Source organism: Desulfatiferula olefinivorans (assembly GCF_054657895.1).
In genome coordinates, this window is record NZ_BAAHXV010000003.1 from 115,092 (window position 1) to 172,762 (window position 57,671).

Annotated in this window: 50 protein-coding genes and 2 tRNA genes (2 of these 52 cut by a window edge); 38 read left to right on the forward strand and 14 right to left on the reverse strand. The window is 55.5% G+C overall.

The window, feature by feature from the left end; genetic code table 11:
• Nucleotides 1-104, reverse strand: the beginning of a protein-coding gene (locus ACYQ11_RS03670) for a 16S rRNA (uracil(1498)-N(3))-methyltransferase (protein WP_459922391.1). The gene continues 610 nt to the left of window position 1, outside the view; the window shows 104 of its 714 coding nt (coding positions 1-104); the start codon lies at nucleotides 102-104; its stop codon lies off the left edge, out of view.
• A gap of 81 nt (nucleotides 105-185) precedes the next feature.
• Complete coding sequence (locus ACYQ11_RS03675; RefSeq protein ID WP_459922392.1) at nucleotides 186-1,898, reverse strand: HEAT repeat domain-containing protein; 1,713 nt, start codon at nucleotides 1,896-1,898, stop codon at nucleotides 186-188.
• 267 nt (nucleotides 1,899-2,165) lie between these two features.
• On the opposite strand from ACYQ11_RS03675, the gene ACYQ11_RS03680 reads away from it, so the two are divergent.
• Complete coding sequence (locus ACYQ11_RS03680) at nucleotides 2,166-2,921, forward strand: TerB family tellurite resistance protein (protein WP_459922393.1); 756 nt, start codon at nucleotides 2,166-2,168, stop codon at nucleotides 2,919-2,921.
• A gap of 51 nt (nucleotides 2,922-2,972) precedes the next feature.
• Here ACYQ11_RS03680 and ACYQ11_RS03685 read toward each other — a convergent pair whose 3' ends face one another.
• Complete coding sequence (locus ACYQ11_RS03685; protein ID WP_459922394.1) at nucleotides 2,973-3,461, reverse strand: Crp/Fnr family transcriptional regulator; 489 nt, start codon at nucleotides 3,459-3,461, stop codon at nucleotides 2,973-2,975.
• A gap of 516 nt (nucleotides 3,462-3,977) precedes the next feature.
• Here ACYQ11_RS03685 and ACYQ11_RS03690 point away from each other — a divergent pair.
• Both ACYQ11_RS03690 and ACYQ11_RS03695 read left to right on the forward strand, forming a co-directional pair.
• On the forward strand, nucleotides 3,978-6,722 hold the full coding sequence (locus tag ACYQ11_RS03690) for a hybrid sensor histidine kinase/response regulator (RefSeq protein WP_459922395.1): 2,745 nt from the start codon (nucleotides 3,978-3,980) through the stop codon (nucleotides 6,720-6,722).
• 160 nt (nucleotides 6,723-6,882) lie between these two features.
• The gene (locus ACYQ11_RS03695; protein WP_459922396.1) at nucleotides 6,883-7,449 is read left to right on the forward strand and encodes an SCP2 sterol-binding domain-containing protein; all 567 of its coding nucleotides are present in this window, start codon (nucleotides 6,883-6,885) and stop codon (nucleotides 7,447-7,449) included.
• A 93-nt stretch (nucleotides 7,450-7,542) separates the two neighbouring features.
• Here ACYQ11_RS03695 and ACYQ11_RS03700 read toward each other — a convergent pair whose 3' ends face one another.
• Together ACYQ11_RS03700 and ACYQ11_RS03705 are read right to left on the reverse strand one after the other, a co-directional pair.
• Entirely contained in the window at nucleotides 7,543-8,073 is a 531-nt protein-coding gene (locus ACYQ11_RS03700; protein ID WP_459922509.1) for a nitroreductase family protein, read from the reverse strand.
• A 13-nt stretch (nucleotides 8,074-8,086) separates the two neighbouring features.
• Nucleotides 8,087-9,532 (reverse strand): 30S ribosomal protein S1, encoded by a 1,446-nt coding sequence (locus ACYQ11_RS03705; protein ID WP_459922397.1) that lies wholly within the window; start codon nucleotides 9,530-9,532, stop codon nucleotides 8,087-8,089.
• 351 nt (nucleotides 9,533-9,883) lie between these two features.
• Here ACYQ11_RS03705 and ACYQ11_RS03710 point away from each other — a divergent pair, with 351 nt between their 5' ends.
• Nucleotides 9,884-10,642: a hypothetical protein gene (locus ACYQ11_RS03710; protein WP_459922398.1), complete on the forward strand. Its 759-nt coding sequence runs from the start codon at nucleotides 9,884-9,886 to the stop codon at nucleotides 10,640-10,642.
• A gap of 26 nt (nucleotides 10,643-10,668) precedes the next feature.
• On the opposite strand, the gene ACYQ11_RS03715 is transcribed toward ACYQ11_RS03710, so the two are convergent.
• Nucleotides 10,669-11,100, reverse strand: a complete 432-nt coding sequence (locus ACYQ11_RS03715) for an NUDIX domain-containing protein (RefSeq protein ID WP_459922399.1) — start codon at nucleotides 11,098-11,100, stop codon at nucleotides 10,669-10,671.
• Nucleotides 11,101-11,231: 131 nt separating this feature from the next.
• Between ACYQ11_RS03715 and rsmG the strand changes: the two genes are divergently transcribed.
• The 6 genes from rsmG (at nucleotide 11,232) to pyk (ending at nucleotide 19,110) form a co-directional block, all read left to right on the forward strand.
• Nucleotides 11,232-11,966, forward strand: a complete 735-nt coding sequence (gene rsmG, locus ACYQ11_RS03720) for a 16S rRNA (guanine(527)-N(7))-methyltransferase RsmG (protein ID WP_459922400.1) — start codon at nucleotides 11,232-11,234, stop codon at nucleotides 11,964-11,966.
• A gap of 94 nt (nucleotides 11,967-12,060) precedes the next feature.
• Complete coding sequence (gene ileS, locus ACYQ11_RS03725; RefSeq protein ID WP_459922401.1) at nucleotides 12,061-14,859, forward strand: isoleucine--tRNA ligase; 2,799 nt, start codon at nucleotides 12,061-12,063, stop codon at nucleotides 14,857-14,859.
• Nucleotides 14,856-15,359 (forward strand): signal peptidase II, encoded by a 504-nt coding sequence (gene lspA / locus ACYQ11_RS03730; RefSeq protein ID WP_459922402.1) that lies wholly within the window; start codon nucleotides 14,856-14,858, stop codon nucleotides 15,357-15,359. The genes ileS and lspA overlap by 4 nt, the downstream gene beginning before the upstream one ends.
• Before the next feature lie 45 nt (nucleotides 15,360-15,404).
• Nucleotides 15,405-16,169, forward strand: coding sequence for a prolipoprotein diacylglyceryl transferase (lgt, locus tag ACYQ11_RS03735; RefSeq protein WP_459922403.1), 765 nt, complete (start codon nucleotides 15,405-15,407; stop codon nucleotides 16,167-16,169).
• A 60-nt stretch (nucleotides 16,170-16,229) separates the two neighbouring features.
• Complete coding sequence (gene holA, locus ACYQ11_RS03740; protein WP_459922404.1) at nucleotides 16,230-17,699, forward strand: DNA polymerase III subunit delta; 1,470 nt, start codon at nucleotides 16,230-16,232, stop codon at nucleotides 17,697-17,699.
• The gene (gene pyk, locus ACYQ11_RS03745) at nucleotides 17,686-19,110 is read left to right on the forward strand and encodes a pyruvate kinase (protein WP_459922405.1); all 1,425 of its coding nucleotides are present in this window, start codon (nucleotides 17,686-17,688) and stop codon (nucleotides 19,108-19,110) included. Before holA ends, pyk begins: the two co-directional genes overlap by 14 nt.
• On the opposite strand, the gene ACYQ11_RS03750 is transcribed toward pyk, so the two are convergent.
• The gene (locus ACYQ11_RS03750; protein ID WP_459922406.1) at nucleotides 19,097-19,627 is read right to left on the reverse strand and encodes an O-acetyl-ADP-ribose deacetylase; all 531 of its coding nucleotides are present in this window, start codon (nucleotides 19,625-19,627) and stop codon (nucleotides 19,097-19,099) included. The genes pyk and ACYQ11_RS03750 overlap by 14 nt on opposite strands.
• Nucleotides 19,628-19,831: 204 nt before the next feature.
• On the opposite strand from ACYQ11_RS03750, the gene ACYQ11_RS03755 reads away from it, so the two are divergent.
• The 9 genes from ACYQ11_RS03755 to vapC all read left to right on the forward strand — a co-directional run bounded on the left by ACYQ11_RS03755 (nucleotide 19,832) and on the right by vapC (nucleotide 28,542).
• Nucleotides 19,832-20,665, forward strand: coding sequence for a cytidylate kinase family protein (locus tag ACYQ11_RS03755; protein WP_459922407.1), 834 nt, complete (start codon nucleotides 19,832-19,834; stop codon nucleotides 20,663-20,665).
• 111 nt (nucleotides 20,666-20,776) lie between these two features.
• On the forward strand, nucleotides 20,777-21,880 hold the full coding sequence (gene hisC, locus ACYQ11_RS03760) for a histidinol-phosphate transaminase (RefSeq protein WP_459922408.1): 1,104 nt from the start codon (nucleotides 20,777-20,779) through the stop codon (nucleotides 21,878-21,880).
• Nucleotides 21,877-22,548 carry a (d)CMP kinase gene (gene cmk / locus ACYQ11_RS03765; RefSeq protein WP_459922409.1) on the forward strand — a complete coding sequence of 224 codons (672 nt, stop codon included), beginning with the start codon at nucleotides 21,877-21,879 and terminating at the stop codon, nucleotides 22,546-22,548. The genes hisC and cmk overlap by 4 nt, the downstream gene beginning before the upstream one ends.
• Before the next feature lie 98 nt (nucleotides 22,549-22,646).
• Nucleotides 22,647-24,452, forward strand: a complete 1,806-nt coding sequence (locus ACYQ11_RS03770; protein ID WP_459922410.1) for a 30S ribosomal protein S1 — start codon at nucleotides 22,647-22,649, stop codon at nucleotides 24,450-24,452.
• A gap of 134 nt (nucleotides 24,453-24,586) precedes the next feature.
• Nucleotides 24,587-25,480, forward strand: coding sequence for a signal peptide peptidase SppA (gene sppA, locus ACYQ11_RS03775; protein ID WP_459922411.1), 894 nt, complete (start codon nucleotides 24,587-24,589; stop codon nucleotides 25,478-25,480).
• 659 nt (nucleotides 25,481-26,139) lie between these two features.
• Nucleotides 26,140-27,396: an ATP-binding protein gene (locus ACYQ11_RS03780; RefSeq protein ID WP_459922412.1), complete on the forward strand. Its 1,257-nt coding sequence runs from the start codon at nucleotides 26,140-26,142 to the stop codon at nucleotides 27,394-27,396.
• A gap of 157 nt (nucleotides 27,397-27,553) precedes the next feature.
• Nucleotides 27,554-27,796, forward strand: coding sequence for a hypothetical protein (locus ACYQ11_RS03785; RefSeq protein WP_459922413.1), 243 nt, complete (start codon nucleotides 27,554-27,556; stop codon nucleotides 27,794-27,796).
• 108 nt (nucleotides 27,797-27,904) lie between these two features.
• Complete coding sequence (locus tag ACYQ11_RS03790) at nucleotides 27,905-28,117, forward strand: antitoxin (RefSeq protein WP_459922414.1); 213 nt, start codon at nucleotides 27,905-27,907, stop codon at nucleotides 28,115-28,117.
• Nucleotides 28,118-28,134: 17 nt separating this feature from the next.
• Nucleotides 28,135-28,542 carry a type II toxin-antitoxin system tRNA(fMet)-specific endonuclease VapC gene (gene vapC / locus ACYQ11_RS03795; protein ID WP_459922415.1) on the forward strand — a complete coding sequence of 136 codons (408 nt, stop codon included), beginning with the start codon at nucleotides 28,135-28,137 and terminating at the stop codon, nucleotides 28,540-28,542.
• Nucleotides 28,543-28,627: 85 nt separating this feature from the next.
• Here the strand turns inward: vapC and ACYQ11_RS03800 are convergent.
• Both ACYQ11_RS03800 and ACYQ11_RS03805 read right to left on the reverse strand, forming a co-directional pair.
• Nucleotides 28,628-28,703, reverse strand: a tRNA-Phe gene (locus ACYQ11_RS03800).
• A gap of 54 nt (nucleotides 28,704-28,757) precedes the next feature.
• Nucleotides 28,758-29,495, reverse strand: a complete 738-nt coding sequence (locus ACYQ11_RS03805) for a 16S rRNA (uracil(1498)-N(3))-methyltransferase (protein ID WP_459922416.1) — start codon at nucleotides 29,493-29,495, stop codon at nucleotides 28,758-28,760.
• 365 nt (nucleotides 29,496-29,860) lie between these two features.
• Between ACYQ11_RS03805 and ACYQ11_RS03810 the strand changes: the two genes are divergently transcribed.
• From ACYQ11_RS03810 to ACYQ11_RS03865, 12 genes are all read left to right on the forward strand, one after another.
• Nucleotides 29,861-30,664, forward strand: a complete 804-nt coding sequence (locus tag ACYQ11_RS03810; RefSeq protein WP_459922417.1) for a 2-amino-3,7-dideoxy-D-threo-hept-6-ulosonate synthase — start codon at nucleotides 29,861-29,863, stop codon at nucleotides 30,662-30,664.
• A 105-nt stretch (nucleotides 30,665-30,769) separates the two neighbouring features.
• On the forward strand, nucleotides 30,770-31,762 hold the full coding sequence (locus ACYQ11_RS03815; RefSeq protein ID WP_459922418.1) for a 3-dehydroquinate synthase II: 993 nt from the start codon (nucleotides 30,770-30,772) through the stop codon (nucleotides 31,760-31,762).
• 6 nt (nucleotides 31,763-31,768) lie between these two features.
• Nucleotides 31,769-32,893 (forward strand): prephenate dehydratase, encoded by a 1,125-nt coding sequence (gene pheA / locus ACYQ11_RS03820; RefSeq protein WP_459922419.1) that lies wholly within the window; start codon nucleotides 31,769-31,771, stop codon nucleotides 32,891-32,893.
• The gene (locus ACYQ11_RS03825; protein ID WP_459922420.1) at nucleotides 32,890-33,717 is read left to right on the forward strand and encodes a shikimate dehydrogenase; all 828 of its coding nucleotides are present in this window, start codon (nucleotides 32,890-32,892) and stop codon (nucleotides 33,715-33,717) included. Before pheA ends, ACYQ11_RS03825 begins: the two co-directional genes overlap by 4 nt.
• A gap of 50 nt (nucleotides 33,718-33,767) precedes the next feature.
• The gene (aroA, locus tag ACYQ11_RS03830) at nucleotides 33,768-35,027 is read left to right on the forward strand and encodes a 3-phosphoshikimate 1-carboxyvinyltransferase (protein ID WP_459922421.1); all 1,260 of its coding nucleotides are present in this window, start codon (nucleotides 33,768-33,770) and stop codon (nucleotides 35,025-35,027) included.
• Nucleotides 35,024-35,539 (forward strand): shikimate kinase AroL, encoded by a 516-nt coding sequence (gene aroL, locus ACYQ11_RS03835; RefSeq protein WP_459922422.1) that lies wholly within the window; start codon nucleotides 35,024-35,026, stop codon nucleotides 35,537-35,539. Before aroA ends, aroL begins: the two co-directional genes overlap by 4 nt.
• A gap of 132 nt (nucleotides 35,540-35,671) precedes the next feature.
• Entirely contained in the window at nucleotides 35,672-36,724 is a 1,053-nt protein-coding gene (aroC, locus tag ACYQ11_RS03840) for a chorismate synthase (protein ID WP_459922423.1), read from the forward strand.
• A complete protein-coding gene (locus tag ACYQ11_RS03845; RefSeq protein ID WP_459922424.1) occupies nucleotides 36,721-37,581 on the forward strand; it encodes a prephenate dehydrogenase/arogenate dehydrogenase family protein in 861 nt (286 codons plus the stop codon). The genes aroC and ACYQ11_RS03845 overlap by 4 nt, the downstream gene beginning before the upstream one ends.
• 340 nt (nucleotides 37,582-37,921) lie before the next feature.
• On the forward strand, nucleotides 37,922-39,625 hold the full coding sequence (locus tag ACYQ11_RS03850) for a long-chain-fatty-acid--CoA ligase (protein ID WP_459922425.1): 1,704 nt from the start codon (nucleotides 37,922-37,924) through the stop codon (nucleotides 39,623-39,625).
• Nucleotides 39,626-40,053: 428 nt separating this feature from the next.
• Nucleotides 40,054-43,014 (forward strand): PAS domain S-box protein, encoded by a 2,961-nt coding sequence (locus ACYQ11_RS03855; RefSeq protein ID WP_459922426.1) that lies wholly within the window; start codon nucleotides 40,054-40,056, stop codon nucleotides 43,012-43,014.
• Complete coding sequence (locus tag ACYQ11_RS03860; protein WP_459922427.1) at nucleotides 43,007-43,384, forward strand: response regulator; 378 nt, start codon at nucleotides 43,007-43,009, stop codon at nucleotides 43,382-43,384. The genes ACYQ11_RS03855 and ACYQ11_RS03860 overlap by 8 nt, the downstream gene beginning before the upstream one ends.
• Before the next feature lie 349 nt (nucleotides 43,385-43,733).
• Entirely contained in the window at nucleotides 43,734-45,110 is a 1,377-nt protein-coding gene (locus tag ACYQ11_RS03865) for a PP2C family protein-serine/threonine phosphatase (RefSeq protein WP_459922428.1), read from the forward strand.
• A gap of 7 nt (nucleotides 45,111-45,117) precedes the next feature.
• Here ACYQ11_RS03865 and ACYQ11_RS03870 read toward each other — a convergent pair whose 3' ends face one another.
• Genes ACYQ11_RS03870 through ACYQ11_RS03880 form a run of 3 tightly spaced genes read right to left on the reverse strand, consistent with a single transcriptional unit; the run spans nucleotide 45,118 to nucleotide 49,501 of the window.
• A complete protein-coding gene (locus ACYQ11_RS03870) occupies nucleotides 45,118-46,731 on the reverse strand; it encodes a fumarate hydratase (protein WP_459922429.1) in 1,614 nt (537 codons plus the stop codon).
• Nucleotides 46,732-46,767: 36 nt separating this feature from the next.
• Nucleotides 46,768-47,226, reverse strand: a complete 459-nt coding sequence (locus tag ACYQ11_RS03875) for a tetratricopeptide repeat protein (RefSeq protein WP_459922430.1) — start codon at nucleotides 47,224-47,226, stop codon at nucleotides 46,768-46,770.
• A complete protein-coding gene (locus ACYQ11_RS03880) occupies nucleotides 47,201-49,501 on the reverse strand; it encodes a PBP1A family penicillin-binding protein (RefSeq protein WP_459922431.1) in 2,301 nt (766 codons plus the stop codon). The genes ACYQ11_RS03875 and ACYQ11_RS03880 overlap by 26 nt, the downstream gene beginning before the upstream one ends.
• Nucleotides 49,502-49,861: 360 nt before the next feature.
• Between ACYQ11_RS03880 and ACYQ11_RS03885 the strand changes: the two genes are divergently transcribed.
• From ACYQ11_RS03885 to ychF, 4 genes are all read left to right on the forward strand, one after another.
• A tRNA-Leu gene (locus ACYQ11_RS03885) sits at nucleotides 49,862-49,946 on the forward strand.
• A 199-nt stretch (nucleotides 49,947-50,145) separates the two neighbouring features.
• The gene (locus tag ACYQ11_RS03890; RefSeq protein WP_459922432.1) at nucleotides 50,146-50,334 is read left to right on the forward strand and encodes a hypothetical protein; all 189 of its coding nucleotides are present in this window, start codon (nucleotides 50,146-50,148) and stop codon (nucleotides 50,332-50,334) included.
• A 128-nt stretch (nucleotides 50,335-50,462) separates the two neighbouring features.
• A complete protein-coding gene (locus tag ACYQ11_RS03895) occupies nucleotides 50,463-51,131 on the forward strand; it encodes a pseudouridine synthase (RefSeq protein ID WP_459922433.1) in 669 nt (222 codons plus the stop codon).
• A gap of 64 nt (nucleotides 51,132-51,195) precedes the next feature.
• Nucleotides 51,196-52,266, forward strand: coding sequence for a redox-regulated ATPase YchF (gene ychF, locus ACYQ11_RS03900; protein ID WP_459922434.1), 1,071 nt, complete (start codon nucleotides 51,196-51,198; stop codon nucleotides 52,264-52,266).
• A gap of 350 nt (nucleotides 52,267-52,616) precedes the next feature.
• Here ychF and ACYQ11_RS03905 read toward each other — a convergent pair whose 3' ends face one another.
• Nucleotides 52,617-54,200 carry a B12-binding domain-containing radical SAM protein gene (locus ACYQ11_RS03905; protein ID WP_459922435.1) on the reverse strand — a complete coding sequence of 528 codons (1,584 nt, stop codon included), beginning with the start codon at nucleotides 54,198-54,200 and terminating at the stop codon, nucleotides 52,617-52,619.
• Nucleotides 54,201-54,656: 456 nt separating this feature from the next.
• On the opposite strand from ACYQ11_RS03905, the gene ACYQ11_RS03910 reads away from it, so the two are divergent.
• Nucleotides 54,657-55,664 (forward strand): fumarylacetoacetate hydrolase family protein, encoded by a 1,008-nt coding sequence (locus tag ACYQ11_RS03910; RefSeq protein WP_459922436.1) that lies wholly within the window; start codon nucleotides 54,657-54,659, stop codon nucleotides 55,662-55,664.
• Nucleotides 55,665-55,673: 9 nt separating this feature from the next.
• Here the strand turns inward: ACYQ11_RS03910 and ACYQ11_RS03915 are convergent, their stop codons facing one another.
• On the reverse strand, nucleotides 55,674-56,141 hold the full coding sequence (locus ACYQ11_RS03915) for a CBS domain-containing protein (protein WP_459922437.1): 468 nt from the start codon (nucleotides 56,139-56,141) through the stop codon (nucleotides 55,674-55,676).
• Between the two features lie 521 nt (nucleotides 56,142-56,662).
• Here ACYQ11_RS03915 and hmcE point away from each other — a divergent pair.
• Both hmcE and hmcF read left to right on the forward strand, forming a co-directional pair.
• Nucleotides 56,663-57,340, forward strand: a complete 678-nt coding sequence (gene hmcE, locus ACYQ11_RS03920) for a sulfate respiration complex protein HmcE (RefSeq protein ID WP_459922438.1) — start codon at nucleotides 56,663-56,665, stop codon at nucleotides 57,338-57,340.
• A gap of 33 nt (nucleotides 57,341-57,373) precedes the next feature.
• Nucleotides 57,374-57,671 carry the 5' end (the start) of a sulfate respiration complex iron-sulfur protein HmcF gene (gene hmcF, locus ACYQ11_RS03925; protein ID WP_459922439.1) on the forward strand. The gene runs 1,085 nt beyond the window's last position, so only the first 298 of its 1,383 coding nucleotides appear in the window; the start codon lies at nucleotides 57,374-57,376; its stop codon lies beyond the right edge, outside the window.

The following is a 57,671-nucleotide window of genomic DNA, read 5'->3' on the forward strand; positions in this document are numbered from 1 at the left end:
CGGACACGATGCACGTCACGGACATGTTCGAGCCGTCTGCCCGAAAGTCTGACCCGCGGGGTCGTGTCGATGAAATCACTTGCGAAAAGCAGCACCAGATTCATGGTTCCGACCCTGTGTTGATGGTGGAAAAGGTTTTTAACCTATGGAAAAAGAGGGCCGGAGTCAATCGGAAAATGGGTGTTTCAGCTCAGGCCAGCCAGAATCGGTTTGACGGTTTTGACCGTCAGGGGTTTCTGAACGGCATGGTTGATCAGAGCCAGGGTTCCCGTCCGGTGGGCCGTATCCCGGTAGTCGGCGATAAAATCCTCCTGGGTGGTGATGACGGCGATGGGCAGTTCGTCCGGAGAATACCGCGTCCTGAGATGTTCCGTCACCTGAAGGCCGTTCATCGACAGCATGTTCAGGTCCAGGGTCAAAAGATCGGGGCGCTTTTCGTCAATGGCCGCGAGAACGTCGGCGGGATTGTTGAAAACATGGGGCTCGTGCCCCAGGCTGTGAAAAAAGCGCAGATAGTATTTGAGGCAGATGGACGAATCATCGACACAGAAGACGGTGAGGGGCCGGGCGGTTTTCGGAGTGGCGGGCCCGTCGGTTTCAATGGAACCGGCAAGGGATCGTGACCCCCGATCCAGAAGAATGGTTTTGAAAAATGAAATCGTCGACGGATGGCTCTGGGAGAGGTAGGCCAGCGCATTGAACACAAAGGCGTCGGAGTCCAGCAGGCCGGAGAAAATATTTCCGGCATGGCTGTCAATGACGGCGGCGATGATCACGGCCCGTTTGGACTGGCGACCCGAGGTTTCGATTTTTGCTTTGAGACCGGCGATCATGACGTCGGACAGGTTGTTGTCAATGGCCGTGGCAGCCGCCAGCCGGACCTGCTCGGAGGCATCGGTGATTCCTTCAACCAGCGAAACCGACGAGTGACCCTGGGGCAACATGGAGATGGCTTCGTAGGCGGCGAAACGGACATTGGAGTCCGGGTGACGATGGTTGAGAATCGTCAGAATGGCCGGCAGGGCGGCCTCGTTTCCGATGTTGCCCAGAATGTCCAGGCCGTTGATGATCCGGTCGGGATTTGAAAGATCCATGCTTGAAACCACGGCGGGGATGGCCTGGGGGCCGATCTCGATCAGCGAATCGATGGCCAGATGCCGGTCGTGGGGCGATGCGGATGTCAGCATGAGCAGAAGCTGGGCGATGTCCGAATCTTCGGCCAACGCCTCCAGGGTATCCTTGCGCGAGGCGAACTGGCGGGACGGCGTCAGGGTGTCCGGGGATTCCTGGAGGGTCATCTGCTTCATGAGGCGATCCAGGGTGGCCAGAAGGTATTCGTCGGATTTACTGGTCTGGGCGGCGAAGGCCAGCCGCTTGACGGCTGACGGCCCTCCGATCAGGCCCAGGGCGGTGATGGCCTCGCGTTTCAGTTCGGCATGATCGTAAAAGATGAAGTCGGCCACCACATTGATACAGGACGCATCTCCCGACCGGCCGACGGCCGCGATGACCTTCTGCAGGATGTGGCTGTCCGTTTCACTGAGAAGGATGCCCGCAAGTACCGGGGTCGCCTGTCTGAGCTGGTCGGGCGCGGCATGGTCGATCACGGGCAGGATGAACGGGGTATGGGTCCGTGAGCGATCAAGCAGCAGGTCGATCAGGTCATTTCGGAGCTTGGCCGTCAGCGAGGGATTTTCCAGAAGGTGGGTGAGGGCAAAGAACGCGTTGTCCGCCTCGGTGACACTGATGTCGAACAACACGCGGGCCTGGGTTTTTTTATCCCGCGCGGGGAGGTTATCGAGAAGATCTTTGAGCGTCCCCCTGTCGTTTTGGGTGATGCATTGGCTGATCCGGCTGACGTAGGCCTCGTGGGCCAGGGTATGCACAGGTTGCGTCATAGTCTGTTCAATCGTGGAATTTTGGCCCGGCATCGAGGCAGGCTCTAAAGTTTTAGGAAACGAATCAGAAACGATAAATTCATTGGAGTATAGGGGAAAACCCCGGGACTGTCAAAAAAAACCTGAGCCGGGAGGCCCCAGGGCGGGTGTCTGCAGAACGGCTTTCGGAGGATATTGTTTTGATTTCTCATTCAAAAGATGGCAATAATACCCCTGTCGAGACTGCCGGGACACAGGATAATCCGCTGCGGAGAAAGGAGACGGTTCATGGGCTGGCTGGGAAAAGTGATCGGGGGCGCTCTGGGCTATGCACTGGGAGGACCTTTGGGAGCCATTGCGGGGGCGGTGTTCGGGCACACCCTGGATGATATTCCGGACTTGCCGAAGGCCGAGCCCAAACCGAAACTGTCGTCAAACGAACAGACCCAGATGATCTTTTTTGTCGCGGTGTTTTCCATGCTTGCGAAAATGGCGAACGCCGATGGAAAGATCTGTGAACATGAACACGAGATCGTTGAGCAGTTTATCAAAAAAGATCTGCGCCTGAATTCAGAAAGCCGGACGATTGCCATGACAATATTCCGGAAGGCTGTCGATTCCGATGAAACCTTTGAGCAGTTCGCCGTCCAGTTTTACGAGCAATTTCACAGCCAGCCGGGTTTTCTTGAATTTATCCTGGATGTTCTGGTCAGGGTGTCCACGGCCGACGGGACGTTCAGTGACGAAGAGGAAACCCTGCTGCTCAAGGCCGTACGAATCTTTCATTATCCCACCGAATCCTATTTGAAGATCAAGTCCAGGCACATGGCACCGGGTATCGATTACCATGCGGTGCTGGGGTGTGACCGACGGGATTCCGATGAGTTTGTCAAGAAACAATACCGGAAACTGGTCCAGGAATACCACCCGGACAAAATCGCCGCCAAAGGCCTGCCGGATGAATTTGTTGCGTTTGCCTCGGACAAGTTCAGGGAAATTCAGGAAGCCTATGAAAAGGTCTGTCAGGAGAGGGGGATGTGTTGACGGCTCCCATGGACGTAAAGAACCGGAAACATGACGGCGCGGTAAAGCATGTTACATGTAATCGGCCAGTTTGATCGAGGTCTGCCTCAGGTTGTGGCTGAGCACATAAGCCACCCCTTTGAGCAGTTTGATGCCGATGTGGGGATGCTTGGACAGAATCAGTTCGAAGGCGCTTTTCGATAGAATGTACATTTTGCTGTCATCGATGGCCCGGATGGTGGCGAACCGGGGCATGTCCTCGATGATGGCCATTTCACCCGTGGACTGTCCCCGGGTCAGGGTCGCCAGGACCACTTCTTCGCCGGTTGATTCCTTGGTGATCACGACTTCAAGGCGGCCGGTGACGATGAAGCAGATGTAATTGCCCTTGTCCGATTCATTGAAAAGAACCTCGCCGCGTTTGACGTCCATCATGGCGATATGTTTGGCAATCACCTTGATTTCTTCAGGATTGATCCGCTCGAAGAACGGAACACTCATAAAAAAATCCGTGACTTGCTGGGTCAGGTTCTGGCCTGAAATCACCCGGGACGGTATCATGGCACCCTCGTGTTTATCTATGTTGACGGCTTCTTAAAAACGTTGGATGTCTGCGTTGCGCCTCATCCTTCGCCGTTGCCGCTTGTTGATCATGGCCAAAAAATATAACCATTTCTTATGATTGTCAATCCATTGTGACGGCCAGATACGGTCCCGGCCCCGGAGCCCTGTCAATTCATCCTGCATGTGATAAATGAAAAATCGATGACTGTAAACAATAAAAAGGGATCTTTTTCAGCGCGACCTGACCGCCGATCGTCACAATCCGCAGGCCTCGGAGGGTTTGTCTCATCTTTTTAACTTGATATTCCTTGGACACTGTGAAATAAAATTTTGTAACATTCAAAAATCATTGAAATTGTCACAAATGTACGGATCGGAACGGGCCGGAGAGGACGAAACAGGGGCATGATCATGAAATGGCCGGGAAGAATGTTCTCAGATGAGAAAATACATCTTCATCCGCTGACGCTTTCATTTCAGGGTGATCAGGCACATTTTGAGAAGGCCTATCATGTGGGGGTCCACAAAAACCTCAAATACATGTTCGAAATCCGTGTGGTCGTGTTTCTGGCCGGGCTGTTTTACTCCGTATTCGGTGTGCTCGATGTCCTTCTCGTTCCCGATGATTTCAAACCGTTGCTTCTGATCCGTTTCGGCATCGTCCTTCCGTTTATTATCTTTGTGATTTTGTTTTCCTACACACGCTATTTCGGACGATACATGCAGCTGGTCTTCATGGCCACGGTGTTCGTGTCCGGAGGCGGCATCATCGCCATGATCGTGATCACCCCGCCGCCGGCGACCTATTCGTACTATGCGGGGCTGATTCTGGTCTTCATGTTTCAATACACCTTCGGCCGGGTCCGGTTCATCTGGGCCACCACGTCCGGTTGGACCCTGATTCTTGTGTATGAAATGGCCGCTGTTTTATTTACCTCAACGCCGGTGCCCGTGTTGATCAACAACAATTTTTTCTTTATTTGCGCCAACCTGATCGGCATGACCTCATGCTATGTGCTGGAATTTTTCGACCGGCGGAATTTCTTTATGGCTCTTCAGCTTGAGGAGGAGCAGGAAAAAACCAATAAAATCAATGAAGAGCTTGAAAACCGAGTCCTTGAACGAACGGCGCTTTTAAACGAGATGAACAGAAATCTCAAGGTCGAAATCGGCCAGCGGAAGAAAATCGAAGGGGAGCTTCGTAAAATCAAGGACGAGCTTGAAATCCGCGTCGAAGAACGAACCCGGGAACTGATCAACGCCAATCGCGCCCTGGAACGGGCCCGCGACGTTGCCGACGCATCGGCCCGGTCCAAGAGCGAGTTTCTGGCCAACATGAGTCATGAAATAAGGACGCCCATGAACGCCATCATCGGCATGTCCGACCTGGCCATGAATTCGGGGCTCAGCCGGATACAGCGCAACGAGTATCTGGACATCATCCGGACCTCGGCCCGGTCCCTGCTGGGCATTATCAATGATATTCTCGATCTGTCAAAAATCGAATCGGGCCGGCTGGAACTGGACCTCCACCCTTTCAATATCCGTGAGCATGTGGAAGGGGTGGCGGATATGTTTATCCAGGCGGTTCATACCAAAGGTGTTGGGCTGATCGTGGATATCGCCCCGGACGTCCCTGACCTGGTTCGTGGGGATTCTCTCCGTCTGCAGCAGGTTCTGCTCAACCTGATCAGCAACGCCATGAAATTTACCGAGACCGGAGAAATCTGCGTGAAGCTGACCCCGGGGCGTCAGGAGAACGACACGGTGGAGCTGTGCTTCGAGGTGTCGGATACCGGCATCGGCATCGATCTTGAGAAGACCCCGAATCTGTTCGATGCCTTCGCCCAGGCAGACGGGACAATCACCCGAAAATACGGCGGCACCGGCCTTGGCCTGACCATCTGCAATCGCATTGTGACCCTGATGGGCGGGGCCATCTCCGTGGACAGTCGTCCCGGTGAAGGCAGCCGGTTTCAGTTCAATGTGATTCTCGGACGTGAACGGGATGTCCAGGCGGTTTATGTGCCGCGACATCAGTCCCTTCATGGAACGAGGGTCATCACCGTCATCGCCAATCCGAATCTGTCCCATGTGGTGGATCAGATGCTGGAGGGATTCGGTCTCCGGCACCGGTCGGTTTCCTCCGTTGCCGCGCTCGAATCGTTGATCGCCTCATCGGAGAATGGGGCGGTGTGCGACGTGCTGATGCTTGATGAAGAAGTCCTCTCTCCGGAGGATTATGAGAGAATCGGGGAAATCAAAACGGGGTTCCGTCCATCCGGATCGGCGGCCGTCGTGCTGATCGCTTCACTGAAAACCAGGCAGGACAGGGATGCGTTGACGACCCGGGGGATCGATGCGGTGGTGATGAATCCCGTCAAGTCCTCAAGCATGCTTGACGCACTGATGACCCTGGTGAACGGGCAATCGGTCAAACGTCCCCGGCTTGAACGAATCTATCGTAAAACCCATGCCTTCGACGGCATGCATGTGCTTCTGGTTGAAGACAATCTGATCAACCAGATGGTGGCTGTGGAAATTCTTTCCCTGGAAGGCATCCATGTGGAACGCGCGTCAAACGGTTTGGAAGCCATCGAAAAACTGAAAGATCAAACCTTTGATGTGGTGTTGATGGATGTGCAGATGCCCGAGATGGACGGGATCGAAGCCACCCGGATCATTCGGGGAGATATGGCCCTGACCTCCGATACCCTGCCCGTGATCGCCATGACCGCCCATGTGATGCATGACGATCGCCGTCGCTGTCTGGATGCGGGCATGAATGATTTTGTCTCCAAACCCATTGAACGCGAAACCCTGTTCGCCGTTCTTGGAAGGTTTTATCATTCGGGACAGGATCGGACCCCGCCCGCATCGCTTTCGGCCCCATCCGCCGATCAGAGCCGTCCCGCCCTTCCCGGACTCGATGTCCCCGGCGGCTTGAAACGTCTGGGGTGTGATTTTGAGACCTACAGAAGCATTGTGGCCCAGTTTGCAATTTATTTGAAAAGCAATGTGGAACAGCTGAAATACCACGCATCACGAAACGATGGTGAGGGCGTGCTGGCCGAAGCCCATTCGATCAAGGGCTCGGCAGCCAATATTTCCGCTTTTCGGCTTGAACAGGCGGCCCGGCGTATCGAAGGCCTGTCCGGGCAGGGTGAACAAGACCGCCTTTTTGAGGCCATCGTCGAGGTGGACGCCGCGTTCCGGGAATTCGACGCCTCCCAGTCCCGATTGTTTTCAGAGGGCTGATAGGCTTCCCGCCCTTTATTTTTAGACGGCCGCAGAAATAATTGCTTTCAGCCAAGAAAAAACGTTGACAAAGGCACGTTCATGATGTTTATTAAAACTGACATGTCAGTCTAGTCCTGAAAAATTGAAATTTCTTGAACACATTAAAGGAGATGTAAACATGCAGAGCATACCAACAGACATCAGCATCAACGACCTTTTGACCGATCTCAGCCCCCGACTTGCCAAGGAAGGCATCGCCAAAGGCGGCAAGCTTGATGAACTGGCGGGTACGGAATTTACACTGGTGGTCGATGTAGACGGGCAGGGCACCTACAGCTATATCGTCAAAGACGGCAAGGATTTCACGGTCAAGACCGAAGCCATTGACAACCCCATGGTCAAAATCGCCCTCTCCAAAGCCGATCTTGAAAAGATGATCGCCACGAACAACCTGGACATGCTGCTCGGTATCCAGCAGGACCTGAGCAAAGTGAAATACAATGCGCTCAAATCCCTCAAAGGCAGCTTCAACGCCGAACTGAAAAATGCCGACGGCAGTTCCTTCACGATCAAAACCGTTTGCAACGGCGCTGACAGCCCCAACTGCACCTTCAAGATGAAAACCGAGGATTCGGCGAAAATCGCAACCAAACAGGCCCATCCCGTGAATCTGTTCATGAGCGGCGCCATGCAGATCGAAGGCGACATGGCTTTCGCCATGGCCACCCAGCCGATTTTTACCTGATTCAGTCTGTTTCCAAAGAAAGACCGTGTCAACAAAAAAGCCGGAGCGTTCGATCATCGATCGTTCCGGCTTATATTTGGAAGACCTGGTCAGTTATTTGAAGGGGTTACCGTATGTTTCATCATGAACTTTGCTCAAGGAAAGGCTTTCGTATGGATGGCCCTCAAGGTGTTCGTCGGGGTAACCGACGGCGATGAGGGCTTCGACCTCCAGATTGGCCGGAATGCCCAGCAGCTCGGCCACGCGGGCCCGGGCGGTTCTTTCCGGGTCAAATCCCCGTTTCCTGATCTGAATCCAGCAGCTTTTCAGTCCCAACGATTCTGCGGCCAGCTGAATGTAGGTGGCCGCGATGGATGCGTCTTCCACCCAGACATCGCAACGGTCCGGGTCGGCCAGCACCGCGATCCCCAGGGGGGCCTTTTTGAGGAAGGCGGCTCCGTGGGGCTTGCATGAGGACAGATGGGAGAGCATGCGTTTGTCTCTGATCACGATAAATTCCCAGGGGTTGAGGCTCCGGGACGAGGGGCTGCGCAAGGCCGCTTCGATGATCAGGGCCGTTTTTTCCTCTTCCACGGGTTTGTCCCGGAAGGATCGGACGCTTCGTCGATTGCGAATCAGAGACATGAACACGGCGGCGTTACTCCTTTTTTTTCATCGCGTTTTTGAGAAGCTCGCCCATGGTCCCGAGTTTTTCCGATTCGGAGGGCATGAAGCTTTTCCAGTCTTCCTGGGACTCCGTGGAAACGAGGGTCAGGCTGATCCGTCGTTTATCCTCGTCGATGCTTTCCACGCAGACCCGGATCGAATCACCGGTTTTGAGCTTGTCGATGTCCGACGCTTCGCCGGACTGGCTGATTTTTGACTTGGGAAGCAGACCGGTGACGCCCGGTTCAAGCACCACAAACAGTCCGAAGGCTTCTTTTTTGTCCACCGTTCCCGTCAGGGGCTTGCCCAGGGGGTATTTGAGGGTCACCCCCGCCCAGGGATCGCCCTGGGCGTCCTTGATGGACAGAGAGATTCGTTTTTTCTCCGTATCGACATCCTTGATGACCACCTGGACCATATCGCCCAGCGACAGGGCGTCTTCGGGGCGGAGGATGCGCTTGGTGTAACTCATTTCACTGAGGTGGACCAGACCTTCCGTGCCCGGGGCAATTTCGACGAAGGCGCCGAAGGGGGCGAAACGCATCACCTTGCCCGTGACCTGATCACCGGTATGGAACCGTGTTCCGGCCAGTTCCCAGGGGTCCCCCGAGGTCTGTTTGACGGACAGGGCGATTTTGGGATGTTTGCCGCCCTCGGCCTCCTTGACGGACAGTATCCTGACCTTGACCTGATCACCCGGATTGACTGCCTCTTCGGGTTTTTCCACCCGGGACCAGGCCAGCTCGGAAATGTGAATCATGCCTTCGACCCCCGGAATCAGTTCGGCGAATGCGCCGTAGGGCATGAGTTTGGTGATGCGGGCATCGACCACGTCTCCGGCTTTGACGTGTTTGAAGAACTCTTTTTTCTTTTTATCGATTTCGATCTGCAGAAGTTCCCGACGGGACACAACGATATTTCGTCCCTTTTCCTCGTATCGGGTGATAAAGAAGGCCAGTGATTCACCGACATAGGTTTCCGGGTTTTCGACGAAACTCACATCGATCTGACTGATGGGGCAGAACGCCCTCTTGCCGGAAATGTCGATATGGAAACCGCCCTTGATCACCTCTTTGACCTTGCCTTCCACCGGGGTGCGGCTCTTCCAGGCGTCGCGGAGTACCAGATCGTCTCCGGAACCGGACAGGGCCCGGGAGAGAATCACTTCGCTTTCGGTCACCGACACCACATAGAGTTCGATTTTATCGCCGACCGTGTAAGGACACTCTCCGTTTTCATCACACAGTTCGATCTTGTCCACCACGCCGTCGCTTTTTGTCCCGGTATCCACATAAACGGTGCTTGAACCGATGGAGATGATTTTCCCTTCGATACGGTCGCCCTGATTGATTTCCTGATTCATTCCGGCGCTGTACTGTTCGAAAAGGTCGGCAAAGCTTTCTTCGGGCTGTTCCATTTTTTCATCGTTTTCAGACATGATTTGACTCCGGGCCTGTTGCATCGGGCCGTTTTAATGGGTTTGATCGGGGTGGCTGTGACATGTTTTCGAGGTCCTCGGGTGAAACGGGGCGCAACCAGCGCCCGCGCATTTCACGTATCCCATTACCAGCAGCCGTCATCGATTGCAAGGAAAGTTTTCCGGGGCCACAACCAATTGTTTGACAGATGCGACCGAACTCGTGTAATAAACGTTTTTTCTTTGAAATAACGATTGTATCTTGTTCGATGAACATACTATAATGCCCGAATCGTTGAATGACACGGTGAAAATGCGGCTCTGATCGTTTTAAGCCTTTGATATGAAAGGCTTTATGAATAAGGAAAGACCATGAAGGAAAACAGAGAAAAAGGTCGGATCGGCATCGCTTCGATGCTCGAAAAAACCGAGATCAAAGATTATTTCGATACCCTGTTCATTCTGGTCCTGGGTATCGAATTTGTCATTTTCGTGGCCCATTTCATCGGGTCCATCGGTCCGGACAAGGGCGTCTTCCCCTGGAAACAGTATTTTTTCGTCTCGTTTATCACCCCCATTGTTCTGGTGTTTCTGATCGGTCTGGTGATCATCGGGTTCAATTATTACATCTTCGGCAACGATTACACCGGTGAGACATCCGATGCCGATGCCTCCGACGACGGCGATAAGTCCCTGCGCCTCACCACCCGTAACGTGCTCCGCTTTCTCAACCGGATGCCTGTTCTGGCCGGTCTGTTTTCCATCGGTCTGGGGTCGGTGGTTCTGTACAAGCTCGATGCCATTTTGAAGGTCGTCGGTCATGTGGGTGAACGAACGGCCTTTTACATTTTCATCATGCTCGCCGTCATCGTGGCCGGGGCTCTGATTTTTCTACTATTGTGGCTGTTTTGGAAATTCCGGCTTCACAAGCTTGAAATCGAACGACGCTGGGAGTTCAGGAACCGTGTCATGGAACGATCAGGCCTGATCATTCTTGAAAACAACATGGTCCTCGACGAACAGGGCAAGGTGCTGACCCAGGCCGAAACCCAGGGCCGGATAGAGGCCCCGCAGGTGGAGGAGGAACATAAGAAACTCCCCTTTATCCCTCGAAATTTCATGATGAAATAAGACGGACGGCCCCTAAAAAAGTCAATTCACGGAAAGATGATGTGCTTCGGAAACCCTTCCCGGTATTTGAAATAATCGTTTATTATGCGTGCATGATCAAAGACCAACGGGGAGGGCAGGGAGTTTCGGGTGAACAGCCCCGCGGCTTTTGCGTCGTCGGCGGCCGTGAGGACGCCTTTTCCCCGTGCGAGGAACACCGTTGAGACTGTGTGATGCCTGGGGTCCCGCCCGGGGTCGGAGTAGGTATGGAATTGTTCGGTCAGGTCGACGTCCAGGGAAGTTTCTTCTCTAGCCTCCCGAACGGCGGCTGATTCCAGGGACTCACCGTAGTCCACGAACCCTCCGGGGATGGCCCAGCCGTGGGGCGGGTTTTTGCGTTCGATGAGGACGATGCCCTGATCGGTTTCGATGATGATGTCCACGGTGACAAGCGGGTTGCGATGGGTTTTTTCAGCCATGATTTTCGTCCTTGTGTGACATGTCTGTTTTGTGATGATGCTGGGCGACGACAGTATTCGCGCGTCATTGTGTGACGAGAATGGCGTGCATGTCAATAGATTTATTAGGGAAACATTCGGGAAGACGGCTGATGACACATGATGCGCCCGTTCAAAAAAAACAGAAACCCATGGCGGTTCGATCCGCTGCCTGGATGGAAACCCTCCAAAAGGGCCTGGCGTTTTTTTCGGTCCGGCCAACCCCCGTCATGCTCGAGCAACTGGCCTTTCATGCCGCAGAGATGCTGTTTTGGAATAAAAAAACCAACCTGACGGCCATCACCGACCCCTATGAGGTGGCGGTCAAGCACATGATCGATTCGGCGGCGGCCCTTTCCATCATCCCCCCGTCCTCGTCCGTGCTCGACCTGGGCTCCGGCGGCGGCTTTCCGGGCCTGCCCCTTAAAATTCTCTGCCCCTCCCTGAGCGTGACCCTGGTCGACGCCTCCCGGAAAAAGGTCAGCTTTCTCAAGCACGTGATCCGGACCCGGTCGTTGAAAGGAATCGAAGCCCATCACGGCCGCGGAGAAGACCTGGCCTGCGATCCGACCTTTCGGGGCGCCTTCGATGTGGTGATCAGCCGGGCCTTCTCCGGCCTTGACGTCTTTGTGCCCATGGCGCTGCCCTTTCTCAGGCCGGACGGCCGGATCATCGCGATGAAGGGGAAGGATATCGATCAGGAGGAACGCCTGTTCGACGCTGTCGCCGGAACCCTTGCCGACGGATCAGCCGTTACCGCCCGCGATCTCGATCTGACGCGGACTCTGTACACGCTGCCCTTCATCGCGTCCCGGCGGGCTTTTCTGGTTATCGGTCTGAAAAAATAATCATATAATATCGTTGACATGGATCATTCATCTGGCTAAATTTGTGAGTTTCAATGGCCGAGAACAACACTAATCCGTATTATCTGGAGGCTCCATGGATTACAAACAGACGCTCAACCTTCCTGCAACCGACTTTGCAATGAAGGCCAATCTTCCCACCCGTGAACCCCAACAGCTCAAAGCCTGGGAAGAGAGCAGACTTTATGAAAAAATCAGGGCCGCGTCCAAGGGGCGCACCCCCTTCATTCTGCATGACGGCCCGCCCTATGCCAACGGCAACCTCCATATCGGTCACGCCCTGAACAAGATTCTCAAGGATATCATTATCCGTTCGCGCCAGATGGCGGGATTTGACGTGCCTTATGTGCCCGGCTGGGACTGTCACGGCCTGCCCATCGAGCATAATGTGGACAAGGCCCTGGGCTCGAAAAAGAAGGACCTGACCCAGGCCCAGATCCGGCAGAAGTGCCGGGAGTACGCCGCCTCTTTTGTCGATATCCAGCGGGAGGAGTTCAAACGCTTCGGCGTTATCGGCGAGTGGGACAATCCCTATCTGACTATGGATTACGCCTTCGAGGCCCGCATTGCCAAGGAGTGCGGAGAGTTCGCCGTTAATGGGGACATGTATATCGGCAAGAAACCCATTCACTGGTGCTGCAGCTGCCAGACGGCCCTGGCCGAGGCGGAAATCGAATACAAGGACCACACCTCCTCGTCCATTTATGTGAAATTTCCCTTCAAGGAGGATCCGGCGCTGATCGATCCGGCGCTTTCCGGAAAATCCGTGGCGGTGGTCATCTGGACCACCACGCCCTGGACCATCCCGGCCAACCTGGGCGTTTGTCTGAATCCTGATTTTGTCTATGCGGCCGTCGAGGTCGGCGGCGAGGTTCTGATCGTGGCCAGGGAGATGGTCGAGCAGGTGATGAACGAATTCGGGTTTGCCGATTATACCCTCCTTGCCGACATTCCGGCGCCGCGTCTGGAAAACAAGCATTGCCGTCATCCTTTCTATGACCGGGACTCCCTGATCGTCCTGGGGGATCACGTCACCACCGAATCGGGGACCGGCTGCGTGCATACCGCTCCGGGCCATGGTGCAGACGACTATATCACCGGTCTGCGCTACGGGCTCGAACCCTATTCTCCGGTGGGAGACGGAGGGTGCTACGCGGAGGACCTGCCTCTGTTCGGCGGTCAGTTCATCATGAAGGCCAACGCCGCCATCATCGCCCTGATGGCTGAAAACGGCGCGTTGATCAAGCAGGAGGACATGAAGCATTCCTATCCCCATTGCTGGCGCTGCAAAAAACCCGTGATCTTCCGGGCCACGCCCCAATGGTTCATTTCCATGGACAAGACCGGTCTCCGGCAGAAAGCCCTGACGGAAATCGATTCGGTGTCCTGGATTCCCGCCTGGGGCCGCGAGCGCATCTACGGCATGATCGAAAACCGGCCGGACTGGTGCGTGTCCCGCCAGCGGTCATGGGGTGTGCCCATTCCCGTGTTCTACTGCGAATCCTGCGGTGAGGTTCATGTGACCGACGCCTCGGTGGAAAAAATCTATCAGCTTTTCAAACAGCACGGCGCCGATATCTGGTTTGACTGGTCGGCCGGGGACCTTCTGCCCGATGATGCGGTCTGCGCCTCCTGCGGCAAGACGGCGTTCAAGAAAGACAGCAATATTCTGGATGTCTGGTTCGATTCCGGGGTCACCCACGCGGCGGTGCTGACCGAGCGGGAAGGCCTTTCCCGGCCGGCGGATCTGTATCTTGAAGGCAGCGACCAGCATCGGGGCTGGTTCCACAGCAGTCTGCTCACATCGGTGGGCAAAACGGGAAAAGCCCCGTACAAGGCGGTGCTGACCCACGGATTCGTGGTGGATTCCAAGGGCCACAAGATGTCCAAATCCGAAGGCAATGTCATTGCGCCCAAGAAGGTCATCGATCAGTACGGCGCCGAAATTCTGCGGCTTTGGGTGGCCTCGTCCGATTACCGCGACGACGTGCGGATTTCGGACAATATCCTCAAACAGCTGAGCGACGCCTACCGGCGCATCCGGAACACCTGCCGATACATGCTGAGCAACCTGAACGATTTCGATCCCGTGACCGACGCCGTGGCGTACGACGATCTTTCCGATGTGGACAAATACACCCTCCACAAGCTCGGCGTTCTGATCGAAAAGGCCCTCAAATCATACGAAACCTATGAGTTTCATGTGATTTACCACGCCCTTTATAATTTCTGCTCCATCGATCTGTCGTCCTTTTATCTGGATATCGCCAAGGATCCCCTGTACGTGCTTCCGAAAAATGCCCGCAAACGCCGGGCCATCCAGACGGTGATGGAGATCCTGACCCGTTCCCTTTCGAAACTGATGGCACCCGTTCTGCCGTTCACGGCCGACGAGGTCTGGCAGCACATGCCGGTCTGGCCCGGCAAGGAGGCGTCCATTCATCTGGCCGACCAGGCGGCGGCGGTGCCCCAGTGGAAAAACGAAACCCTGGCCGGGCGCTGGGACATGATCCTCGATGTGCGCGGAGAGGTGACCAAGGCCCTTGAAACGGCCCGGATCAAGAAACTCATCGGCCACCCGCTGGACGCGTCGGTGACCCTTTTTGCCTCGGGCGAGTGCCGGAATGTTCTTGAATCCTATGCCGATATCCTCAAGGAGCTTTTCATCGTGTCCCGGGCAGTCCTGGCCGATGACGGGGCGGACACGGATTACGTGAGCGAGGAGATCGACGGGCTGCGGATCGGCATCGGCAAGGCCCCCGGAGAGAAATGTGAGCGCTGCTGGAATTACGATGCAACGACCGGCAAGGATCCTCGCTTTGAAAATGCCTGCGCCCGCTGTTGTGCGGCATTGGAAGAGATCGGTTTCTCATGACCCGGGAAAAATGGATCAGACTGATGAGCGTTTCCGGGCTGACCGTTCTTCTCGATCAGATCAGCAAGATCGTCATCGTGCGGTTTCTTGCATACGGTGAGAGCATTCCCGTCATTCCCGGATGCTTCAACCTGACCTATGTGCTGAATCCGGGCGGAGCCTTCGGACTGTTCGCCGGCCACAGTCAGTGGGTCCGCATCATGCTGTTTCTTGTGTTTTCCCTGGTGGCGGTGGGGTTTATCTTTTACCTGTACCGGGACGTGCCTCCGACGCATCCCATGCTGGCGAGCGCCCTGGCCCTGATTCTGGGCGGGGCCGTGGGGAACCTGATCGACCGGATCCGCATGGGGAAAGTGGTTGATTTTCTCGATGTCTATGCCGGTTCGTACCACTGGCCGGCCTTCAATGTGGCGGACAGCGCCATCTGCATCGGTGTGGGTGTGTTTGTTTATCACATGGTGTCCGGCAAAATGCCCGAAGGCGGCAACCCCTTGTCCTGATAGACGGCGGCGGTTTATCCGGCGCGCAATAAGGAAGACGATTCCATGCATCCTGTTCTGTTCGAATTCAAGCACCTTGTGATCCATACCTACGGTTTTTTCATCGCCCTGGGCTTCCTCGCCGCCATCATTATCTCCAAGAGGGAGGCCCGTCTTGCAGGAGAAGACCCGGAAAAAATAACGGACTTTATCTTCTGGATTCTGGTGTCCGGCATCGTGGGTGCCCGGGTCTTTTATGTGATTGTTTACTGGGACCAGTACTACCCCGGCCGACTGACCGATGTGATCAAGGTCTGGGAGGGAGGCCTTGTGTTTTACGGCGGCTTTATCGGCGCCCTCATTGTCTCTCTGGTTTACATCCGCGTCACGAAACTCAACTACTGGAAGACCATCGACATCATCACGCCGGCTATTCCCTTCGGCCATTTTCTCGGACGCCTGGGCTGCTTTTCCGCCGGATGCTGTCACGGAAGATCCTGTGACCTGCCCTGGTCGGTGACCTTCAGCCATCCCGAATCCCTGGCGCCCCTCCATGTGCCCCTGCACCCGACCCAGCTCTATTCGTCTTTCAGCAACCTTTTGATCTTTCTGTTTATTCTGAATTACAAACGGTTCAAACGCTTTGACGGACAGGTGTTCTGGACCTATGTGATCATCTATGCCCTGGCGCGGTCCATCCTTGAAACCTTCCGGGGCGACTTCAGGGGAGCCGAGATTTTCGGCGTGCTGTCCGTGTCCCAGGGCGTGGCCCTGGTTATGGGCATCGCGGCCCTTGTCATGCTCACGTACCTTTATCGGCGAAGGACCTGACCGTCGGCGCCATCGTCCTGTTCCGGCATCGGATTGACGCGCACGCGATTGTGAACCGTTATGGCCGAGTTGAATTACAAAAATCTTGAATCCTATCTGTCAGGCCTCTCCACAGGCGGTGCCGCCCCGGTGTATCTGGTCCACGGGGATGAGTATCTGACCCGATCGGCGGCGGACGCTCTGCTCGACACGCTGGTTCCGGCGTCCCGGCGAAGCTTCGCCTATGAACCCGTGGACGAGGATACGGAAAGCATGGCCGATGTGATCGAGAGGCTGAACACCTTTTCCATGATGCCCGGGGCCAAGGTCGTCTCCCTCATCGATTCCAAGATTTTTCACTCCAGGCAGGATCTGGGCAGTCTGCTGAAAAAGTGCAAGGGCGCCTGGGATGCCGGAGACCGCAAAAAAGCGGTTCGGCTGCTTTCGTCGCTTCTGGGCCTTTCCGGCGTGACCGCCGAGGAAGCCCGGACGGAATCGGGTCGGGCTGCGTTCAAGTATGACGAGACCGTGGCCGATGACGGCGCCTTTCTGTTCGAGGCGCTGAACTATCTTTCCGAAAACCCGCCTTCGGTCAAGGCGTCGGGTGATCCTGCCAAGCTTCTCAAGGATGCGATTGAAAAAGGGTTTCCCAAAAACCACCACCTTCTGATCACCACCGAGGTCACCGACAAACGCAAGGCCCTGTACCTCGCCGTCAAAGAGGCGGGCGTGATTATCGACTGTTCCGTACCCAAGGGGGATCGCAAGGCCGACAAGGATGTCCAGGAAGGGGTTCTTCGGGAAAACATGGCCCGCCTGCTCACGCCGAGCGGCAAACGCATGGATCCGGATGCCTACCGTTATCTGTGCGACATGACCGGCTTCGATCTGAGGGCCTTCGTCGGAAACCTGGAAAAGCTGATCATCTTCAGCGGGGATCGGCCCGCCATTACCCTGGCCGACGCACAGGCCCTGCTTCAGCGCTCCAAGCAGGACCCGATTTACGAACTGTCCGGGGCCCTGGCCGAAAGGAATCTGGACAATGCCCTGTTCTTCACGGGGACGCTTCTGGCCAACGCGGTGTTCCCCCTCCAGATTATGGCCGTCATCGTCAATCAGCTCCGGCGTCTGATTCTTGCCAAAATCTTTATCATGGGCCTGCCCCGGGGAACCTTTCAGGGGAACATGGATTTTAACCGGTTCAAAACCCGGATCATGCCTCTGATCAAGGATCACGACCGGACGGTGCAGGAACGTGTCCTGGCCCGGGAAACCGCTCTTTCCGACCCCCCGGCCGACGGTAAAAAAGAAAAGAAGATCAAGGCCGAAACGGATCTGATCCTGGCGAAAAACCCCAACAGCCCTTATCCCGTTTATCTTCTGCTTGTCAATGCCGAGCGATACCGGTACGATGAACTGATCACGGCCTATGAGGCCGCCTGCCGTGCCGATATCCGGCTTAAAAGCACCGGTGAAAACCCCAAACTGGTTCTTGACGACCTGCTGATCCGGATCGTCAGGCCCATGGAGACTGCACATGACGCACGATAAAACAAGCTCGAAAACGAAAATCGTCTGTACCATCGGTCCGGCCTGCGACAGTCCGGACATGATCCGGAGCCTGATCGAAAAAGGGATGAACGTGGCCCGGTTGAATTTTTCCCACGGGCGGCACGACGAGCATCTGGACAAAATCCGGACCATCCGGGCCGTGTCGGAGCAGATGAGACGATCCATCGCCATTTTGCAGGATCTTTGCGGCCCGAAAATCCGCGTGGGCCGGATCACGGACCCCGGTATCAGTCTTCGCCCGGGGGAAAGCCTGATCCTGACCAGTGACGAGATCATGGGCGGGGGCAACCGGGTGTCGGTGTCCTACAAGCCTCTGCCGTCGGAAGTCAAGGTCTCCGACATCATCCTGCTGGCCGACGGGATGATGGAGCTGATCGTCCGTGACATTCGGGGAGGCGACATCCACTGTGACGTGATCATCGGCGGCACCCTGACGTCCAACAAGGGCATCAACCTGCCCAGCGGCACCATCAAGGCGCCGTCGCTGACCGACAAGGACCGTGAGGACCTGGCCTTCGGCATCGCCCACGACGTGGACTACATTGCCCTTTCCTTTGTCCGCACCCCCGAGGATGTGCGTGAACTCAAAGAGATTATCGCCCAGGCCGGCAAGGATATCCCCGTGGTGGCCAAAATCGAAAAACACGAGGCCATTGACAACATCGAAGGCATTTTGAATGAAACCGACGCCGTGATGGTGGCCCGGGGGGATCTGGGGGTTGAAATTCCCCTGGAAAAGGTTCCCGAACTCCAGAAAATGCTGGTCCGGCGGGCCAATGAACGGGGCAAACCGGTGATCGTGGCCACACAGATGCTGCGGTCCATGGTCGATTCTCCCCGTCCCACCCGGGCTGAAGCCAACGATGTGGCCAATGCCGTGCTCGACGGCGCCGATGCCGTGATGCTGTCCGAAGAGACAGCCAGCGGGTCCTATCCCCTTTTCGCCGTGGAATACATGTCCCGGATCGCCCTCAACGCGGAAAAGGATTATCCCCATGACCGCTACCTGACCCTGGCCACCCATGAACCGAATATCGCACGGTCCGTGGCCTATGCCTCATGTGTTCTGGCCGAACACCTGAATGCCTCGGCCATTGTGGCCTCCACCAAATCCGGATTCACGGCCAAGCAGATTTCTCGGTTCCGGCCCCAGGCCAAACTGGTGGCCCTGTCCCCGGACCCGCGGTCCCTTCGCCGCCTTTCGCTTTATTGGGGCTGTGAATCCGGGCTGGTCACCGTCCCGAAAAGCACCGACGAGATGATCGAAAAGGTCGCCGAATCCGCCCTGGAAACGGGCAAGGTCAAAAAAGGAGACCTGATCGTCATCACCGGCGGCCATCCGGTCTGGGTCGAAGGCACCACCAACATGATGAAGGTCAAACGGCTATAATTGTTCGCTTTAGGATGTCCCGGTAGATGTCCAGAAATTCATCAGAAAAAAGAACGAAGATGATGGTTTCAAGCTCCGGGTGTTTTTTAAGGAAATCCATGCAGGTGCCGACGGCGATTTCGGCCGCGTCGGCAACGGGGTAGCCGTAGACCCCGCAGCTGACGGCCGGGAAGGCGATGCTTCGGATGCCGCGGCTCACGGCCAGGGCCAGGCTGTTGGTGTAGCATTTCTTTAAAAGCACCGGATCATCGGGGCTGCCGCGGTAGATCGGCCCCACCGTATGGATCACGTAAGGGGCTTTGAGATTGTAGCCTCTGGTCAGTTTCGCTTCACCGGTGGGGCAGCCCCCAAGGGCCCGGCATTCGGCCAGAAGTCCGGGCCCGGCGGCCCGGTGGATGGCCCCGTCCACGCCGCCTCCTCCCAAGAGGCTTGAATTGGCCGCGTTCACGATGGCGTCGGTGTCCATCCGGGTGATGTCGCCTTTCAGGCATGTGATGCGTGATCGGAAATCGTTCATGGGGGAACCTCCTGTCGGAAATAAAAAACCATCGTTATGTCAACGGGTGGGTCGTAGGATGGGCAACGCGAAGCGTGCCCATCCTTTTTATGTCATGTCCGGTCTATCCATGGCCTTATCATTATAGTATAGTGAATCAAGGCTGTTTCGTTTCCGTCGCGGAGTGATCGCTCCGCAATTCAAACACAGTATCAGGAGGGTACCATGGCTGTACTGACGATTTCAAGGCAGGAAGGAAGTCTGGGAGACGACATCGCAGAGGCCGTTGCCCGGGCCATGAATTATTCTCTGTTTGACAAGCACCAGATCCATGACATGGCCGCAGGATTTTCAGGTGATTTTTCATCGGAAATGGATGTGATTACCAATGAAAACAAGCCGGGTTTTTTTGATTTTCTGTTTCATCAACGGTCCATTTACGGCCATCTGATAGCCTCGATGATCTATGAATCGGCGGCCAGGGATCGGTGCATCATCCTGGGTCGGGGCGGACAGTACCTGCTGAGCGGCAAGTCCCATGTGATCAATGCCCGGCTGGTGGCCCCCTTCGATCTGCGTGTCCGGCGGGTCATGGACCGGCTTCAGCTTGACAAAAAAATCGCCTCCGAACTGGTCCGGACCTCGGATCAGAAACGTGAGGAATTCATCGCCTACCTGTATCGGGAAAAGGTCGGGGACGCCAAATGGTATGACATCGTGATCGATACGGATCGTTTTCCCAAAGACCGTGTGGTGGACTTCCTGGTTCGGGAACTGACGCGGCTGGAAACCGAGTTTCCCCTGACCGAGGAGGACAGCCGGACGTACCGGAAGCTGTCCCTTGAAAAACGCATCGAAATCGTGCTGATGAAGGAAATGCAGGAATCCAATTACGTCAAGGTGACCGCCTCCCACGACGGGCATGTGATTTTGTCCGGCTATCTGGCCACCGATGCTGAAAACAAGGCGGTCTTAAGGCATGTCCGTCATGTGGACGGGGTGGTTTCGGTGGAAAACAAGATCATCGTCTCCCAGTTCCCTGTCCGTCCCTGGTACTGATCGTCGCTGCAAAAGGATTTGTGACTTGACGGGATTTGGTGTACAAGAGGGCCGTGTTTGACCCCGGCCCCCGAGCCGTATGCCATGACCGTCAACAGGGGAGACCTGTGTATGAAAATGCAAGTACCTGATTACATAATGAAACTCAAGCCGTATAAACCCGGCAAACCCATCGAGGAGCTGGAGCGTGAATACGGCATTGCAGGCTCCATCAAGCTGGCCTCCAACGAAAATCCTTTGGGACCGCCCGAGTCGGCACTTGCCGCCATTGGTGCCGCCCTGGGAAAACTGCACCGTTACCCCGACGGCAGCGGCTTTTACCTGACGCAGAAACTCGCTGAAAAGAATAACGTGTCCGCAGACAGCATCGTGCTGGGCAACGGGTCCGACGACATCATCGGTCTTCTGACCCGGGCCTTCCTCAAACCCGATGATGAAGCGATCATGACCCAGCCGTCTTTTCTGATGTACGACATCATGGTGGCCTCGACGGGTGCCCGGTCGGTCTTCGTCCCCCTTGCCGGTATTGAGCGGTCTTTCGACATCGACCTTGACGCCGTGATCGGGAAGATTACCCCCCGCACGCGGATGATCTTTCTGACCAATCCCAACAACCCCACGGGAACAATCATCCGCAACGATGATTTTGAGGCTTTTTGCGCACGGATTCCGAAAGACATCGTTCTTGTCATCGATGAGGCCTACATCGAGTTCGCCGCCGACCCGGCCTGCATGAAGGGCCGGGACTATATCGGTCGGGATCTCCCCGTGGTGGTGCTTCGCACCTTTTCCAAGGCCTATGGCCTCGCCGGAATCCGCGTGGGATACGGGATCATGGCTCCGGCCGTCGCCCAGGTCCTGAACCGGGTGAGAATGCCGTTCAATGTCAACAGCCTGGGGCAGGTTGCGGCCCTGGCCGCCCTGGACGACGAGGCTTACCTGAAACGCGGGCTTGATCTGATTCACGGCGGTCTGACCTTTCTTTACGGAGAATTGGACCGCCTGGGTCTGGCGTACTTTAAAACCCAGTCCAATTTTTTTCTGATCGATGTCAAACGCCCGTCCGACGAGGTGTTCGAGCGTCTCCTGCGTGAGGGGGTCATCGTTCGGTCCATGTCGTCCTACGGGTTTCCCGAATACATCCGTGTGACCGTGGGTCTGCCCGAAGAAAATCAGCGGTTTATTCGTTCCCTTGAAAAGGTGATGAAGCCATGAATCCCATTGTCATCACCATCGACGGACCGGCCGGTGCCGGGAAAACCACCGTCAGCAAACGTCTTGCCGAAAAACTGGGCTACCGTTACGTGGATACCGGAGCCCTGTATCGCGGGGTGGCCTACGAAGCCGTCCGGGCCGGAATCGATGCCGCGGACGATGCGGCCCTCGAAGCCCTGTGCGCCACGCTCGATCTTCGTCTGGTTCTGACGGACAAGGGCCTGCGTCTTCTGTCCGGGGAACGGGATATTTCCGATCAGATCCGGACGCCCGCCATGTCCATGATGGCCTCGGCCGTATCGGCCCGACCGGTGGTCCGGGCCTTTCTGCTTGAACTCCAGCGCAAGCTTGGCCGGGAGAAGGGCGCGGTGTTCGAAGGCCGGGATATGGGCACCGTGGTTTTTCCCCAGGCGGAGGTGAAGTTTTACCTCGACGCCTCTCCCGAGGTCCGGGCCTACCGCCGCTACCTCGAACTCAAAGAAGGCGGCGACATCACCCTTTCCGAGGTCGAGGCAGATATTCGTAAACGCGATGCCAACGACAGCTCCCGCGCCCTGGCCCCCCTCAAGCCCGCCGAAGACGCCGTGATCATCGACGCCACCCCCATCGAGGTCGACGAGGTGATCGAGACCATGATTGCCCGCATAAAAAGCGTGAATCCCCAATAAAAGTGATTGTTTTTTCAGGCCTGAACTGATAATTATGCAAAATTATGCGTTCTGCCCCCGGGCGGGCGCATAAAATAAAATTATTAGGAGCTTAGTTAATGAGTACTGAAACACAAATCAACGAAGGTAACAAGACACAGAGTGTCGAACTCGACATGTTCGGAGATCCCGTCGGACGTGACATCACGGCCAACGATCAGGACATGGAGCAATTTTTTCAGATGTATGAAGAAAGCTTCAAACGGTTCGCCGAAGGTGAACTGGCCCAGGGCCGCATCATCGCCGTGGACAATGACCACGTGCTGGTCGACGTGGGGTACAAATCCGAAGGTCAGATCGCCATCCATGAATTCAAGGACGAAAACGGCGAAGTCAACGTCCAGATCGGCGACAGGGTCGAAGTCATGGTGGAACTCTGGGACGAGGATGAAGAACGTGTGATCCTGTCCAAGGACAAGGCCGCGAAGATCAAGGTCTGGGAAAGCATCAAGGAAATCCACGACGCCAACGGCACCGTGGAAGGTGTCATCACCAGCCGGGTCAAAGGCGGTTTCTCCGTGGATGTGGGCATTCCCGCCTTCCTCCCCGGTTCACAGGCGGATCTTCGGCCCATCCGGAACCTTGACGAAATGGTCGGCCAGACCTTTACCTTCAAAGTTCTCAAGTACAACAGAAAAAGAAGCAACATCGTTCTTTCACGTCGCGCCATTCTCGAAGAACAGCGCGAAAGCATCCGTTCAGCGACCCTCGAAAACATCCATGAAGGCAAGGTCATGGACGGCGTGGTCAAGAACATCACCGAATACGGTGTGTTCGTGGATCTCGGCGGGGTAGACGGTCTTCTCCATATCACGGATATTTCCTGGGGCCGCGTCAAGCATCCCTCCGAAATGTTCTCCGTGGGTGACAATATCACCGTGAAGATTCTGTCGTTCGACATTGAAAAAGAACGTGTTTCCCTGGGTATGAAACAGCTGTCAGAAGATCCCTGGTCTGTGGCGGCCAAGAAATACCCCGTGGGCTCCAAAGTCACCGGCAAGGTGGTCAGCCTGACCGATTACGGCGTGTTCGTCGAACTCGAAGAGGGCATCGAAGGGCTGGTCCATGTGTCTGAAATGTCATGGACCCGCAAGATCCGTCATCCTTCCAAGGTCATCTCCGCCGGCGAAATCATCGAAGCCATCGTTCTGGACATCAAACCTGAAAGCCGCAGGATCTCCCTGGGCATGAAACAGGTGGCCCAGAATCCCTGGGAAGTGATCAGCGAAAAATATCCGATCGGCACCATCATCGAAGGCAAGATCAAGAACATCACCGATTTCGGTCTGTTCATAGGAATCGATGATGAAATCGACGGGCTCGTTCATATTTCCGACATTTCCTGGACCAAACGTATCAAGCATCCGTCTGAAGTTTACAAGAAGGGTGACGTGGTTCAGGCCGTGGTCCTCGACATCGACAAGAACAACGAACGGTTCTCCCTGGGCATCAAACAGACCCAGGACGATCCCTGGAAGAGTGTCGCGGAACGCTATGCCGTCGGGACTGAAATCACCGGAACCATCACCAACGTGACCGACTTCGGCGTGTTTGTCGAGCTTGAAGAAGGCATCGAAGGTCTGGTCCATGTTTCCGAGATCAGCAAAGAAAAGGTCAAGACCCCCGTGGGAACCTACAACGTGGGCGAGGCCCTCACCGCCAAAGTGATGAACATCAACAGCGATGAGCGCAGGATCGGTCTTTCCATCAAACGCCTTGAAATGGATGACGACAAGGCGATTCTCTCGGAATACGTCAGCAAAATGAAACCGGCCACCTCGGTGTTTGGTGAAATTCTGCAGGATCAGTTGAAGAGCGAGCAGGAAAAACGATCGGTGGAAGGGTCCGACGACGACGCCAAATAGGGGCACGCGACCCTTGGATACTCGTTTTTGACTCTGTCAGCGTCTGATTGGCCCCGGAGGATTCCTATCCTTCGGGGCCTTTTTATTCCGGCCGAACCCCGGGCCGGGACCACTCATGAAAAGGAAGCACCCTTATGTTTTCACGCAGACATCCGTTTATGTTCTTTATCATGGTCATGGCCGGAATCATGGCCGGCACCGTCATTTTGCTTACCCTGATCGTTTCCTCGCGGCTGGGACGATCCGTCATGCCCGAGGGGGAGCAGGTGGGGGTGATCGAGATTGCCGGTGTGATCTCGGACGCCCGGACCATTTGCGATGACCTGAAATCGTTCCGGGAGGATGAAAACATCAAGGCCATCGTGATCCGCATCGACAGCCCCGGCGGCGGCGTGGGCCCGTCCCAGGAAATCTACCGCGCCATCGGCAAGGCCCGCGAGAAAAAACACGTCATCGCCTCCATGGGCGCCCTGGCTGCTTCCGGGGGCTATTACGCCGCCGCCGCCACCGAGGGCATCATGGCCAGTCCCGGCACCATCACCGGCAGCATCGGCGTGATCATGGGGTATACCAACTTCAAGGATATCTTCGATAAGGTCGGTCTGGTGCCCGTGGTCATCAAAAGCGGTGATTTCAAGGATACGGGCTCACCGGTCCGGGACATGCGCGAGGATGAAAAGATCTTTCTCCAGAAATTCGTCGATACCATCCACGATCAGTTCGTGCGCGACGTGTCCACCGGCCGAAACATGCCCTACGAGACGGTTCAATCCCTGGCCGACGGCCGCATCTACGCCGGCTCCGAAGCCATGGAACTCGGCCTCGTCGACCGCCTGGGCAACCTGGAGGACGCCGTGGACTGGGCCGGAGAACTGGCCGGCATCGAGGGTGAGATCACCGTGGTCTATCCCCCCGAACCCAAACGATCCCTCATCGAATACCTGACCGATTCCACCATTGACGGTATCACGAAAATCATCGGCGAAGCTCACATCAGCGGCGGCTATCTCTATCGCCCGGGTTTGTAGCCCCATATGTTGGGTGTTCACCACGGAGTCACGGCGAGCACGGAGAAAAAAAGGAAAAGGGAGAAGATAAAAACAGGCCTTCGGCGACCCTGCCGGGGGCCAAACTTTTGAAAAGTTTGACAAACGGGATTTCTGGCCTCTCACAAAGGCACAGAGTCACAGGGAAAAACAAGGCATATCACCGGGCAAAGCCCGTGAAAACGCTGCACCATCCCGCCTAATACACACCACCGCCCCGCAAAAACAATGGCCCATATGAGGTCGGGTTGAGGAATGTAATCCGACAAATAACCGTAATAATTATAAAAATATGTCAACGACGGCAATGGCCATTTTCTTTCTGCCTCAAACGCCACACGAGAGCACATGCCGCAAACCATACACCATGTCTTTGCCAACCCACCCAAGACGTATTCGGAGAGGGAATCTTTGTCTGCTGCTCTTTTGCTTGACTTCCTGGTGAGGATGATATCTATTTTTAAATAATTTTTACGAACTCGAAAAAAAAGTCACGTTTCAGACGGCTCCGGAAAAAGTTCGAGGTCAAGGATTGCGAATCCCTAAGGAGGGAGTATTGACTTTCTTTAGCATAGTAAAAGTGGTAATAGACCAACATTGACGGTTTTGTAACACCTTGCCACATTGAACGGAGGCCCTTGATGTACGCAAACATTTCCGACTTGCTTAAACAAATCGCGTTGGGTGAAGATTCTGTTCTTGAACTTAAATCCGTCGAGTTCAGCGGCAACAAAGTGACCGGCCCCCACAGCGACGGCATGGCCGACGAACTGGCTGCCATGGCGAATACCGTCTCCGGTGTCGTTGTGCTGGGAGTGGACGACAAAACCCGGGAAATTAGAGGGATACCGCCGGAGAAACTGGACATGGTCGAAGGCTGGGTTCGCTCGATCTGCAACGACTCCATCGAACCCCCGCTTGATTGCGTGATTCGCAAGCTCATTTTGCCCGATCAGCAAGGCGGTGAGAAACTCATCGTGCGAATCGACGTGCCCCGCAGTCTGTTTGTCCACAAAAGCCCGAATGGTTATTTCAGGCGCATCGGCAGTTCCCGGCGCGAAATGAAACCGGATGTTTTGGCGCGGCTCTTTCAGCAACGGAGTCAGGCCCGGCTCATTCGCTTCGATGAACAAACAGTACCGGGTACGTCGATCAATGATTTGAATCCTAAGTTGTGGAATAGGTTCCGGACAGTGATCTCACCCAAAGACGATCAGGAATTTCTCGAAAAGATGAAGCTGATTGCCACGGAGGAAGACGACACCATGCGGGCAACGGTCAGCGGCATCCTCATGGCCGCAGATACCCCGGAGTCTTTCATGTCCAGTGCGTTCATTCAGGCTGTCTGTTATCGCGGCATCGAACGCAACGCCGCCTATCAACTGGACGCCAAGGATATCACGGGGCCGTTGGATACCCAGATAAGGGATGGCTGCAAGTTTGTGGAGCGGAATATGCGTGTCTATGCCGTCAAAGCCCCCAATCGGATCGAAATGCCCCAGTTTTCCATGAATGCGGTCTTCGAAGCGGTCGTCAACGCCGTCGCTCATCGGGATTACTCCATTTACGGCTCCAAGATTCGTCTGCATCTGTTTTCAGATCGACTGGAACTGTTCTCGCCCGGTTCGATCCCCAACACCATGACCCTTGACAGTATTTCGGAGCGGCAATCGGCACGGAACGAATTGATCAGCTCTTTGTTGGCCCGTTGCCCGATGAATGTAAACGCGATCGGCAGCCAGAGAAACTTCATCATGGACAAACGCGGCGAAGGCGTACCGATCATCATCACCGAAAGCGAGAGGCTGTCGGGAAGAAAACCGGAGTACAGACTCCTCGATGACTCCGAGTTGATGCTGACCCTGTTCGCCGCAAAGCCGCCCCATGGCGTGGATTGATTGTGCGAATATTTTTAACGGATAGATTGCGATTTTGGACGCCTGCGAGGAAGCAGCGCTAAGTACCTGACGGGGAGTCGCCTGTCATGCTGATGATATTGAAAATAACGTTGGTTCATAAAAGCAATTTCATTTGAATCGCATAGGGGATTAGGACATGAGTGAAGGCAGGCCGGGGGATCATCCGTTAACCGATATGCTGTACCATGGAGCTTCTATTATGGATGATGAAGGTGACGCATTGATTCGTGAGCTGGTAGAATCAAAAGGGTTAGGATATGCCAGGGATTGGTTTGAAAAAAAATTGTATCAAGTGCCGTATGATAGGATGATGATCATTAATGAGTTGCATAAACTGATTGAAAGCAGCCATAGCACTATTGCTGATGATATAATATAGCTCATCATATTAATTTAGAATTTTTGTATGCATTCCGTTTGACATGATGTTTCAATGTATATGCTATTATGTCTATACATGAACAGCCGTGCATGAAGGAGGTGCTTCATGTCCATGACACGTGTTTTTAGATCCGGAAATAGTCAGGCGGTTCGGATTCCCAAAGAGTTTTCCGTTCCATTCAAGGAACTTGAGATATTTCAGCGAGGGAATGAAATTGTATTGAGGCCGCCGGGTAAAGGGTTGGAGCGGGCCTTTGAGTTGCTTACAGAGCTGCCGGATGATTTTTTTCCCGATGGCAGGGACGATGCTGTTCCGTAAGACCGTGAGGGATTGTGATGGCCGCGACATACCTTTTCGATACGAATATCTGTATCTATATTCAAAGAAACAAACCCCAATCGGTGCTTGAACATTTCAAAACGCTTAAGCCCGGAGAAGCGGCTATTTCCATCATCACATGGGGTGAGCTTTTGTCCGGCGCAGAAAAAAGCAGTCGGAAAAATGATGTTTTGGCACTGCTCAACGAGTTTGCTGTTCTTGTTCCCGTGCTGCCCATGCCCGAGCATGCAGGTATAACCTATGCTGCCATAAGAGCGCGTCTTGAAATACAGGGGAACCCCATCGGCAATAATGACCTTTGGATTGCCTCCCATGCCAAAGCCGACAATTTATGCCTGGTGACAAACAATGAAAGGGAGTTTTCACGAATTCCCGGATTGATGGTCGAAAATTGGGTGAGGTGAGGGGAACGGTGTCAAAGAAAAGCGGGGCTTTAAAATAATCAGGGGCTATGACGTTGGTCATAGCCCCTTGATTTTTTATTTTCTATGGTGCCCAGGGACGGAATCGAACCGCCGACACGGGGATTTTCAGTCCCCTGCTCTACCGACTGAGCTACCTGGGCCCGTCGAAAACGCTGCATTTATAGAGTTTATGAGGGGTATTGTCAAGAGGTATTTTAGGTAAGATCCCCAAAAAGATACTGGGCCAGGGCGCAGGCGGTGAGGCCGGCGGTTTCTGCCCGGAGGATGCGGGGGCCTAAGGTTGCTGTAACAAAGCCGTTTTCCCGGGCGCGGGTCGCCTCATCGTCGGAAAAGCCGCCTTCGGGCCCCAGGAGGAGAACGATGCGCCGGGGACTTTTTCCCGCAGGGTTTGCCGTGGGAATCGGCTGATGGGCGTTTTCCCAGAACATGATGTTCAGATCGTCGGCATGGGTGCTTTTGAACAGGTCCTCAAGGGTGATCGCCTCGGAAATGTCGGGGAGTTGAGAACGGCGGCATTGCTTGAGAGACTCCCGGGCGATTTTTTCCCATCGTTCCCTGCGTGCCTTGATTTTTGACGCTTCGGGCCGGGCCACGCACCGGGAGGACAGGACGGGAAGAAAGCGGTTGATGCCCAGCTCGGTCAGCGGCCGGATCAGATCGTCCATCTTTTTGTCTTTCAGATAGGCCTGGGCCAGGGTGATGTGAACGGGCGATTCGGTTTTCCCCTCCCGTGTTTCCCGGACGGCCAGTGTGACAACGCCGGGCTCCATGGCCGTGATGTCGGCAAGGTGTTCCTGTCCCCCTCCGTCGATCAGGCAGACGGTGTCCCCCACGGAAAGGCGCAGCACGTCTTTGAGATGGCGGGCGTCCTGTCCGGAAAGGGTGGCGGTCCGGCCGTCGATGGCCGAGTCTGAAATGAAGAAGCGTCTCATACCCGGCTTTTTATCAGGCTTTGGATCGGTCTGTAAAGATCTACCCGGCCGGATGAAGAAAAAGTGTTCACCTGTAAAATTCTTCCTTGACAAGCCATTCGGGATCGGCTATTGAACCCGAATCAATATAAACGTTTCATTTTAAGGATACATTCATGGCGTTCGGTTTCTCAGGCAACTTTTATTTTTGGTACTATTATTATAGCACCGGTTTGCCTGGGCGTGCGCTGAAACAACCACACAGTTAAGCGTAAAACAGCCGTGGTAAACCAACCAACCACGGCGTGACATACAGATTCTAAAAGGCCGTGGAGACGAAAACTTCACGGCCTTTTTTTATGCTTGCCAACTCACGGAGCGACAACATGAGCAACATCGGCAAAATGATCAGATTCGAGCGTATTTTCAATCGGTCCACGGGTAAAACCATCATCGTTCCCATGGATCACGGCATTTCGGTGGGCCCCATCCCGGGCGTGATCGACATGAAAGCCAGCATCCAGCAGGTGGCCATGGGCGGGGCCAACGCCATCGTCGAGCACAAGGGCCTGGTGGGAGAAGGCCTTCGGGGCAAGGGGCCGGACATCGGGCTGATCGTGCATCTGTCCGCGTCAACCAACCTGTCCCCCTATCCCAACGCCAAGACCCTGGTCTGTTCGGTGGAGGAAGCCATCAAGCTGGGTGCGGACGCCGTGTCGGTCCATGTGAATCTGGGGAACGGCGATGAAAAGGAGATGCTCCGGGATTTCGGCAATATCAGCCGGGACTGCCGCGAATGGGGCATGCCGCTTCTGGCCATGATCTACGCCCGGGGCGAGAAGATCAAGGACGGTTTCCATAAGGATGTGGTCAAACATTCGGCCCGGGTGGGCGCCGAGATGGGGGCGGACATCGTCAAGGTGCCGTACACCGGAAGTCCCGAATCCTTCCGTGAAGTGACCGAAGGCTGCACGGTGCCCGTGGTGATCGCCGGCGGTGAGAAGATGGATTCCGACGAGGAAATCCTGGAAATGGTCAAAGGCTCGGTGGATGCGGGCGGTGCAGGCGTTTCCATCGGCAGGAACGTGTTCCAGCATAGGAACCCCCAGCGCATGGTCGAGGCCATGGCGGCGCTGATCCATCGGGGGCTCGATCTGGACGACGCCCTGAAGATCCTGAAAAACGCTTGATTTATCACATCAGTTTAATAAGATGCCTGCGGCGCAAGGCGGGGCCTCTTTCTAAGATAAGCTGTTCAATTCCATGCATAATAAAAAAAACAATAAGGATATGACATGAAAAAGATATGGGTTAAAATCGATCCCTGGGACAAGGACCTGGTCACCACCGCACTGGAATCGGGGGCGGACGGTATCATGGTTCCTGCGGGATACTCGGCCAGGGTCAAGGAGCTGGGCATCATCACCACCATTGCCGAAGACGGCGACATCGTCCCGGGCAAGGATATCGAAACCATCGCCATCACCCACGGGGACCAGGAAGAGGCGATCATGACGCTGTCCCGCAAGAAAATGGTGATCCTCGAATGCACGGACTGGACGATCATTCCCCTTGAAAATCTCATCGCCAAGGGCGCCGACGTGATCGCCACGGTCAGGTCGTTCGAGGAAGCCCAGCTGGCCTTCGGTATTCTGGAAAAAGGGGTGAACCAGATCCTGCTCCATACCACGGACCCGGTGGAATTGAAAAACGCCCTGTCCCTGCTCCGGGAAAACGAGGAAACCACGGAGCTGACCGTGGCCCAGATCCTGGAGGTGACCCCCGTGGGCATGGGTGACCGGGTCTGCGTGGACACCTGCACGGCCATGGAAAAAGGTCAGGGCATGCTGGTCGGGAACAGCAGCAGCACCCTGTTTCTCGTTCACGCCGAAACCGTGTCCAACCCCTATGTGGCGCCCCGCCCCTTCCGGATCAATGCCGGGGCGGTCCATGCCTACACCCGGGTGCCCGGGGGGAAGACCCGCTACCTGTCCGAGCTTGCCGCCGGGGATTCCATTCTGATCCACGACGCCAAGGGTCGGGCCACCATCGGCATTGTCGGTCGGCTGAAAATCGAAAAACGCCCCATGATGCTGATCCGCGCCCTGGTCGACAACCGGGAGGTGACCACCATCGTGCAGAACGCGGAAACCATCCGTCTGACCTCGCCCGAGGGGGAACCCCTGTCGGTGGTCGGTCTGAAAAAAGGCGACAAGGTGCTTGTGGCGACCGAAGAATGCGGACGGCATTTCGGTCATAAAATCGAAGAAACCATAACCGAAAAATAAGAGACCATGACCACTTACGAAACGAAACCGGCAGATGACGAATACCGGCGCAAGCTTCAGGTCCTGCGGGAGACGATCGACTCCATCGACGATAACATTGTCGCCCTGATCAACAAGCGTTTGAAGGTCAGTCAGGAGGTCGGTGAACTCAAGCAGCGCTTTGATAACAAAGTTCTGGACAAGTCCCGGGAAATCGAGATCATGAACCGGCTGTGCACACTCAATCAGGGCCCTGTCAGCAACACCGTGCTTCAGTATATTTTTTCCGTGATCATGTCGGCGTCCCGGGAGCTTCAAAAGCCCCTTCTGATCGCCTACCTGGGGCCCGAAGCCACCTACACGCATATCGCGGCCCTCAGTCATTTCAAACATTCCGGCCGGTTCGTTCCCCAGAAGAACATCACGGAAATATTCACCGAGGTGGAACGGGGGGCCTGCCAGTACGGGGTGGTTCCCGTGGAGAATTCCATCGAGGGCGCGGTCAATCATACCCTGGACCTGTTGTTCGAATCCGATGTGAAGATTTGCGCCGAGCAGTATCAGACCATCTCTCACGACCTGATGTCCGAAACGGGGGATATCCGGGATATCAAGGTGATTTATTCCCATCCCCAGCCCTTTGCCCAGTGCCGGAACTGGCTCCAGCGCCATCTCCCGGACGCGATTCTCGAAGAATGCAGCAGCACGGCCCATGCGGCCCAGAAAGCGGTGGGCCGGAAAGACGCCGCCGCCATCGCCAGCAGCAAGGCCGCCCAGGTCAACTGCCTGAAGATCGTCGAATCGCGGATCGAGGATTCGTCCAAAAACGAAACACGGTTCCTGGTCATCGGCAAGGACGACATGCCCTTTACCGGCAAGGACAAGACCTCGATCATGTTCGTGACCTCCCACGTTCCCGGCGCCCTGTTCAAGGCCCTGGAACCGGTGGCCCGGGCCGGACTGAACATGGTCAAGCTCGAGTCCCGCCCCACCAAGAGCGAGAACTGGAACTACTTTTTCATCATGGACATCGAAGGGCATCTCGATGACCCCAAGATCAAGGAAATTCTGTCGGTGATGAAGCACCTGTGCCTGTTCATGAAGGTTCTGGGGTCCTACCCCATCGACGAGAAGGGCTTGAAAAAGATATGAAACCATCTGCCATCAATACGAAAACCTGTCTTTACGGCGTCCTGGGTGATCCGGTGTCCCACAGCCTGAGCCCGTTGATGCACAACACGGCCTTTGAGGCCATCGGCTACAACGGGGTGTACCTGGCCTTCGGCGTCAAGGATCCGGCCGGGGCCGTGGCCGGGATCCGGGCGCTTGGGATCCGGGGGGCCAGCGTGACCATTCCCCATAAGATCCGGATCATGGATTATCTCGATGAGATCGATGAAAAGGCCCGCGCCATCGGAGCGGTCAACACCATCGTCAACCGGGACGGACACCTCTTCGGTTACAATTCGGACTGTCTGGGTGCCATGCAGGCCCTCCGGGACGTGACGCCGATCAAGGGCAAAACCGTGGTGATCGCCGGAGCGGGCGGGGCGGCCCGGGCCATTGGTTTTGGTATTCTGGCCGAAGGGGGAAAACTGACCATTCTGAACGAGATCAAAGAGGAAGGCGACGCCCTGGCGCGTGACCTCGGCGTGGATTGTTATCCTCTGGCGGAGCATGCGAATCACCCCTGTGAAATATTCATCAACGCCACGCCGGTGGGCATGACGCCCGACGTCTCGGCCATGCCGGTGGATCTGGCCTTTCTCAGGCCGGGCATGACGGTGATGGATATCGTCTACAACCCGTTGACGACCCGCCTTCTGGCCGAAGCCGACGCCGCCGGCTGCAAGACGGTCGACGGACTTGCCATGTTTGTGTACCAGGGTGTTTCCCAGTTCGAAAGCTGGACCGGGAAAAAGGCGCCGGTCGATCTGATGCGCCGGGTGGTTTACGAAGCCCTGGCCTCGGCCTGAGAGCGATGTGACACGGATCCGATTGATTTGAAAAAAAGGATGAATGACCTATGTACAGTGTAAAAACGAAGGAAATCCGGAACTGCGACGTGATGGTTCCCGGTTCGAAAAGTTATACCCACCGCATTCTGATCGCCTCGGCCCTGTCCGACGGCCCCTGTCGCCTGTCCAACTGCCTGAGGAGCGAGGATACCCTGCTGACGGCCGAAGCCCTGAGAACCATGGGCGTGTCCATCGTCGATGACGGCGATCAGTTCCATGTGGAAGGCTCCGGTGGGAACCTGAAACCTGCGGACAAGGACATTTACCTGGGCAATTCAGGCACGTCCATGCGGCTTCTCACCGGTGTCGCGGCCCTGGGGCAGGGCGTGTACACCCTGACCGGCACGCCGCGTATGCAGGAGAGGCCCATTCAGGATTTGATGGACGGTCTCGCCCAGATCGGCGTGTTTTCCCGGTCGGTCAAAGGAACGGGGTGTCCGCCCATCGAGATCCATGCCGGAGCCGTCGAGGGTGGGGACATGGCCCTTGATTGCAGCCTGAGCAGCCAGTTTCTTTCCTCGGTGCTTTTGATGGCGCCGCTCACCAAAAAGGGGATCACCGTCCGGATGATCCGGGATCTGGTATCCAAACCCTATGTGGACATGACCGTGGATATCATGCAGCGTTTGGGGGTTCGGGTCGAGAGGGACGGGTACGCATCGTTTTATGTCCCGGGCGATCAGACTTATGCCCATGGCGACTACGCGGTCGAGCCGGACTGCTCCCAGGCCGGTTATTTCTGGGGCGCCGCCGCCGTCACCGGAAAAACCATCAAGGTCCGGAATATCCGTGAAACGTCCCGCCAGGGCGACGTGAAATTCGCCCGGGTGCTTGAGCGGATGGGCTGCTCGGTCTCCTATGAGGATGACGGCATCGCCGTCACGGGCGGGCCCCTCAAGGCGGTTTCCGTAGACATGGAAAGCATGCCCGATATCGTGCCCACCCTGGCCGTGGTGGCCTCCTTCGCCGAAGGCACCACGGAAATCACCAACGTGGCCCATCTCAAGGAAAAGGAATGCGACCGACTGAACTGTGTGGCCATCGAGTTGATCAAGATGGGCATCGACGCCAGGGCCACGGATTCCGGCCTGATCATCCGGGGGGGCAGCCATGTGGGGGCACACATCGAAACCTATGACGATCATCGCATGGCCATGTGTTTTGCCATATCGGGTCTTCGGGTCCCCGGGGTGGTCATCCGTGATCCGGGCTGCGTGAAGAAATCCTTTCCCAATTTCTGGGAGGTGTTCGAAGGGCTTTACGCATGAGCAATCTTTATCTGACCGGATACCGGTGCACGGGAAAGACCAGTGTGGGGCGGAACCTGGCCGACATGCTCGGCTGGTCCTTTGTCGATGCCGACCGGCTTCTGGTTGACGAGGCGGGGATGAGTGTGGCCGAGATCGTTGCCCGTTTCGGCTGGGAGGATTTCAGGGATCGGGAAAGCGCGGTGTTAAAGCGTCTGTCCGAAAAAAACCGTCAGGTCGTGGCCACCGGGGGCGGTGTGATCCTGAGGGACGTAAACCGGGACATCATGAAAAAGACGGGCAGGGTCGTCTGGCTCAAAGCCTCCGTGTTGACCATCGCCCGTCGCATGGAAAATGATTCGGTGACCGGAGACCAGCGTCCGGGCCTGACCGATCAGGGCGCGATCCGTGAAATCGAAACCGTTTTGAACGAGCGGACGCCCCTTTACACGGCGGCCATGGATATGGCGGTGGACACCGACGGACGGTCCATCGATGATATCTGCCGGGAGATCGCAGGGCAGGGCCTTTGACGCAAGAGCCTGATGGGCACGCTGCGCTTTGCCCATCCTACGATGTTGTGCCCATCAATGTAATTTGGAACAACGACCAACAGCGCCGCCGGGGTTTTTGGCCGGCGCGACAACGCATAGACGAGGATTGACATGCCGGGAAACGTATTTGGAAAAATGTTCAGCATCACCACCTGGGGCGAATCCCATGGACCGGGACTCGGAGTCGTCGTCGACGGCTGCCCGCCGAACATCCCCCTGGATGAAGCCGTGATCCAGGCGGTGCTGGACCGGCGCAAGCCGGGCAAGGCCCTGACCAGCACCAGCCGCAAGGAGCCGGATCGGGCGGAAATTCTGTCGGGGGTCTTCGACGGAAAAACCACGGGAACGCCCATCATGATCATGGTCCGGAACACCGACGCCAAATCGAAGGATTATTCAAACCTGTCCCGCGTGTTCAGGCCCGGCCACGGGGATATCACCTACCAGGCCAAATACGGCATAAGGGATCACCGGGGCGGTGGACGGTCTTCGGGCCGGGAAACCGTGGGGCGTGTGGCAGCCGGGGCCGTGGCCTTCGAGCTGCTCAAACGTCATGGGATCAGGATTTACGCTTATACCATCGAGCTGGGTGGGGTGAAGGCCGACAAACGGAATCTTTCCGACATTCCCAACAATCAGTTTTTCTGCCCCGATGCCGAAGCGGCCAAAGCCATGGCGATACGGGCCGCAGAGGTCAAGGCCGAAGGCGACTCCATCGGAGGCATCGTCGAGATTATCGCCACCGGGGTTCCCCGCGGGCTGGGTGACCCGGTCTTCGACAAGCTCGATGCGGATCTGGCCAAGGGCCTGATGAGTATCGGCGCGATCAAGGGCGTGGAAATCGGATCGGGCTTCGACGCGGCGCGTATGACGGGCCGTGTCAACAATGACCCCATCACCCCCGAGGGATTTGTAACGAACAACGCCGGGGGCATCCTGGCGGGGATTTCCAACGGGGACACCCTTGTCGTACGGGTGGCCGTGAAACCGATTCCCTCCCTTTCCCTGCCCCAGGATACCGTGGACTTGGACAATAACCCGGCGGTGGTCTTAACCGAAGGACGGCACGACGTGTCGCCCATTCCCCGGATCAATGTGGTGTGCGAGTCCATGACGGGGCTTGTGCTGGCCGATCATCTCCTGCGACAGAAGGCGATTTCATGAAACCTGTGACCCTTGGCATCATCGGAGGAACCGGCGGCATGGGCCGTCTGTTTGAAAAAATATTTATCAGGGCCGGTCATCGGGTCCTGATCGCCGGACGGAAAACCGACCTTGGTTATGTGGATCTGGCCCGTCAAAGCGACGTGATTATTCTGAGCACGCCCCTTTCTTCGGCCCTTGAGATCTGCGAGGCGATCGGTCCCCATCTCGGCGAAGAACAGGCCCTGATGGATTTCTGCTCGCTCAAGGAAGAGATCGTCGAAAAGATGGCCGCCTGCACCCGGGCCCAGGTGGTGGGAACCCATCCCATGTTCGGACCGTTCACCGAGTCGCTGGCCGGTCAGAACATCATTCTCTGCCCGGCCCGGGGTGAATCCTGGTACCTGTGGATCGAGAAGGAATTCAAAAACGAGGGGGCCGTGGTGTCGACCATGACCCCCTCCGACCATGATCGCGCCATGGCCGTGGCCCAGGGTCTGACCCATTTTCTGACCATCTGCATGGGCCGGACCCTTCAGAAACTCGACATGTCACCCGCCGACGTCGGTCCGTATTCGACCCCGATTTTCAAGCTGAAAAACGACCTGATCGGCCGTCTGTTCGCTCAGGATCTGGATCTGTACGCCACCCTGGTGGGGGGCAATCATTATGTCAAAGAGGTGCTTGATCTGTTTCTGTCGTCGGTGCATGAGGGCAGAGGAGCCCTGCTCTCCGGGAATCATGATACGGCGGTCTCATTTCTTCAGGATATCCGGACGTTTCTTGGGGATTTCTGCCAGTCGGGCCTTTCCGAAAGCAACAAGATCATGCGGTCCGTGGTCTGTTCCGACAAAAAGCAGGCGAAAACGGCCGGGTAGGGGCCGATCATGCGAGCCCCTTTGAATCATTGATAAAAATCATCTTGACTTTATCTCCCGTATTCCATACATCTATGACTATTGAAGCCACGTTTGTCTGTGCGCACAATGTTCATGTCTTATTCGTCTCAATTCTGATTTGACAAACCGACGTTTTACTTCGATCCGGTGAGTGATACGCATCAGCGGCGGCCCTGCCGTGCCTGCTGATGAAACAATACCTGAGGTCCGGATTGCCGCCCGACGGGCAATCATGGTGGTTTGGGGAAACCATCGCGCACATGATGCGGGAGGCCTCCGGCCTGGGGCCCTAACACAAAACCAAACGGAGGGTGTCGATATGAACGAGCAAAGCGTGTATCTGGAAAAACCATGGCTGAAGTTTTATCTTGATGAAGTGCCCCCTGAACTCGACTACAAGAAGCTGTTTTTGACGGACTACCTCGATGCGTCGGTCCGGGACTTTCCCGACAAAATGGCCTTGAATTTCCAGGGGTACACGGTGTCATACCGTAAGCTCGGCACCATGATCGACAAAATGGCCACCTGCCTGGTGCAGCTGGGCGTCAAAAAAGGAGACCGGGTGGCGATTTTGCTGCCCAATCTGATTCCCTGCGTGGCGGCCTATTACGCAACCATCAAGGTCGGCGGGGTGGTGGTGATGAACAACCCCCTTTATACGGACCGGGAGCTTGAGCATCAGTTCAACGATTCCGGGGCCACGGTGTTGTTCACCCTGGATCTTTTGTGCAACCGCATGATCGATCTCAGAGCCCGGACCGGAATCCGCGATATCATTTATACGTCCATCGGCGATTATCTGCCCTTTCCCAAAAGCCTTCTTTTTCCGCTGGTCGCCAAAAAGAAAAAACTGGCCGCCGACGTCAAACCCGCCGACCGGGTGTATCGCTGGAAGGAGATGCTCAAGACCTATCCGGCCTTCGATTCCCATGTGCCGGTGGACTGGGAGGACGTGGCCATGCTTCAGTACACGGGCGGAACAACCGGAGCCTCCAAAGGCGTCATGCTCACCCATGCCAACATCAGTTGCCAGATCCAGCAGGCCGTCAGCTGGTTCCCCATGTTCAAAAAAGGGGAGGAAACCACCTTGAGCGCCCTGCCGTTTTTTCATATTTTCGGACTGACCACGGCGATGAATTTCGCCATCGCCATGGGCTGGGGAAATATCCTCGTGGCCAAGCCCCAGCCGGAACAGCTTCTTGAAACCATCCGCAAGTTCAAACCCACCTTCGCGCCCCTGGTTCCGACGATGTTCATCGGTATGCTGGCTCACAAGGACATCGATAAAACCGACCTCTCCTGCATCAAGGGGTGCTTTTCGGGCAGCGCGCCCCTGCCGGTCGAGGTGATCAAGGCCTTTGAGGAAAAATCCGGAGCGGTGATCGTCGAGGGTTTCGGCATGACGGAAACCTGTCCGGTGACCCATATGAATCCCTTCGATCCGGCCCGGCGCAAGGTCGGCAGCGTGGGGATACCGGCCTCGGATACCCTGGCCCGGATCGTGGATCTTTCGGGCAGCATGAACGACGTGCCGGTGGGTGAGACCGGCGAACTTTTGATCAAAGGTCCCCAGGTGATGAAGGGCTATCACAACAATCCTTCGGCCACGGCCGAAGCTCTGGTCGACGGCTGGCTGCGCACCGGCGATATCGCACGCATGGACGAGGACGGGTACTTCTACATCGTGGATAGGATCAAGGACATGATCATTTCGGGCGGTTACAACGTCTATCCCAGGGATATCGACGAGGTGCTCTACGAACATCCCAAGGTGGTGGAAGCCTGTTCCATCGGCATTCCCCATCACCATCGGGGGGAAGCCATCAAGGCCTTCATCGTGCTCAAGGAAAACGAAACCGCAACCGCCGAGGAGATTATCGCGTTCTGCGAAAAACATCTGGCGAAATACAAACTGCCCACGGAAATTGAGTTCCGCAAGGAACTTCCCAAAACCAATGTGGGAAAAATTCTCAGAAAAGATTTGAGACACGAGGAAATGCAAAAGCGCAATCAACAAAACTGATGCCCCGTCTTTTCGGCATCGGTTTGAATAGAGTCGTTCCAGGTGACGGGCACGCGTCGCTATGTTCCTTCTGTCAGGCGAAACAGGACAAAAGGGGGCATGTGATGCGTGCCCGTCGTGTTTTTTAGTTTTCTTTGCCGTCATGTGACGTCGAAAGGCGCTCCGGAATTGTTCATCGGATCGAAGTCTGTTTTGGCCCTGCCAATTTCCAGTCACGATTTTTGATGAAATCGTCAGCTTCGTTGACAGGCCCCGGGCTTATGGAGTATTCTATGATACCAAAAACGGGGTGCCTCCCGTGATGTGCCTGAACGAACGCTTCTGTATACTCATTTTTTTCAAAATGCGGCTTAGATCGAACCGGTTTGATCGGCCTTGACGTGTAAACGAGCCATCCATTTTATGATGCGGGAAAGGTGACAACGGCGATGACGGATTCCCAGACCATGCCGGAACAGCGGCCGGAGGACACCGCGTTGGCCCTTCTTCCCGGGATCATCCATGAGCTGCTTGAGGGGGTTCAGCTTATCGGATACGATGAGCGATACCTTTATCTCAATGACGCCGCCTGCCGGCACGGACGAAAATCCAGGGAGACCCTGCTTGGACGGACCCTCGGTGAATGCTATCCGGGTATCGAGAAGACCGAAATGTATGCGGTTCTTAAACGTTGTCTGACCGATCGGGTTCCCGGGGTCATGGAAAACGCGTTCACGTACGACGACGGCGCCACGAGCTGGTTCGAGATTCGTTTCGAACCGGTTCCGAATGGGGTTCTGGTTCTGTCCATCGACATCAGCGCCCGCAAGCAGATTGAACAGAACCGGTCGAACATGGTGGACCTGCTGGATCTGATCAACCGGGCCGACGATCGTAATCAGTTTTTCCGATCGCTTGTTCCGGTAATGAAAACATGGTCGGGCTGTGAAGCGGTGGGTATCCGGATCAGAGAAGGGGACGATTTTCCCTACGCAGCCGCCTGTGGCTTCCCCGAGCCCTTCGTTCGGCAGGAAAGCAGGCTTTGCCGCCTGGATGATCACGGCCGGATCATCAGGGATGAGAAAGGGGTCCCGGTGATGGAGTGCATGTGCGGCAACGTGATTCAGGGACGATACGACAGCACCGAAGATTTTTTTACGGCGGACGGCAGTTTTCGGACCAATTCGACCACCGAGTTTATGGCCCGGAATCAGGCGTCGGTGTTCACCCGGGGGCTTCGTAATCATTGCAATAAAATGGGCTATGAATCCGTAGCTCTGATACCGCTCAGATCCCGCGAGACAACCTTTGGCCTTCTTCACTTCTGCGACAGGCGAAAAGATCGGTTTTCTCCTGAACGGGTGGCCCAGCTCCGATGGATGGCGGACAATATCGCCATGTTTCTCGCCAAAAAAGAGGCCGAGGAAAATATTTATCGCCTGAACAGTCGCCTTGCGCGGTTGACCCGGGTCGTTCAGGATCTGTCCCTGATCGCCGATGAACAGAGTATTGGTGAGATCGTCGGTCATGCGGCTCGCGAACTTTTGGATTCGGATCGTTCGAGTTGTATGTTAAACGGGGGGGCCTGCGTGTCCGCTCCGGATGAATCGTTTGATTGCGTCTGGATCAGCGACTGGGTCATGACACATGGGCAGGCCGTCGATCTTGGGGATATTTCCCGGGATCATCCGTTGACCCGGGGCAGAGACTGCCCTCCCGATCTGACCAGCCTTCTGGTGATTCCCATCGGACGCCCCGATGCGGTGGGCACGTTGGGGGCTTACTGGTCAAGCTATCATCTTCCCACAAGGGAGGACCGCCAGATCCTGCAGGCCCTGGCCGAGGCCGCCCTGGTGGCCCTGGAACGGATTCGGGTCCATCGGGATTTCGAGCGCTCCAAACAGCAGTATCGGAATCTGGTTGAAAATCTCAATGACGTGGTGTTCTATCTGGACCGGGAGGGGCGGTTTCAGTATGTCAGCCCGGCCGTCAGCGCCTACGGTTATTCGTTCGAGGAGCTTCTCGGCCGTGATTTTGCGACATTGGCTCATCCGGACGATGCCGACGAGCTGAAAAAAATGCTGGCCGGAACCCTGGCCGGGTACGACGATTCCTACGAATGCCGGGTTCTGGATAAACGAGGGGATACCCGGTTTGTTCGTCTGTCCAGCCGTGCCGTTTACCAGAGCGGCAAAGCGGTGGGTATCACCGGCCTGATGGTGGACATGACCGGCAGGAAGCGCGCCGAAGAACAGATAAAGAATGCCCAGAGAATGGAAGCCATTGGAACGTTGGCCGGCGGTATCGCCCACGATTTCAACAATATTCTTTCGTCGATCATCGGTTTTACCGAACTGTCCATGGACGATGTCGATGAAGAGACGGAGGTGGGGATCTACCTCCAGGAAATCTTTTCCGCCGCCAATCGGGCCAGGGGGCTGGTCAAGCAGATCCTGACTTTTGCCCGCCAGTCCGATGAAAAAGTCAAGCCCATTCAGGTGGGACCCATTGCCAGGGAGGCCGTCAAATTCATCCGGTCATCCACGCCCAGCACCATCACCATTCATCATGATATCAAGAGCGAGGCCCTGATCATGGGCAGCGCCGGCGAGGTTCACCAGATTTTCATGAGTTTGTTCACCAATGCCGTTCAGGCCATGGAAGACAGGGGCGGTGTTTTGACGGTGACCCTCAGGGAAACCTTTGTCGACGAAAAAGGTCTGGGACCTGCGGTGACGGTGAAATCGGGGCCTACTCTGGTTCTGACCGTGACCGATACCGGTGTCGGGATGGACGCCTCGGTTTCGAGCCGGATTTTTCAACCCTACTTCACCACCCGCGAGGTCGGTCAGGGATCGGGTATGGGCTTGTCCATCGTCCACGGCATTGTCGAGCGGTACGAAGGGGCGATTACGGTCGTCAGCACCCCCGGTGAAGGCTCGACCTTCACTGTCTATCTGCCGATTACCGACAGCGGCGTGGTGGATCTTGCGGACAGGAGCCCGGATGCTCTGCCTCAGGGGAATGAACGGATTTTGTTTGTGGATGATGAGTACGCCATTGCCCGGATCGGCACCCAGGTGCTGGAGCGTTTGGGCTATCAGGTGGAAATGCGCACGGACAGCATGGATGCCCTTATGCTGTTCAAAGAGAAGGCCGGGGAATTCGATTTGGTTATCACGGACATGACCATGCCCCTGATGACCGGAGACACCCTGGCCATGGAAATGATCAAGATCCGAAGCGATATCCCGATTATTCTCTGTACGGGATACAACCATAAGATTTCCCCGGAACGGGCCAGGCAGATCGGTATCAAGGCCTTTGCCCACAAACCTGTTCTCAAGGCGGATATCGCCAATGTGATACGAAGGGTTTTAGACGACGCCAAAGGAGCTGACCATGCATAGTATTCTCGTGATCGATGATGAAGATTCAAGCTGCCGTCTTTTCCGAGTCATTCTTGAAAAGGCCGGTTATACGGTTTATACGGCGTCCAACGGACGCGAGGGTCTGAAGGTGCTTGCGGAACATGATCCGGACCTGGTGATCACCGATATTATCATGCCGGTGATGGAGGGCGTCGAAACCATCATGAAAATCCGCAAGGATTATCCCGGGAAAAAAATTATCGCCATGACCGGTCACGGGCGCCTCGGCCACATCGGCCTCGATATCGCCGACAAACTCGGCGTGGAACTTTCTTTTGAAAAACCCTTTCGAAAAGACGACATTCTTCAAAAAATAAGAGATCTGCTCGGAGAAAAAGAGGAGGGATGAAAACCTTTGTCAACGATGTGTAACACCTTCCTTTCGCCTGCCCGATACGGATGATCAATAATGATTGTTGCATCACTCCGCCCAGTATTATCCCCAACGGCGTCCGGCTTCACAGCATCGTTCAAACCGGAATCGAATCAAAATGCCCCTGAGGATCAATGAATCTTACCCTTGATCCTTATTTCTTGTCTCCTTATTTTTTGTGTGGTAAGTATCGGTTATAATTTGTTTTTTTACGATCGCAAGAGAACGCGGCGCCGCAGGTTTTTCGATACGCCATGCTTTGGAACCCCGAGGCCGCTGTCACATGGTTTTGTTGAATTGATGCGTTGGATAGTGGGGGGAAACGATGGGCCAGACCGAACTGCAGGATTATGTCAATAATCGCAGACGTCGCAATTTGTTCGTTTACACAATCCTGGCCATGCTTGCCTATCAATTTTCTTTCGGGGTCATTTACCTGGCAAAGGCTCTGGGGCCTTCGGGTTACGATTATACTGCAATCAAGCTGTGCTATCTGGCGTTCATGGCGTGCAGCACGTCGGCACTTGCCATGATTCGTTTGAAAAAACAAATCACAAAAGCCTACATTTTTTTTATTCTTCATTATCAGTCCGTGGTCTGCATTTTGATCTCTGCCTATATTATTTATGAAATGGGAGACAAACGGTATCTTGTTCTCATCGGTTGCCAGGTCATACTGATGTTCGTGTTCATCCAGTCGAATCTCATTGTCTCACTTTTTACGATCCTTTTTACCGCGTTCATCTATCTTTCCGCATCCTATATCGGAATCTATTACACTGCACAGCCAGGCTCGTTTTTGAATGAGGTGCTTTACATTCTTATTTTTGTTCCCGTCTGTGTTTTTATTGCGTACATGTCAAATAAAATGCAGGAGCAACAAAAGCAGATTAAAAAACACGGCGAATCACTCAAAAAAACACATGCGGAACTGAAAGCCCACAACGAAAAGATGATGGAAAGCATACGGTATGCAGAACTGATTCAGCGGTCCCTGCTGCCGGGGATTGAAAGAATCAAGGCCATCAGTCCGGACAGTATGTTTATCTGGATGCCCAAAGATATTGTCGGGGGCGATATTTTTTACACATACACCAATCCGTCGTACTCGATTGTCTGTCTGATGGATTGTACGGGCCACGGCGTTCCCGGTGCGTTTTTGACCATGATCGTTTATTCTGAAATCAGAAAAATCATCATGGACGAGGCCTGCCGTGAGCCGTCTGAAATACTGAAACGCCTGAACAGGGCGGTGAAACACGTCCTTCACAATCATTATGACAATGACGCCGATGACGGCCTCGACGCATGCATTTGCATTATTGATCCATCCAATAAGAAAGTGACCTATGCCGGCGCCCGGATCGCACTATTTTATGTAAAGAACGGGACGGTTTACCGAGAAAACGGGGACAAACAGAGCATTGGCTACAAAGACTCGGATGATGATTACGATTTCACAAATTATGTTATAGACGCAGGTGAACGCTGCACGTTTTACATGAAAACAGATGGATTTACAGATCAATTGGGCGGGGAAAAACGCCGGCGTTTCGGGACCGATCGATTCAAACAGCTGATCATGGCCCATCACGGTCTGCCCTTCAACGAGCAGCGGAGCATTTTTTTGAATGCCTTGCAGACCTATCAGGGTGATCAACAGCAGGTCGATGATATCACCCTGATCGGATTCCGCGTCTAACGTCCAATCAAAGCGCCTTGAACCGGTTGAAAAAGTCGTTGCCCTTGTCGTCGACCAGGATGAAGGCGGGGAAATCCTTGACACGGATCATGAAAACGGCTTCCATGCCCAGTTCGGGGTAGGCGATGACCTCGACCTTGGTGATGCAGTCTTTGCCCAGGCGCGCACCGGGGCCCCCGATGGAACCCAGGTAGAAGCCGCCGTGGGTTTTGCATGAATCGGTGACGGCCTGAGATCTGTTGCCCTTGGCCAGCATCACCAGAGAGGCGCCCTCTTTCTGGAACAGGGGAACGTAAGGATCCATGCGGGCGGCGGTGGTGGGACCGAAGGAACCGGACGGCATGCCTTCGGGGGTCTTGGCCGGGCCCGCGTAATAGATGATGTGGTTTTTGACGAAATCAGGCAGACCTTCGCCCCGGTCCAGGGCTTCCTTGAGCTTGGCGTGGGCGATGTCCCGGGCCACCACGATGTTGCCGGTGAGCAGCAGGGGCGTTTCCACGGGAAGCTTTGACAGATCGGCCCGGATCTCAGCCATGGGCCGGTCCAGATCGATGGAAACCGCCTGATCCTGGGCGATATCGATTTCAGGCAGATACCGGGCCGGATCGGTTTCAAGCTGTTCGAGGAAAATGCCGTCCCGGGTGATCTTGCCTTTGATGTTGCGATCTGCGGCGCAGCTGACGCCCACACCCACCGGGCAGGACGCACCGTGACGGGGAAGGCGGATCACCCGGGCGTCCAGACAGAAATACTTTCCCCCGAACTGGGCGCCGATGCCCAGATCCCGTGAAATCCGCATCACGACCTCTTCCAGGTCCAGGTCCCGGAACGCCTGTCCCCACTGGCCGCCCGTTGTGGGCAGGGTATCCAGATAACCGGCCGAGGCCAGCTTGACGGTTTTCAAGGTCATTTCCGCCGAGGTCCCCCCGATGACGAACACCAGGTGATAGGGCGGGCAGGCCGCCGTGCCCAGGGCGATCATTTTTTCCTTCATGAACCGGGTCAGGCTGTCGGGGTTCAAAAGGGCCTTGGTTTCCTGGAAGAGGAAGGTCTTGTTGGCCGATCCGCCGCCTTTGGCGATGAACAGAAAGCGGTAGTCGTCACCCGGTACGGCCTGGATGTCGATCTGAGCGGGCAGGTTGTCGCCGGTATTTTTTTCCGCATACATGGACAGGGGCGTGTTCTGGGAATAGCGCAGGTTGTGGGTTTGATAAGCGTCGAATACGCCCTTCGTAAGAGCCGCCTCGTCGTCTGCACCCGTCCATATCTGCTGTCCTTTTTTCCCCATGACGATGGCGGTGCCGGTGTCCTGGCACATGGGGAACCGGCCTTCGGCCGAAATGACGGCGTTCTTGATCATCTCCAGAGCCACAAACCGGTCGTTGAACGAGGCCTCCGGATCACTCAGGATCCCGGACAACTGGTTGAGATGGGAGGGCCTGAGCAGATGGGACACATCCCTGAACGCTTCCCGGGCCAGATGTTCGAGGATAGATGGGTCGACGACGATCATGTCGTGACCCTCAAAGGATCTGACGGTCACAGAGTCCTGGGTCAGACGGCGATAGGGCGTCAGGTCCGGGCCAAGTTCAAAGACGGGATAATGGTGAAATTCCTTCATGGTTCCTCCAACGATCGGCGCCGGCAGACACGGGGGCTACATGCCGTCCATGTCCCGGCTGATGCGTTTTTTCTGATTTCCGGCCCGTTTGGCCCAGGCCGGATCATGGCGAAGATAAAGACCGGCCAGTTCATTGAACTGGACGGCCAGATTGTAATTTTTTTTGGCGAGCCAGGCTTCGGCCAGATAGAAATAGCCGGGACCGTCTGAGGGGTTCAGCCCCACGGCCCTTTCGAGCAGGCGAATGGCGCCGTCGTAATCCTGTTTTTCAAGCAGTCGGTAACCCGAAAGGGTCAGGTCGTGTGACGCGAGCATCCGGGAGTCGGGCATGTGCCCGGACTGTTGCTCCGTGGCGACCATTTCCGGAACGGGAAGTCCCTTTTCCGGAAGTGTGTCGGCGGGTCGGGGCCGGGGCAGGGAACACCCCGAAACAACCATCAGGGCCAAAGCCGGAAGCATCGGAATCATTTTATTGAAAGAAATTTTTAAAACCATGGTACCACCTTTTGAAAACATGGGGCCGTGCGTGAAGCGGACAGGGGATTTCCGGCTGGTTCTCGTTCAGAAACACCTCGTCATAGGTTTCGGGGCATCGCATGAACGCTGCCAGTTCCCCGCTCTGACGGCACACGTTTTTCTTTACCACACCCGGAGGGATTGTAAATGCGTTTTCTGAAATGTAACCGGGCATGGATTGGACCAGTTCGGCAAAGATCGGGATGGCGGCTCCGGCGCCGGTGGACTGGATCGAATCTCCCTGGTCAAACCCTACCCAGACAAGGGCCAGCACGTCCGGCGTGTAGCCGATGAACCAGGCATCTTTATAGTCGTTGGTGGTGCCGGTCTTGCCGGCCAGGGGAAAGGTGATGCCCAGGCGTCCCAGCGATTGGGCCGTGCCGTCCTTGACCACGGATTCGAGCATGGAGGTGATCAGATAGGCCTTGGCCGGCGTGATCACCGGGTGAATGTTCATGTGGCGTCTGACCAGAATGACCGCGTTTTCGTCGGCCACATCCTTGACCGAAAGGGGAAAGGGCTGGATACCGTCGGCGGCGAAGGCGCAGTAGGCCCGGGCCAGTTCCAGGGGAATGACTTCAAACGCCCCAAGAGCGATCGACGGATAGGGCGACAGCGGGGTTGAAAAGTTGAACCGTGAGACTTCCTCCGCCACGGTTTCAAGGCCTCCGCGCATGACCATGGACACGGCGGCCCGGTTGCAGGACAGTCTCAGCATGTCCCGGACCGAAACCGTTTTATCCGGAATGTCGCCGAAGTTTTCCGGGGTCCAGAGGGTACCGTGGTCCATGTAGCTGATGGGTTCGTTGGACAGAAGGTCCGAGGGTTTGAACACATCGAGGAGGGACGCCGTGACAATGGGTTTGAAACAGCTTCCCGGCTGGCGCCTGGACTGGGTGATGCGGTTGAACTGACTTGTCGTGTAATCCCTGCCGCCCACCATGGCCAGGATGTTTCCGGTCCGGGGCTGCAGCACCACGATGGCCCCCTGGACGGCTTTGTCCGGGTCATCCCGCTTGAGCGACGGAATGGCGTCTTCCAGGCGTTTTAGCCCATTTTCCAGAGCCTGTTCCGCAGCGGCCTGGACATCGGTGTCCAGGGTGGTGTAAATGGAAAAGCCCTGGCTGGACAGGGTCGTTTCCGGATAGAGTTCGGTAAGCTGCCGGGAAACGTAGTCGAGGAAATAGGGGGCCTTGCGGTTGTATTTTTGATACCCCACCGTTTTGATGGGCTCGGCCAGGGCCAGGCGAAGTTCCTCGTCGGTAATCCATTGTTTTTTTGCCATGGCCTGAAGAACCTGATCCCGTCTTTCCCGGCATTTATCAGGATGGGCATAGGGTGAAAACAGGTTGGGGCCTTTGATGATTCCGGCCATGAGGGCCGCCTCGGAAAGGGTCAGGTGTTTGACCTCCTTGCCGAAATAAAATGCGGCGGCTTCCCCCACCCCGTTGATGGATACCGAGCCTTTCTGCCCGAAATAAATCTCATTCAGATAGATTTCAAGGATTTCATCCTTGCTGTATTTCATCTCCACGGCAACGGCGATGAACAGCTCGTTGATTTTCCGCTTGAGGGTTCTCTCCGGTGTGAGGAAATAGTTTTTTGCCAGCTGCTGGGTCAGGGTGGATCCGCCCTGACGGATGGAGCCGTACCTGATGTTGGTGTACAGTGCCCTCAGGATGCCTATGGGGTCGACCCCGAAATGGGTGTTGAAACGGTTGTCCTCGGCGGCCATGACCGCGTCGGCCAGAAAGTCGGGTACATCGTCGATTGAAACGATCCGCCGAAGCTCCCGTTCACTGCCGAAAAATTGCATGATCACTTCGGATTCCAGCTCCACCAGGGAGATGGGGCCATCGGTGTCGGTAAGCCGGATGTGACGGATCAGGCCGTCATCGATGGTGATAAGGGCTGAAAAACCTTCACGGCTGTTGTCCGGAAGATTCAGATCTTTGAAATAGATTTCCATGCCCGCTTCGATAACCCGGTATTCCCCCTTTTTTTCAGGAGGGCCTGTTTTTTTCCGGTAGCCCAGTCGCCTCAGTTTGTCTTGAAGGGTATCGATGTGGACATGTTTCCCCGGGAAAAGAAGGGTGGTATCGGAGTAGACTGTGGAGGGGATTTTCCATTTCCGGCCTGAAAAGCGTTTTTCAATATGTCCGGACAGGTACAGGCAGTAGCCCAGCATCATCAGGGCTCCGACGACCAGAATGGCAACGGTGCTCCAAAAGCCTTTTTTTATAAAAGAAAGCATTGTATTATCAAAGGGTTGAAGCTATCCTTCTCCTATGGGTTCAGCGCACGTTGGTCACTACGTTATTACATTTGGCGCCGGAAAGGAAGCACGAAAGCGGATGGGACGGAAGGATGAAAAAGATCAAGCCGTTCGGAGGAGAACTATGGCAGTAGACCCTCGCTGAACGGCTTGAAGGGGATCGCGTGACTGCCATCACCGATCACACCATGCACACATTTTAGGCGGTTTCACGGCGTCGGTCAAGGGGCGATTTGAAAAAAAAACCGTCTTGACAAGAACAGGCAAACCCAGTATAAGTCGTTGGTCTCACTCACGGAAATCATTGAAGAATCTTTTTTTGCTGTGTGGGAACACTGTGCCGAAGTGGTGGAATTGGTAGACACGCTAGACTTAGGATCTAGTGCCGCGAGGCGTGGAGGTTCAAGTCCTCTCTTCGGTACCAGCCTTAAAAATCAAGCCCTTGGAGATTTTGATCGAATCTCCAGGGGCTTTTTGTTTGGGGTTGGTGGGCGATTTGGTGGGCACGGTCAGTCGCTCCGATTTCCTGTTTGCAAGGGGCATGGATCGTGTGGTATCATCCTGAATAATCGACATAATCGACCGCGGCGCTGACCAGGCGTCCGGCATTCAAGGAGGATGTTATGGCCCTGACGACCCAGGAGAAATACGAAAACCTTGAAACCGCCATTGAAATCGCGAAGATCTATGCCGGGGGAAGCCCCACGGCCACGGCCACGCCTGACGATGTGATCTATCACACCTACAAAACGCTGAACACCATCATCGAGGAAATCAAGGCCGAAGACCTGGAGCAGAACGGCCAGGAATGATGCCGTCCGTTTTTACCGCGGGATGACAGTCGATTCCGACATTGGCTTTGAGTTCGTCAGAAGCCTGTGTTACAACCCCAGCCATGACCGAGACATGCGCAATCACGAAGGCCGGAGACTCTGTTGAGGTGCTTTACCGCGATGACCACTACATTGCGGTCACCAAACCCTCCGGCCTGTTTGTTCATCGAAGTGAGCTGGACCCCCGGGCTGATTTTCTGCTCCATTACGTGAGAGATCTGGCCGGAACCCATGTTTGGCCGGTCCACCGCCTGGATCGTCCCACCTGCGGGCTGATTGTGTTCGCCTGCTCCAGAGAAGCGGCCGGAGCCCTGAGCGTCGCCTTTCGTGAGCGGCAGGTACGTAAAACCTATCTGGCCGTGGTCCGGGGTTTCACCGACGCCTCGGGCGTTATCGATCACCCCCTTGCCCCGGAAAGGGAGCATGCTGCACGTCCGGCACAAACCGCCTACACGCGGCTGAAAACCACCGAGATCCCCGTTCCGGTGGGGCCCTACGACACGGCCCGGTATTCGTTGGTTACGGTTCGGCCCCACACCGGGAGAAAGCATCAGATAAGACGCCATTTCGATCACCTGTTTCACCCCCTGATCGGCGACCGGGTTTATGGAGACGGACGCCACAACCGGATGATCCGGGAACGCTACGGGGTGGGGCGCCTGCTTCTCTCGTCAACCGGCCTTTGTTTCACCCATCCCTATACCCGGCAGCCCGTCACACTTTCGGCAACACCGTCGTCCGACATGGCCCGGGTCATCGGTCAAATGTTTGTTTGACCCCTTATTTAAACGGTGATATCATCCCATACTTTTTTGAAACCCAAGAAACAATACGAGGTACATGATGAAAGTTGGAATTATCGGCCTTCCGCAAAGCGGAAAGATGACCTTGTTTCAGACCCTGACGGGTAACAAGGCCCCGCTGGGCGGGATCACCAAACCCCTGCCCGGAACGGCGGATATCATCGATCAACGGTTCGACACCCTGGTGACCATGTATGAGCCGAAAAAACAGGTTCGCGCCCGGGTGGATCTGGTTCTTCTGCCGAAAATCGAAAAGGAATCCATTACGGGGGGCGATATCTTCCGGGACATTGCCGATGTGGACGCCGTCTGCCATCTGGTCCGGGCCTTTGAGGACGAGTCCATCTACCATGTGGACGGTTCGGTGGACCCCTTGCGCGATATCGATATGGTCAATGCCGAACTGATCATGCACGATTTGATCTTTATCGAAAAACGGCTGGAAAAACTCGAAGCCGCGCTGAAAAAGCTTAAAGACGAAACCCAGCAGAAGGAATTCGAGCTTCTCAAGAAAATGAGAACCCATCTGGAGGAGGAAAAACCCCTTCGGCTGTTCGATTTCAGTCATGACGAGGACCTCCTGATCCGCAGCTATCCCTTTATCACCCGCAAACAGATGATCATCGCCCTGAACATTGCCGAGGACAGGATCGGTTCGCGGGATCTGCTCGACCAGCTTGCGGGACGCTGTGACTCCGAAAAAATGGAAGCCATGCAGGTGTCCGCCCAGGTCGAATCGGAAATCGCCCTCCTCGACACTGATGAGGAAAAGGCCGAATTCCGGGCCGACATGGGGATCGACGAACCGGCTCTGGAAATTTTCACCGGTCTGTGCCTCAAGGCCCTGGGCCTGATCTCCTTTTTCACCGTGGGCAAGGACGAAGTCCGTCAGTGGCTTCTGAGGAAAGATTCCACGGCCCCCGAAGCGGCGGGTGTCATTCACTCCGATCTTCAACGGGGTTTTATCCGGGCCGAGGTCTTCAAATACCGCGAGCTGATCGAACACAAGGACGAAGCCGGTCTCAAAAAGGCGGGTAAAATCTATGTGAACGGCAAGGATTATGTGGTGGAGGACGGCGACATCCTCAATATCCGCTTCAAAGTCTGATCTTCAAAAGTCTGATCATCATCCGATTGAAAACGGCTGACACGGGGACCAACGTCCCGTGTGAGCCGTTTTTTTTGTTCGAGCGTGCCCATCCAGGATCGTCGCTGATCAGGGTGAAGGGGTTCCAGTGCACCTTGAAAAAGGCCGGTCGATCAGCCGGGGTGTCGATGGACGTGCCCCTAAAATCATAAGGACCTGGCCGAAGGCGTGCACGAATCCCCATCTTCTGAGGACACCGCGGCGGTACGCCGGCTCCGACGCACACGGATTGGGGCTTCGAACCGGTTGGGATGCTGGGGATGTAACAAAAAAAAGTGACGCCGGACCCAGCGGCCCGGCGTCGGGAATGGTCAGCCGGCGGTGGCAACCCGGTTGTTGTGGGACCAGAAAAAGCGGACACACCCGCCCGTTTCGTCCTGATGGATGTAGCCTTTCCGGATCAGGTCCGCGAGCTGATCGTTCACGAAATCCGTTTCAAGATTGCAGGCAGGGGCGACGATGCCGGAAAGGGCGGCCAGGGCCTGATCCGGTGTTCCCTTATGTGCGGCGTTTTCCTCGATCAGATCCTCGGACAGCATGCGGTAGATCATCACCATGCGGTAGTATCCGGCAATCTGAAGGTATTCATGGTCACGCACGGTTTTATCTTTGAAGCGCCGATCGAGATCGTCCCAGTCCGTCGTGATCTTTTCGACGGATTTGTCGACGAAGGCTTTGATCTCGTGGGGTTCGAGATGGGACGTCCGGATAATGGCATGGTCCGCATCGTACAGATCCCAGTCGTCGGTGAGGATTTCGATGTCGTAGTCGCCTGCGTGCTCCCGCACGGTGGTGCCGGGAAAAGGTGCCAGCAAATGAAAGCCGTAGAGAATATCCAGCTCCTTGCTGAATCGGTCCGAATCCTGAAGACTTTGACGGGATTCGCCGGGAAGACCCGCCATGAACGAGGCGTGGGCCACGATGCCCGCTTCCTTGCAGGCCGCTACCGCGGTCCTTGCCTGGTCCAGGGTGATGCCCTTGCGGACCCGGACCAGCATGTCGGGGTTGCCTGACTCGATGCCGAAACTGACCGCATGACATCCCGCTTTTTTCATCCGCTTGAGGATATCCGTATCCACGGTGTTGACCCGGGCGAAGACGCTCCACTGGAACCTTAGGCCGCGCTTTTCAACCTCGTCGCAGAAGTCAATGACCCGTTGTTTGTTGGCGGTGAACAGGTCGTCGGCGATGTTGATCACGTCCATGCCGTAGGCCAGAATGCTTTCGATCTCATCGATCACGCTTTCGGTGGAACGATGGCGAACCTTGAACCCGACCATCTTGCGGCCCAGGCAGAAGATGCATTTGTTGGGGCATCCCCGGCTGGTAATGATGCTGACCGGAAAACCCAGGGCCTGGTACCGGGACAGGGGCAGCAGGTGTCGGGCGGGCAGGGGCAAATCGTCCAGATTCTCCAGAAGGGGCCGGGGGTCAGTCCGGACAAAGGAGCCGTTTTTTCGGAAGGCGATGCCCCGGATGGAATCCCAGGCCGATCGATCGTTCAGGACCGGCACCAGTTCGGCCAGGGTCTGTTCGGCCTCACCGATGACCACCATATCGCACCCCGGGTAGTTTTCGAGGGTGTTGTCCACATCGAAGGAGGCATGGGGACCGCCGAAGAGGGTGACCATGGACGGTTTGACCGCCTTGGCCGCTTCGAGAATTTCCGCCGCTTTCTTGTAATTCATGGTGACCGAGGTGGTGCCCACGGCATCGGGGTCGAAGTCCAGGATTTCCTTTGCGAGCTTTTCCGGGCTGTATTTCCGCACGATGTAATCGAAAATCCTTACCTCGGCGCCGGCCTTTTCACAGGCTGCGGCCACATAGGAAATGCCAAGGGGGGGCGAGGGGGCTTCTTCCAGGGGATAGGGTGGTGCAATCAGGGCAATCTTCATGGTTGTTTCATATCCAAGGGCTGACGGCTTCGTAAAACGTCCGATCTCTGCGTTACGCTTCATCCCTCGTCACTGCGGCGTACCTTAAGTACGCCTCATTCCTCGGGATTCGCAAGCCTTGATCTCGAACATTTTACGAAGCCGTCCAGAAAGTGACTTTTTACAAGACCGTCAAGGGTTGATAAACCGTCAAAGCCGGAACACGGTCAAAAAAAATCATTGCCCCGGAGGCCCGCAGGGCATCCGGGGCACCGGCACGCAGCTTATGACGTGAGGAGATAACCACGGATCACAAATTCTTGTCAACAGATAAAAAGATTTGAGGACCGGTGCGATTCATAGTAATAAAAGGCCATTGTTTCCTTTCGTCAGTCGTTGTCGGCCATGCCGTCTCCCGAGTCTTTGAACCTCGCGCCCTGTCACGATAAATCGTTCGGCCCGAAGGAGGACCAGATCATGAAACTTGCCACCGTTTTATATGGTGATGATATCAACCCGTCCATCGGCGTTTTGACGCCCGACGAGACACATATCGTTCTTCTGGAAAAAGCCGCCTACGCCCTTGATTACACGGCGCCGTATTTTTTTTCCGACATGATCGCCTTTCTGGCCGGAGGCCCGGAGGCCCGGGACAAGGCCCGGGAGGTCACGGAGAATATCCTGGCCGACCCGCCGCCGGAGACGGTTGTCGGCCTCGATGCCGTGACCCTTTTGTCTCCGGTTCCCCGTCCCGAATCCATCCGGGACTGCATGGCGTTCGAGGACCACATCATCAATATTATCCGTCGGGTGGGGTTCGGGCGTCTGGCCGGGCTGGACAGGCTGATTGAGCGAACCCTGGGACGCAAGCGGAGTGTTGCCCACCGCCTGAACCGGGCCTTTCATGAACAGCCCCTGTATTACAAAGGCAACCGGTTTTCCGTGGTCGGCCACGATCAGCAGGTCCGTATGCCCGATAATACACGGATGATGGATTATGAACTGGAGTTTGGCATTTTTCTTTGCCGGACGGGACGCGATATTTCAATCGCAGACGCTGCGTCATTCATCGGCGGATACACCATTTTCAATGATTTTTCCGCCCGGGATCTGCAGTTGGCCGAACAGCGGGGACGGCTCGGTCCCGCCAAAGGAAAGGATTTCGATACGGGCAATGCGCTGGGACCGGTTCTTGTGACACCCGAGGGCATCGGCGATCCTTACGCCCTGGCCATGGAAGCTTCGGTCAACGGCGAGATCTGGTCACGGGGAAATTCCGGCGACATGTCCTGGCGATTTGAAGAGATCATCGCCCATGTGTCGAAATCGGAAACGATCTATCCGGGTGAATTCATCGGTTCGGGAACCTGCTCCGGACCACAGGGCTGCGGCTGTGGTCTCGAAATGGGGCGTTTTTTGAAACGGGGCGATGTGGTGGCGCTGTCCGTCGAGAAAATCGGTACCCTCAGCAACACCCTGGTCTGATGCCCTTTATCAGGGGGTGCTTTTCGGTCGTGACCAGTTTTCGTAATAATCGAGGCTGACCATGGAATTGAGCTTTTCCATTTCCCGGGTTTTAAAGTGAAGGCCCGCTTCCATGGCGTCTCCGCAGGAAATCAGCCCGATGATGGCCCCGTTTTTTTCGACGAAGACATGGCGGATGTACAGGCCGACAAAGCGTTCCTGGATCGCTTCAAGGGGTGTATCATAAGCAATGACGTTCAGATTCGAATCGATATAGTCCCCGATCCGGGCGGTTTTCAGTGAGAAATCATCGTTTATCGAGTGCATCATCAGGTCACGTTCGGTCCACAGGCCCACAATCGTATCGCCCCTGGTGACGACCACCGCGCCGATTTTTTTCTCGACCATGAGCTTTACCGCATCATGGATCGTCGTGTTTTCATTTACATGAATCATTTCAGACTGTTTGTAACGCAGAATATCCACGGCCGTGATCATGGCAACCCCCTTTTGCAAGACGTTCAGAAACAGGAATATCAAAATACTAAAAGACATCGTAGCCAATGTCAATGGCAGAGCTGCCGCCTTCCCGGGATAACCGGAGCAGCAGAACGAATAAATCAAATTCCGGATTGACAAAATTTGTTTCTATGTTATTTGATTGAGACATCAAGATTCGTGAGGAGATCCGAAAAATCCATAGGGACATGACATTGTCCCGCTTCAAGGAAACACAGGCTTGCGGCTTGCAGGAGGATGACCTGCCGGCGCCGGGGCTTTTTTTTATTTTGAGGATTATTCGCCGCGCATCACGGGTTTGTGAACATCCCGGCTGCCGGATAGGCCCATCTGCATTTGAGCAGCGATCGGGGATTGACAATGATGGATGGTTTGAGCCGTGTAAACCCGGTGCCTTTCAAAAAAAGTGTCGTCCGCCCCATCGTGTGTTTTCCGATCATCATGCCCGGGAGCCCGGGGAATCCTGGTCAGGAATCAATCATGACATTCGAGGTGAGTCCATGTACGCGTTTGTAACCGGTCCTTTGTTGTGGTTCTCCTTTTTGTTTTTCACCGTCGGATGCACGATACGCGTGGTCCTCTATATCCGGGGGCTGGACTGGAAACTTGACGGGGTGACGTATTCCCGCAACATCATCTATGGTATCCGGGGGGCGATCCGGTCGCTGTTTTTCTGGCTGATCCCCTTTGGCACACACAGCTGGCGGAACAACCCGGGATATACCCTGATTTTTTTTGTCTTTCATTTCGGTCTGCTGGTCACGCCGGTCTTTCTCCTGGCCCACAACATCATGCTGTCCAACGCCTGGGGTATCAGTCTATGGACCCTTCCGGACAAGGTGGGCGACCTGATGACCTTTGCCGTTATTCTTCTGGGGCTTGCGCTGCTTTTACGCCGCATCATTCTCAAATCGGTCCGTCGCCTGACGCGCATCGAGGATATTGCGGCTTTGTTTCTGACGATACTGCCCTTTGTTACCGGTGCCCTGGCCTATCATCAGGTGGGGCACTATCCCTTTTGGATGATCACGCATATTCTCTCCGGGGAGATCCTTTTGATCGCCATTCCCCTTTGCAAGCTGTCTCATTTTGTGACGTTTTTCTGCTCACGAATCCAACTGGGCATCGACTACGGCATCAAGCGGGGCGGCATGAAATCCGGCGGCATGGACTGGTAATTTTTCTCACCCTTTCATTCGGGACATGGTGATATGACTCAAGGTACATTGTGCAACAGACAACCCGTTACCACGGAAAAAACCCTTCAGACCCTTCTGGCCGATACCCAGGGCAAGCAGTATTACGAGGAGATGAACAGCCTGGACGTGGACACCGAAGCCCTTGCCGAACGGCTTGAAACCACGTGTAAATCCCGGATCAGGACCTGGTTGTCCATGTGCACCAACTGCGGGTTGTGTGCGGAAAGCTGTTTTTTCTACCTGGCCAACGACAATGACCCCGAACAGATCCCCGCCTTTAAAATCCAGAGTACCCTGGGGGAGCTGGTCC

Coding starts and splice junctions, on each gene's coding strand:
- ACYQ11_RS03675 (WP_459922392.1), bottom strand. CDS start 1,898: ATGACGCAACCTGTGCATACCCTGGCCCACGAGGCCTACGTCAGCCGG.
- ACYQ11_RS03680 (WP_459922393.1), top strand. CDS start 2,166: ATGGGCTGGCTGGGAAAAGTGATCGGGGGCGCTCTGGGCTATGCACTG.
- ACYQ11_RS03685 (WP_459922394.1), bottom strand. CDS start 3,461: ATGATACCGTCCCGGGTGATTTCAGGCCAGAACCTGACCCAGCAAGTC.
- ACYQ11_RS03695 (WP_459922396.1), top strand. CDS start 6,883: ATGCAGAGCATACCAACAGACATCAGCATCAACGACCTTTTGACCGAT.
- ACYQ11_RS03700 (WP_459922509.1), bottom strand. CDS start 8,073: ATGTCTCTGATTCGCAATCGACGAAGCGTCCGATCCTTCCGGGACAAA.
- ACYQ11_RS03705 (WP_459922397.1), bottom strand. CDS start 9,532: ATGTCTGAAAACGATGAAAAAATGGAACAGCCCGAAGAAAGCTTTGCC.
- ACYQ11_RS03710 (WP_459922398.1), top strand. CDS start 9,884: ATGAAGGAAAACAGAGAAAAAGGTCGGATCGGCATCGCTTCGATGCTC.
- ACYQ11_RS03715 (WP_459922399.1), bottom strand. CDS start 11,100: ATGGCTGAAAAAACCCATCGCAACCCGCTTGTCACCGTGGACATCATC.
- rsmG (WP_459922400.1), top strand. CDS start 11,232: ATGACACATGATGCGCCCGTTCAAAAAAAACAGAAACCCATGGCGGTT.
- ileS (WP_459922401.1), top strand. CDS start 12,061: ATGGATTACAAACAGACGCTCAACCTTCCTGCAACCGACTTTGCAATG.
- lspA (WP_459922402.1), top strand. CDS start 14,856: ATGACCCGGGAAAAATGGATCAGACTGATGAGCGTTTCCGGGCTGACC.
- lgt (WP_459922403.1), top strand. CDS start 15,405: ATGCATCCTGTTCTGTTCGAATTCAAGCACCTTGTGATCCATACCTAC.
- holA (WP_459922404.1), top strand. CDS start 16,230: ATGGCCGAGTTGAATTACAAAAATCTTGAATCCTATCTGTCAGGCCTC.
- pyk (WP_459922405.1), top strand. CDS start 17,686: ATGACGCACGATAAAACAAGCTCGAAAACGAAAATCGTCTGTACCATC.
- ACYQ11_RS03750 (WP_459922406.1), bottom strand. CDS start 19,627: ATGAACGATTTCCGATCACGCATCACATGCCTGAAAGGCGACATCACC.
- ACYQ11_RS03755 (WP_459922407.1), top strand. CDS start 19,832: ATGGCTGTACTGACGATTTCAAGGCAGGAAGGAAGTCTGGGAGACGAC.
- hisC (WP_459922408.1), top strand. CDS start 20,777: ATGAAAATGCAAGTACCTGATTACATAATGAAACTCAAGCCGTATAAA.
- cmk (WP_459922409.1), top strand. CDS start 21,877: ATGAATCCCATTGTCATCACCATCGACGGACCGGCCGGTGCCGGGAAA.
- ACYQ11_RS03770 (WP_459922410.1), top strand. CDS start 22,647: ATGAGTACTGAAACACAAATCAACGAAGGTAACAAGACACAGAGTGTC.
- sppA (WP_459922411.1), top strand. CDS start 24,587: ATGTTTTCACGCAGACATCCGTTTATGTTCTTTATCATGGTCATGGCC.
- ACYQ11_RS03780 (WP_459922412.1), top strand. CDS start 26,140: ATGTACGCAAACATTTCCGACTTGCTTAAACAAATCGCGTTGGGTGAA.
- ACYQ11_RS03785 (WP_459922413.1), top strand. CDS start 27,554: ATGAGTGAAGGCAGGCCGGGGGATCATCCGTTAACCGATATGCTGTAC.
- ACYQ11_RS03790 (WP_459922414.1), top strand. CDS start 27,905: ATGTCCATGACACGTGTTTTTAGATCCGGAAATAGTCAGGCGGTTCGG.
- vapC (WP_459922415.1), top strand. CDS start 28,135: ATGGCCGCGACATACCTTTTCGATACGAATATCTGTATCTATATTCAA.
- ACYQ11_RS03805 (WP_459922416.1), bottom strand. CDS start 29,495: ATGAGACGCTTCTTCATTTCAGACTCGGCCATCGACGGCCGGACCGCC.
- ACYQ11_RS03810 (WP_459922417.1), top strand. CDS start 29,861: ATGAGCAACATCGGCAAAATGATCAGATTCGAGCGTATTTTCAATCGG.
- ACYQ11_RS03815 (WP_459922418.1), top strand. CDS start 30,770: ATGAAAAAGATATGGGTTAAAATCGATCCCTGGGACAAGGACCTGGTC.
- pheA (WP_459922419.1), top strand. CDS start 31,769: ATGACCACTTACGAAACGAAACCGGCAGATGACGAATACCGGCGCAAG.
- ACYQ11_RS03825 (WP_459922420.1), top strand. CDS start 32,890: ATGAAACCATCTGCCATCAATACGAAAACCTGTCTTTACGGCGTCCTG.
- aroA (WP_459922421.1), top strand. CDS start 33,768: ATGTACAGTGTAAAAACGAAGGAAATCCGGAACTGCGACGTGATGGTT.
- aroL (WP_459922422.1), top strand. CDS start 35,024: ATGAGCAATCTTTATCTGACCGGATACCGGTGCACGGGAAAGACCAGT.
- aroC (WP_459922423.1), top strand. CDS start 35,672: ATGCCGGGAAACGTATTTGGAAAAATGTTCAGCATCACCACCTGGGGC.
- ACYQ11_RS03845 (WP_459922424.1), top strand. CDS start 36,721: ATGAAACCTGTGACCCTTGGCATCATCGGAGGAACCGGCGGCATGGGC.
- ACYQ11_RS03850 (WP_459922425.1), top strand. CDS start 37,922: ATGAACGAGCAAAGCGTGTATCTGGAAAAACCATGGCTGAAGTTTTAT.
- ACYQ11_RS03855 (WP_459922426.1), top strand. CDS start 40,054: ATGACGGATTCCCAGACCATGCCGGAACAGCGGCCGGAGGACACCGCG.
- ACYQ11_RS03860 (WP_459922427.1), top strand. CDS start 43,007: ATGCATAGTATTCTCGTGATCGATGATGAAGATTCAAGCTGCCGTCTT.
- ACYQ11_RS03865 (WP_459922428.1), top strand. CDS start 43,734: ATGGGCCAGACCGAACTGCAGGATTATGTCAATAATCGCAGACGTCGC.
- ACYQ11_RS03870 (WP_459922429.1), bottom strand. CDS start 46,731: ATGAAGGAATTTCACCATTATCCCGTCTTTGAACTTGGCCCGGACCTG.
- ACYQ11_RS03875 (WP_459922430.1), bottom strand. CDS start 47,226: ATGGTTTTAAAAATTTCTTTCAATAAAATGATTCCGATGCTTCCGGCT.
- ACYQ11_RS03880 (WP_459922431.1), bottom strand. CDS start 49,501: ATGCTTTCTTTTATAAAAAAAGGCTTTTGGAGCACCGTTGCCATTCTG.
- ACYQ11_RS03890 (WP_459922432.1), top strand. CDS start 50,146: ATGGCCCTGACGACCCAGGAGAAATACGAAAACCTTGAAACCGCCATT.
- ychF (WP_459922434.1), top strand. CDS start 51,196: ATGATGAAAGTTGGAATTATCGGCCTTCCGCAAAGCGGAAAGATGACC.
- ACYQ11_RS03905 (WP_459922435.1), bottom strand. CDS start 54,200: ATGAAGATTGCCCTGATTGCACCACCCTATCCCCTGGAAGAAGCCCCC.
- ACYQ11_RS03910 (WP_459922436.1), top strand. CDS start 54,657: ATGAAACTTGCCACCGTTTTATATGGTGATGATATCAACCCGTCCATC.
- ACYQ11_RS03915 (WP_459922437.1), bottom strand. CDS start 56,141: ATGATCACGGCCGTGGATATTCTGCGTTACAAACAGTCTGAAATGATT.
- hmcE (WP_459922438.1), top strand. CDS start 56,663: ATGTACGCGTTTGTAACCGGTCCTTTGTTGTGGTTCTCCTTTTTGTTT.